Origin of the sequence: Schaalia turicensis (assembly GCF_019380255.1) — a bacterium.
GTDB lineage: Bacteria > Actinomycetota > Actinomycetes > Actinomycetales > Actinomycetaceae > Pauljensenia > Pauljensenia turicensis_A.
On record NZ_CP048928.1, the window covers coordinates 1,728,927 to 1,786,597 of the forward strand.

General features: G+C 58.2%; 49 protein-coding genes and 2 tRNA genes (1 of these 51 only partly in view). 21 read left to right on the plus strand and 30 right to left on the minus strand.

Features of this window, described 5'->3' with window-relative positions; all coding sequences use genetic code 11:
* Window positions 1-975: the 5' portion of a ribonucleoside triphosphate reductase gene (locus G5S47_RS07570; protein ID WP_006680424.1), read on the minus strand. 945 nt of this gene lie to the left of the window's left edge; 975 of the gene's 1,920 nt are visible here — the first part of the coding sequence; its start codon is at window positions 973-975; its stop codon lies off the left edge, out of view.
* Between the two features lie 279 nt (window positions 976-1,254).
* Window positions 1,255-2,244, minus strand: coding sequence for a phosphatase PAP2 family protein (locus G5S47_RS07575; RefSeq protein WP_219585500.1), 990 nt, complete (start codon window positions 2,242-2,244; stop codon window positions 1,255-1,257).
* A 305-nt stretch (window positions 2,245-2,549) separates the two neighbouring features.
* On the opposite strand from G5S47_RS07575, the gene G5S47_RS07580 reads away from it, so the two are divergent.
* From G5S47_RS07580 to G5S47_RS07590, 3 genes are read left to right on the plus strand one after another with little or no spacing between them, the layout of a single operon-like run.
* Window positions 2,550-3,011, plus strand: a complete 462-nt coding sequence (locus G5S47_RS07580) for a YbjN domain-containing protein (RefSeq protein WP_179370019.1) — start codon at window positions 2,550-2,552, stop codon at window positions 3,009-3,011.
* Window positions 3,011-3,490: a YbjN domain-containing protein gene (locus G5S47_RS07585; RefSeq protein WP_006680427.1), complete on the plus strand. Its 480-nt coding sequence runs from the start codon at window positions 3,011-3,013 to the stop codon at window positions 3,488-3,490. Before G5S47_RS07580 ends, G5S47_RS07585 begins: the two co-directional genes overlap by 1 nt.
* Window positions 3,487-6,183 (plus strand): DEAD/DEAH box helicase, encoded by a 2,697-nt coding sequence (locus G5S47_RS07590; protein WP_219585501.1) that lies wholly within the window; start codon window positions 3,487-3,489, stop codon window positions 6,181-6,183. Before G5S47_RS07585 ends, G5S47_RS07590 begins: the two co-directional genes overlap by 4 nt.
* A 640-nt stretch (window positions 6,184-6,823) precedes the next feature.
* Here the strand turns inward: G5S47_RS07590 and G5S47_RS07595 are convergent.
* The 3 genes from G5S47_RS07595 to G5S47_RS07605 form a co-directional block, all read right to left on the minus strand.
* On the minus strand, window positions 6,824-7,183 hold the full coding sequence (locus G5S47_RS07595) for an Rv3654c family TadE-like protein (protein WP_219585502.1): 360 nt from the start codon (window positions 7,181-7,183) through the stop codon (window positions 6,824-6,826).
* Between the two features lie 44 nt (window positions 7,184-7,227).
* A complete protein-coding gene (locus tag G5S47_RS07600) occupies window positions 7,228-7,557 on the minus strand; it encodes a hypothetical protein (protein ID WP_219585503.1) in 330 nt (109 codons plus the stop codon).
* 212 nt (window positions 7,558-7,769) lie between these two features.
* Complete coding sequence (locus G5S47_RS07605) at window positions 7,770-7,910, minus strand: DUF4244 domain-containing protein (protein ID WP_257878441.1); 141 nt, start codon at window positions 7,908-7,910, stop codon at window positions 7,770-7,772.
* On the opposite strand from G5S47_RS07605, the gene G5S47_RS07610 reads away from it, so the two are divergent.
* Window positions 7,904-9,370 (plus strand): recombinase family protein, encoded by a 1,467-nt coding sequence (locus G5S47_RS07610; protein WP_219585504.1) that lies wholly within the window; start codon window positions 7,904-7,906, stop codon window positions 9,368-9,370. The two genes, G5S47_RS07605 and G5S47_RS07610, sit on opposite strands and share 7 nt — an antisense overlap.
* Before the next feature lie 848 nt (window positions 9,371-10,218).
* Here G5S47_RS07610 and G5S47_RS07615 read toward each other — a convergent pair.
* Complete coding sequence (locus G5S47_RS07615) at window positions 10,219-10,794, minus strand: recombinase family protein (RefSeq protein WP_257878442.1); 576 nt, start codon at window positions 10,792-10,794, stop codon at window positions 10,219-10,221.
* Between the two features lie 116 nt (window positions 10,795-10,910).
* Here G5S47_RS07615 and G5S47_RS07620 point away from each other — a divergent pair, with 116 nt between their 5' ends.
* The 4 genes from G5S47_RS07620 (at window position 10,911) to G5S47_RS07635 (ending at window position 15,459) form a co-directional block, all read left to right on the plus strand.
* Complete coding sequence (locus G5S47_RS07620) at window positions 10,911-12,815, plus strand: Dam family site-specific DNA-(adenine-N6)-methyltransferase (RefSeq protein WP_257878443.1); 1,905 nt, start codon at window positions 10,911-10,913, stop codon at window positions 12,813-12,815.
* A 122-nt stretch (window positions 12,816-12,937) separates the two neighbouring features.
* Window positions 12,938-14,542, plus strand: coding sequence for an AlwI family type II restriction endonuclease (locus G5S47_RS07625; RefSeq protein ID WP_219585506.1), 1,605 nt, complete (start codon window positions 12,938-12,940; stop codon window positions 14,540-14,542).
* A 151-nt stretch (window positions 14,543-14,693) separates the two neighbouring features.
* The gene (locus G5S47_RS07630) at window positions 14,694-15,239 is read left to right on the plus strand and encodes an antirestriction protein ArdA (RefSeq protein WP_257878444.1); all 546 of its coding nucleotides are present in this window, start codon (window positions 14,694-14,696) and stop codon (window positions 15,237-15,239) included.
* Window positions 15,240-15,252: 13 nt separating this feature from the next.
* Window positions 15,253-15,459: a hypothetical protein gene (locus tag G5S47_RS07635; protein WP_219585507.1), complete on the plus strand. Its 207-nt coding sequence runs from the start codon at window positions 15,253-15,255 to the stop codon at window positions 15,457-15,459.
* A 56-nt stretch (window positions 15,460-15,515) separates the two neighbouring features.
* On the opposite strand, the gene G5S47_RS07640 is transcribed toward G5S47_RS07635, so the two are convergent.
* The 3 genes from G5S47_RS07640 to G5S47_RS07650 are packed head-to-tail and all read right to left on the minus strand — an operon-like array spanning window position 15,516 to window position 18,705.
* Complete coding sequence (locus G5S47_RS07640) at window positions 15,516-16,376, minus strand: hypothetical protein (RefSeq protein WP_219585508.1); 861 nt, start codon at window positions 16,374-16,376, stop codon at window positions 15,516-15,518.
* Window positions 16,373-17,638 carry a TadA family conjugal transfer-associated ATPase gene (locus G5S47_RS07645; RefSeq protein ID WP_257878445.1) on the minus strand — a complete coding sequence of 422 codons (1,266 nt, stop codon included), beginning with the start codon at window positions 17,636-17,638 and terminating at the stop codon, window positions 16,373-16,375. Before G5S47_RS07645 ends, G5S47_RS07640 begins: the two co-directional genes overlap by 4 nt.
* A gap of 29 nt (window positions 17,639-17,667) precedes the next feature.
* Window positions 17,668-18,705 (minus strand): CpaE-like family protein, encoded by a 1,038-nt coding sequence (locus tag G5S47_RS07650; protein WP_219585510.1) that lies wholly within the window; start codon window positions 18,703-18,705, stop codon window positions 17,668-17,670.
* Between the two features lie 231 nt (window positions 18,706-18,936).
* On the opposite strand from G5S47_RS07650, the gene G5S47_RS07655 reads away from it, so the two are divergent.
* Window positions 18,937-19,737: an HAD family hydrolase gene (locus tag G5S47_RS07655; protein WP_006680446.1), complete on the plus strand. Its 801-nt coding sequence runs from the start codon at window positions 18,937-18,939 to the stop codon at window positions 19,735-19,737.
* Between the two features lie 95 nt (window positions 19,738-19,832).
* Here the strand turns inward: G5S47_RS07655 and G5S47_RS07660 are convergent, their stop codons facing one another.
* Window positions 19,833-20,696 carry a hypothetical protein gene (locus G5S47_RS07660; RefSeq protein WP_219585511.1) on the minus strand — a complete coding sequence of 288 codons (864 nt, stop codon included), beginning with the start codon at window positions 20,694-20,696 and terminating at the stop codon, window positions 19,833-19,835.
* A 66-nt stretch (window positions 20,697-20,762) separates the two neighbouring features.
* On the opposite strand from G5S47_RS07660, the gene G5S47_RS07665 reads away from it, so the two are divergent.
* The 3 genes from G5S47_RS07665 (at window position 20,763) to G5S47_RS07675 (ending at window position 23,944) form a co-directional block, all read left to right on the plus strand.
* Window positions 20,763-21,719, plus strand: a complete 957-nt coding sequence (locus tag G5S47_RS07665) for a hypothetical protein (protein ID WP_179370026.1) — start codon at window positions 20,763-20,765, stop codon at window positions 21,717-21,719.
* A 55-nt stretch (window positions 21,720-21,774) separates the two neighbouring features.
* On the plus strand, window positions 21,775-22,917 hold the full coding sequence (locus G5S47_RS07670) for a hypothetical protein (protein WP_103632937.1): 1,143 nt from the start codon (window positions 21,775-21,777) through the stop codon (window positions 22,915-22,917).
* A gap of 343 nt (window positions 22,918-23,260) precedes the next feature.
* Window positions 23,261-23,944, plus strand: a complete 684-nt coding sequence (locus tag G5S47_RS07675; RefSeq protein ID WP_040318335.1) for a Crp/Fnr family transcriptional regulator — start codon at window positions 23,261-23,263, stop codon at window positions 23,942-23,944.
* A gap of 137 nt (window positions 23,945-24,081) precedes the next feature.
* Here G5S47_RS07675 and sp36 read toward each other — a convergent pair whose 3' ends face one another.
* Window positions 24,082-24,243, minus strand: coding sequence for a Sp36 family protein (gene sp36, locus G5S47_RS07680; protein ID WP_006680451.1), 162 nt, complete (start codon window positions 24,241-24,243; stop codon window positions 24,082-24,084).
* Window positions 24,244-24,334: 91 nt separating this feature from the next.
* Window positions 24,335-24,670 carry a WhiB family transcriptional regulator gene (locus G5S47_RS07685; RefSeq protein WP_006680452.1) on the minus strand — a complete coding sequence of 112 codons (336 nt, stop codon included), beginning with the start codon at window positions 24,668-24,670 and terminating at the stop codon, window positions 24,335-24,337.
* A gap of 161 nt (window positions 24,671-24,831) precedes the next feature.
* Between G5S47_RS07685 and G5S47_RS07690 the strand changes: the two genes are divergently transcribed.
* The 3 genes from G5S47_RS07690 to G5S47_RS07700 all read left to right on the plus strand — a co-directional run bounded on the left by G5S47_RS07690 (window position 24,832) and on the right by G5S47_RS07700 (window position 28,231).
* Complete coding sequence (locus G5S47_RS07690) at window positions 24,832-26,958, plus strand: transglycosylase domain-containing protein (protein WP_179370028.1); 2,127 nt, start codon at window positions 24,832-24,834, stop codon at window positions 26,956-26,958.
* Between the two features lie 9 nt (window positions 26,959-26,967).
* Window positions 26,968-28,002, plus strand: a complete 1,035-nt coding sequence (locus G5S47_RS07695) for a metallophosphoesterase (protein WP_219585512.1) — start codon at window positions 26,968-26,970, stop codon at window positions 28,000-28,002.
* A 155-nt stretch (window positions 28,003-28,157) separates the two neighbouring features.
* Window positions 28,158-28,231 (plus strand) — tRNA-Pro (locus G5S47_RS07700).
* Window positions 28,232-28,405: 174 nt separating this feature from the next.
* On the opposite strand, the gene G5S47_RS07705 is transcribed toward G5S47_RS07700, so the two are convergent.
* The 6 genes from G5S47_RS07705 to G5S47_RS07730 form a co-directional block, all read right to left on the minus strand.
* Window positions 28,406-28,478: transfer RNA gene (locus G5S47_RS07705), tRNA-Thr, on the minus strand.
* A 182-nt stretch (window positions 28,479-28,660) separates the two neighbouring features.
* On the minus strand, window positions 28,661-30,307 hold the full coding sequence (locus G5S47_RS07710) for an alpha/beta hydrolase (protein ID WP_219585513.1): 1,647 nt from the start codon (window positions 30,305-30,307) through the stop codon (window positions 28,661-28,663).
* 48 nt (window positions 30,308-30,355) lie between these two features.
* A complete protein-coding gene (locus G5S47_RS07715) occupies window positions 30,356-31,627 on the minus strand; it encodes a DNA polymerase III subunit delta' (protein WP_006680500.1) in 1,272 nt (423 codons plus the stop codon).
* Entirely contained in the window at window positions 31,627-32,478 is an 852-nt protein-coding gene (tmk, locus tag G5S47_RS07720; RefSeq protein ID WP_219585889.1) for a dTMP kinase, read from the minus strand. The genes G5S47_RS07715 and tmk overlap by 1 nt, the downstream gene beginning before the upstream one ends.
* 137 nt (window positions 32,479-32,615) lie before the next feature.
* Window positions 32,616-35,345: a type I DNA topoisomerase gene (gene topA / locus G5S47_RS07725; protein ID WP_219585514.1), complete on the minus strand. Its 2,730-nt coding sequence runs from the start codon at window positions 35,343-35,345 to the stop codon at window positions 32,616-32,618.
* A 114-nt stretch (window positions 35,346-35,459) separates the two neighbouring features.
* A complete protein-coding gene (locus G5S47_RS07730) occupies window positions 35,460-37,163 on the minus strand; it encodes a DUF7059 domain-containing protein (RefSeq protein WP_257878446.1) in 1,704 nt (567 codons plus the stop codon).
* Between the two features lie 246 nt (window positions 37,164-37,409).
* Here G5S47_RS07730 and G5S47_RS07735 point away from each other — a divergent pair, with 246 nt between their 5' ends.
* The gene (locus G5S47_RS07735; RefSeq protein ID WP_103632931.1) at window positions 37,410-38,354 is read left to right on the plus strand and encodes a DUF808 domain-containing protein; all 945 of its coding nucleotides are present in this window, start codon (window positions 37,410-37,412) and stop codon (window positions 38,352-38,354) included.
* A gap of 267 nt (window positions 38,355-38,621) precedes the next feature.
* Window positions 38,622-39,245, plus strand: coding sequence for a superoxide dismutase (locus G5S47_RS07740; RefSeq protein WP_006680505.1), 624 nt, complete (start codon window positions 38,622-38,624; stop codon window positions 39,243-39,245).
* 81 nt (window positions 39,246-39,326) lie between these two features.
* Here the strand turns inward: G5S47_RS07740 and ptsP are convergent, their stop codons facing one another.
* Together ptsP and G5S47_RS07750 are read right to left on the minus strand one after the other, a co-directional pair.
* The gene (gene ptsP / locus G5S47_RS07745) at window positions 39,327-41,012 is read right to left on the minus strand and encodes a phosphoenolpyruvate--protein phosphotransferase (RefSeq protein ID WP_103632930.1); all 1,686 of its coding nucleotides are present in this window, start codon (window positions 41,010-41,012) and stop codon (window positions 39,327-39,329) included.
* Window positions 41,013-41,014: 2 nt separating this feature from the next.
* Window positions 41,015-41,281: an HPr family phosphocarrier protein gene (locus G5S47_RS07750; RefSeq protein WP_103632929.1), complete on the minus strand. Its 267-nt coding sequence runs from the start codon at window positions 41,279-41,281 to the stop codon at window positions 41,015-41,017.
* A 412-nt stretch (window positions 41,282-41,693) separates the two neighbouring features.
* On the opposite strand from G5S47_RS07750, the gene G5S47_RS07755 reads away from it, so the two are divergent.
* Window positions 41,694-42,731, plus strand: a complete 1,038-nt coding sequence (locus tag G5S47_RS07755; protein ID WP_006680508.1) for a LacI family DNA-binding transcriptional regulator — start codon at window positions 41,694-41,696, stop codon at window positions 42,729-42,731.
* A gap of 135 nt (window positions 42,732-42,866) precedes the next feature.
* Here G5S47_RS07755 and G5S47_RS07760 read toward each other — a convergent pair whose 3' ends face one another.
* From G5S47_RS07760 to G5S47_RS07770, 3 genes are all read right to left on the minus strand, one after another.
* Complete coding sequence (locus G5S47_RS07760; protein WP_219585516.1) at window positions 42,867-44,870, minus strand: sucrose-specific PTS transporter subunit IIBC; 2,004 nt, start codon at window positions 44,868-44,870, stop codon at window positions 42,867-42,869.
* Window positions 44,871-45,154: 284 nt separating this feature from the next.
* Complete coding sequence (locus tag G5S47_RS07765; RefSeq protein ID WP_219585517.1) at window positions 45,155-46,648, minus strand: glycoside hydrolase family 32 protein; 1,494 nt, start codon at window positions 46,646-46,648, stop codon at window positions 45,155-45,157.
* A gap of 54 nt (window positions 46,649-46,702) precedes the next feature.
* Entirely contained in the window at window positions 46,703-47,125 is a 423-nt protein-coding gene (locus G5S47_RS07770) for a glutamate-cysteine ligase family protein (protein WP_336619914.1), read from the minus strand.
* Between G5S47_RS07770 and G5S47_RS07775 the strand changes: the two genes are divergently transcribed.
* Window positions 47,119-47,502, plus strand: a complete 384-nt coding sequence (locus G5S47_RS07775; protein WP_006680511.1) for a phage holin family protein — start codon at window positions 47,119-47,121, stop codon at window positions 47,500-47,502. The two genes, G5S47_RS07770 and G5S47_RS07775, sit on opposite strands and share 7 nt — an antisense overlap.
* Before the next feature lie 136 nt (window positions 47,503-47,638).
* On the opposite strand, the gene G5S47_RS07780 is transcribed toward G5S47_RS07775, so the two are convergent.
* From G5S47_RS07780 to G5S47_RS07805, 6 genes are all read right to left on the minus strand, one after another.
* Window positions 47,639-48,286 carry a TenA family protein gene (locus G5S47_RS07780; RefSeq protein WP_257878447.1) on the minus strand — a complete coding sequence of 216 codons (648 nt, stop codon included), beginning with the start codon at window positions 48,284-48,286 and terminating at the stop codon, window positions 47,639-47,641.
* Window positions 48,273-49,103 (minus strand): bifunctional hydroxymethylpyrimidine kinase/phosphomethylpyrimidine kinase, encoded by an 831-nt coding sequence (gene thiD / locus G5S47_RS07785; RefSeq protein ID WP_103632923.1) that lies wholly within the window; start codon window positions 49,101-49,103, stop codon window positions 48,273-48,275. The genes G5S47_RS07780 and thiD overlap by 14 nt, the downstream gene beginning before the upstream one ends.
* Window positions 49,100-49,795 (minus strand): thiamine phosphate synthase, encoded by a 696-nt coding sequence (thiE, locus tag G5S47_RS07790; RefSeq protein WP_219585518.1) that lies wholly within the window; start codon window positions 49,793-49,795, stop codon window positions 49,100-49,102. The genes thiD and thiE overlap by 4 nt, the downstream gene beginning before the upstream one ends.
* The gene (thiM, locus tag G5S47_RS07795; protein ID WP_006680515.1) at window positions 49,792-50,595 is read right to left on the minus strand and encodes a hydroxyethylthiazole kinase; all 804 of its coding nucleotides are present in this window, start codon (window positions 50,593-50,595) and stop codon (window positions 49,792-49,794) included. Before thiM ends, thiE begins: the two co-directional genes overlap by 4 nt.
* Window positions 50,596-50,742: 147 nt before the next feature.
* Entirely contained in the window at window positions 50,743-52,413 is a 1,671-nt protein-coding gene (locus G5S47_RS07800) for a hypothetical protein (RefSeq protein ID WP_219585519.1), read from the minus strand.
* A gap of 1 nt (window position 52,414) precedes the next feature.
* Window positions 52,415-52,759: a hypothetical protein gene (locus G5S47_RS07805; protein WP_103632920.1), complete on the minus strand. Its 345-nt coding sequence runs from the start codon at window positions 52,757-52,759 to the stop codon at window positions 52,415-52,417.
* Window positions 52,760-52,899: 140 nt separating this feature from the next.
* Between G5S47_RS07805 and G5S47_RS07810 the strand changes: the two genes are divergently transcribed.
* Complete coding sequence (locus G5S47_RS07810; protein ID WP_219585520.1) at window positions 52,900-53,670, plus strand: fructosamine kinase family protein; 771 nt, start codon at window positions 52,900-52,902, stop codon at window positions 53,668-53,670.
* 48 nt (window positions 53,671-53,718) lie between these two features.
* Here the strand turns inward: G5S47_RS07810 and G5S47_RS07815 are convergent, their stop codons facing one another.
* Window positions 53,719-55,803, minus strand: a complete 2,085-nt coding sequence (locus G5S47_RS07815; RefSeq protein WP_219585521.1) for an acyltransferase family protein — start codon at window positions 55,801-55,803, stop codon at window positions 53,719-53,721.
* A 214-nt stretch (window positions 55,804-56,017) separates the two neighbouring features.
* Between G5S47_RS07815 and purB the strand changes: the two genes are divergently transcribed.
* Window positions 56,018-57,487: an adenylosuccinate lyase gene (purB, locus tag G5S47_RS07820; RefSeq protein WP_103632918.1), complete on the plus strand. Its 1,470-nt coding sequence runs from the start codon at window positions 56,018-56,020 to the stop codon at window positions 57,485-57,487.
* The last annotated feature ends 184 nt before the right edge of the window (window positions 57,488-57,671 follow it).

Consider the following 57,671-nt stretch of genomic DNA (forward strand, 5'->3'; position numbering starts at 1 on the left):
CGAGCCAAACAGACCGTTGCCGCGCTTGAGCAGTTCGCGCAGGTCAAGCTGCAGGCGGCAGCACATCGAGCGGATCATGTGCGGGTCAAGGTCGGAGTTGATGAAGTTCTGGAAGTAGGGCAGGCCGTACTTCGCCGTCATTTCGAACAGGCGATCCGTGTTCGGCGTATCCCAATCAAAATCCGGGGTGATGTTGTAGGTCGGGATCGGGAAGGTGAAGACGCGACCGTCGGCGTCACCACCGGTCATGACCTCGATGAAGGCCTGGTTGATGAGGTCCATTTCATGCTGGAGCTCGCCGTAGGTGAAATCGCAGACCTCGTCGGCGATCAGCGGGTATTCCTCTGCCAGGTCATCCGGGCACGTCCAGTCGAAGGTGAGGTTCGTGAACGGGCACTGGCTACCCCAGCGCGACGGAACGTTGAGGTTGTAGATCAGTTCTTGCATGCACTGGACGATCTCGTCGTACTCCATGTTGTCCAGGCGGACGAAGGGCGCCATGTAGGTGTCGAACGAGGAGAACGCTTGAGCGCCGGCCCATTCATTCTGCAGGGTGCCAAGGAAGTTCACAATCTGACCACATGCGGAAGAGAAGTGTGCGGGTGGTCCGGAAGCAATCGCGCCACCCACACCGTTGAAGCCTTCCTGGATCAGGCGTTTCAGCGACCAGCCTGCGCAGTAGCCGGCGAACATGTCGAGGTCGTGGATATGGTAGTCACCCCGGCGGTGCGCTTCGCCAATTTCACGGGTGTAGACCTGTTCGAGCCAGTAGTTCGCAATGATCTTGCCGGCTGAATTCAGGATCAGGCCACCGAGCGAGTATCCCTGGTTCGCGTTTGCGTTGACTCGCCAGTCAGAACGGTCGAGGTATTCGTCGACAGTTCCCAGCGCATCAACGTCATAGCGCAATTGGGTGCTGGTGTTTTCCGCGAGCGGGGATAGTGTGGATGGCGAGGCTTTTTCAGGGGCGTTCATTGGTTGACCTTTGGCGATTCTTCGTTGAGGAAAAGCTCTGACCAGTGGAAACGGTGCGTTCCCAACGGTCAGACACGAACGCAAACACTACATCTAGTGCTTGCGCGAAACGCTCACCACTATATGTAGTTGCTCAAGTGAAATCGAGTCTCTTTGACGCAACACGCCCTAGTATCTTTCGATCACGACACACACCAACGCAAAAACGGGACCAACGTCCCGATCGTCGTTTTGAAGGCGGGCGAGTGTCGACTCTAGGCACGCGCCGGATAACAAGAATTAGCGTTCGTTCCCACTGAGTGAATCGACCTCATCAATGACCCAGCCGGAAATCACAACAACCCACAGTGTGCCCGCGATAGCCAGAATGCGCGCGCGACTGGGAGATTCTTCAAGGAACTCGGCGAAGCCGTATCCGGACGGTCCGGGGTTTGCGACCGCTGACACGTCTACGCCCGCAAGCGCCACAACTGTCAAGATCGAGGCAACGATAAAGCCAATCACCAAGGCCATTGCGACGTACGTGCGCATCCCGCCGATATGTCGTGTGCGGTGTTCAATCGGCGCCAATGCCAGCGCCCAGGCGCCACAAATCAGGAACGCGACAACGACGTCCGCGATCCGGTGCCACGCTGAGATCATCACCGATATCCCCATCAGGGCAGTCCACACCCAGCCAACCCACGCTGAAGGTGCGCGAAGCCACGGTGGCGCAACCATGACCAGAGCAAGCGCGATCGCCATGGCAACTGTTGTATGCCCAGATGGCAGGGAGTTTGCAACGTCTGTTGTCACGCCGAGGTTTGGCCGATCCAGCAGGTATTTTGCGATCTGAGTTGTTGCGTTAGCCCCGATCACGACAAACATTGCTCGACCCGCCAATGTTGGGCGACGACGGATCACTGCCACAACAAACACGATTGCGCCGACGATGATCATCACGGGAACAGATGCAATGGATGTGATCAGATGCGTCAGGTTGCCTGCGCTGTCACTCCAGCGGATCGCGGCTTCCATGAACAGGGTGTCCAGAGCCTGCCCAGCGGGCGTCGTGACGGCGACATAGCTGATAACAACTGCGCCGATCACACATGCGATCGCCGAAACGATCCTTCGACGAAGCCGGCGCGCATACCAGTGGCTCGTTGACGTCCCGCGGGCAGGTGCCTGTCTAGTTGGGGACGAGGCCGCGCCTGCTTGCGTGCCTCGTGGTCGGTTGAGGCGCGATGGTTGAGGCTGGCGCGCTTGGGGAACGTTTGGGCGTTGCATACGCGTGTCACCTCTTCGTGCCTGTTGCCTTGAACTGTCCGCTTCATCTGGTGAAAGTGTCGAAGCAGGACTCTGGGACTGTCCGCACCATTTTCGTGGTCTATACAAGTAAACGGTACGCACATACCTTATCGATAACCCGCCCATATCCGCTGAACAGAGCGGGTCAGGCGTGAACAAGCGCGCTTGAACGCGCCGGCGTACGCATACTTCGATAGAGTAAACCAACTCTTTCGAACGTCGTTCGCCGAATCACGATCCGTGGTGGTGGACGGCCTCGTTCCTTCATCTTCAGGAGAATCTGGATGTCCACGACGACGCCCGTCAGCACCGAGCGGATTCGGCAGTTGCTTTCCGATCGCGATGTTTCGTTCGGAGAATACGGCGAGGCCGAACTCGCGATCCCGACGCGCAACGCCGTTTTCTTCTGGAATATGTCGAACCCGCAGGTATTACAGTTGCGTGCTCAGTGGCGAGGAATTGCCACCGACGACGCTCAGTTCACCGCACTGGTCAACGAGGTTTCGGCGTGCAACTCGTCGCGCATCCTGCCCAAGGCGTACCTTGCTCCGCTCGAAGACGCCGGGAAGTTCGGCCTGATTGCCGAGTGCAATGTGGTCGCGTCACAGGGGTTCACGAAGGCTCAGCTGGATGCGTTCTGGGAGTCGTCGATGTCGATGATCCTGACGTTTATTACCGACTTGGAAGCAGCACTTCCAGAATTCGTCACGTGGTCTGACGAGCTTGATATTCAGGAGGACAACTGATGAGTGCTCCCTTTGCCGTCCCGAACGATGATCAGACTCCCTACCCGATTACTTTCGACCGTCTGCTCAAGGCGTTCTCGGATAAGAACTTCCAGGTGGAGCAGGTCAGCGAAGGCCGTGTTGCCGGTGCCATGTTCGATACGACGCCATTCCTCATCATGCTGGATACGTCGAACCGTTTCATCACGATCCGCGCGATGTGGGCAGCCGACATTCCGCTTGCGTCGTCAACCCAGCAAGTTTTTGCCGCCGCAGATTCGTGGAACCGCGAAATGTACTTCCCGACCGTCTACTCAATGCCGGACGAAGATGGAAACCTGCAGGTGTGCGCTGATTTCAGCATCGACGCGATCGCCGGGATCTCGAACGACCAGCTGTCCGAAAACATTGACGCAGGCATTTCGACGGGTCTGAAGGCGATCGAATACATGAAGCAGGCAGCCGAGCAGACTCTCGGTTGGACTGACCCGCGCAAGTGAACGAGGTTCCCGCGTCGGGTATAGCCGGTCAATTCGATGGTGAAACACCTGCGCGCGCCGACGCCTCCTTCGCCCCAATTCCGTCCCCGAATGCCGGTGATCTTGCGCGTCTGCTGATGGATATCGGTGCGGGCGATGATCGTCTGATCGATATGCACGTCATCGAAGGGCGGGCCGAGCGCACCGCTGAGTGGCCCACCTGGGTTGCACTCGACGTTGTAGAAGCATGGAAAGCACGAGGTGCTCTTCGCCCGTGGTCTCATCAGGTTGAGGCGCTGGATGCCATTGCATCGGGCAATGATGTTGTCCTCGCGACGGGCACGGGGTCTGGTAAGTCTGCGCCAGCATGGACCCCGATCCTCTCTGACCTGGTGAACGCCGAAGACTCCGGGCGTATTTCGCAGATTCGTCGTCGCCCGACCTGCCTGTATATTTCGCCGACGAAGGCACTGGCCGCCGACCAGATGGCACACCTGTGTGCGTTACTGTCAGCTGCACCCTCTGATTCTGCTCTGCGTCAGGTTCACGCGGTGACCGCAGACGGTGATACTCCGAGGGAAACAAAGGATTGGGCGCGAGCCAACGCCGACATTATTGCGACAAACCCGGACTATCTGCACTACGTGATGCTCCCCGGCCACGAACGCTGGACGCGATTCCTGGCTTCCTTGAAGTACATCGTCATTGACGAACTCCACCATTGGCGTGGCGTCGTCGGCGCTCACATTTCGCTGGTCATCCGCCGTCTGCTGCGCATCGCGCACCATCTGGGTGCTGATCCGATCATGATCATGCTGTCGGCGACAATCCGCGATCCCGAGGCCGTCGGCGAGGCTATGACCTCCCGCCCGTGCATCGGCGTGACCAACGACGGTTCGCCCGCTTCAGACCACCAGTTGTTCCTCTGGCAGGGGCGCCTCGTCCCCGATGAGGCCGAAATGGATATGAGCGCATTCTTGAAAGCGGTCGCAGGGGAAGAGACCGTTGTGGAAGCGCCGATGCGTCGCGTTTCTGCACAGACCGAGGCCGCGTCCCTGACTGCCGCAATGATCGAAAAAGGCGCGAATCTTCTGACATTTGTTCGTTCACGTGCGGGTGCTGAGTCGGTTGCGGCGCAGGTTCGCGATCAACTCTCATCCCGTGGTTCGCCTCTGGCCGGGCGTGTTGCCGCGTACCGCGGTGGCTTCTTACCCGAGGAACGTCGCGCCTTGGAATCAGCGTTGCGAAGCGGGCGATTGCGTGCGGTTGCCACCACATCTGCTCTGGAGCTGGGGCTCGATATCTCCGGTTTGAACGCGACGGTGACTGCAGGCTGGCCGGGGACTCGCGCGTCGCTCTGGCAGCAGATTGGTCGCGCCGGACGCGCAGGGGCAGGGGGCGTTTCTGTTCTGGTTGCGTCCGATAACCCGATGGATGAATACCTTGTTCACCACCCGGATCAGATTTTTGCCCCCGTAGAAGCAAACGTCATTGATGCCACCAACCCGTGGGTGTTGGCGCCTCATTTGTGTGCGGCGGCCTCGGAAATCCCACTGTCGCTTGAGCGCACTGATGGTGAAGATCTGGCGCTGTTTGGGGCCTCGTTCCCACGTCTTGCACGCCAGCTTGCCGACGAGGGCTACCTTCGCGAGCGACCAGCCGGCTGGTACTGGGACGCCACCCGTCAAGAGAGGGCCGCCGACCTGACTGACCTGCGAGGCGGGTCGGGAGACGTGCAAATTGTCGACGCACGCACGGGCGCGGTGATCGGCACGATGGACGCTGGATCCGCGGATGCACACCTTTTTGCCGACGCGATTTACGTGCATCAGGGGCGGACGTACCACATCGTGGAGTATTCACCGATGATGAGCGCCGCGCCTGCTAAGGAAGCGCGAAGTGGCGGGGGCGTGCCACGGGAGCGGAGTGCGGGCACGCTCGCACAGCCGGCCAGCGATTCTTTTGGGGGCCAACCCGACGCCGGCACCTCGTCCGCTCGGCCTCGACCTATCTCTTACATCGCGCCACCGACCCCTGAGGAGAAGCAACGGATTGCGCTCGTCGAAGAGGTCCGCACTCCCCTGCGTACGCGCGCCAAGCAACGTGTGTCCGTGTCGATCACGTCGATTGACGACACGTGGACATCCGACGATGGGCTTGTGACCTGGTCGTTTGGCAGTGTGGATGTGTCGACTCGCGTGACCGACTACGACCTGTTGCGCCTGCCGAGGCTTGAGTTCATTCGCAACATCGAGCTTCACCTGCCAACGCATACTCTGCCAACGAAGGCGGTCTGGTACGAATTGTCGCCGGCCGCTCAGGTGCAGTTGCGCGGATTAGGAATCGGGAACGAGGATCTGCCTGGAACGTTGCACGCGGTCGAACATACGTCGATTGGGCTCCTGCCCCTTTTGGCTACGTGTGATCGCTGGGATTTGGGTGGCCTGTCAACCGCGGAACATGATGACACGGGTCTGCCGACTGTGTTTGTGCACGATGCGTTCCGTGGTGGAGCTGGGTATGCTTCCGCTGGATTTGAGAACGCAGGTGAGTGGATGCGGATGGTGCTTTCAACCCTGGAATCCTGCGACTGCGAGGACGGGTGCCCGAGGTGCGTTCAAAGTCCGAAGTGCGGGAATGGGAATGAGCCACTATCGAAGGCTGGCGCCATTGTTCTGACGCGGTTCCTTGCCGAGCGTGCGCCGGGAGCCTGAAGCTTTTCTTTGTGCAACTGGGCTCTTCGAGAGTGTGGCCTGATCCTGGCAATACGCCACGTGATGGTGGCGTAGATGCTCCAAAGGGCCAAACCTTGCGGCTTGGCCCTTTGGAGCATCCCATCAACACAGAAAGAGTCTCCCGATAGCGTCTCCTCAACAATTCCGTCGGCGGTGACGAACCCTTGTGGTTCGTTCGCCGTATTCCTTTGTGATGACTATTAATGTAGACACCCAACCTGAGAAGACCACCGAATCTCCCTATGAAAATGCTGTGGGTTGAAGGCTATGGATTGAAGGGGCAACCAAAACCGTCAGCCTCTACCCGCAACCAACTACTCACGGGGTACAACGCACACATAAACAAGAGGGCTAATGCGGGCTCATGCCCATAAACAACGTAGCTGGGATACCACAAGGGGCTAAGCCTTACGGCTTAGCCCCTTGTGGTATCCCATCAACACAGTCAAGTCTTCGAATAGCGCCCTTTCCGTCAGTTACGAAGCGTCCAATTTCCTTCGCATCCGCTTTCCTCTTGATGCCTACTACAGTAGCGAGCTCTCCTTGGGAAACCATTGAGTCTTCCTTAAAGTTTTCTGAGAGTTTTTGCTTCCTTCACACATCAGGTCTCACGTTCACCTCACGTGTTCACAGGCCCAGCACGCGCGCAGGAACGAAGCATCACCGGAATATTCATGACAACAACCGACTGTCTGACAACAATTCGGGTATCTGACTCGACCACTTCGCAGCTCTCGAGATCCGCATCGTTACGAGCCACCACGTCGCCCGCCAGCTCACACGGTCTGGACCCCACGTCTTCCCACTGCGCAGTCGCCGACGCATCCGCGCCCGCGAGCGCTCCAAGGTCGGCGATCGCATCCAGACGAGCTTTCGCCGAATAGAGTGCACCTGCGAACACAATGTCCAGCAGGCAGATCAGCGCCAGCGCACAGATAGCGGTAACGAGGATCGTGCCCGAGCCCTCTTCCTTTTCCACCACCCGTCTACGAGGTTCCCGATTAGGCGGTGTCGTGCACGCTTTCATGGCACCAACGAGTCCTTTTTGGCTCTGATCGTGCACGTGTTGTCGCCAATGGTCAGTCCTGAAATCGCATGCCTTGAATACGTGGCGCGAGCTTCAACCCACTCACCGTTTTCGACAACTGAAACACTTGCCCCTTTGTGGGCAAGAGAGCCCAACGCTGTAGCTCCAACTTGGGTTGGATTCGCTACTCCCATCATCGCGGCACGCGCTGCTTCACTTGCCGAATGGCACAAGCTCTGACGCGCCAATACTGTGGAGGCAACACCGAGCACCAGCGCCAGCATCAGTGCGATGGCAACACAACCAATTGCCAATTCGACCGTCACTGAACCTGTTTCATCGCGACTCCGCTGTGTCTGTTTTGCCCCATCGGCTACACGAGCATGGAAGTGCCTGAAATGCGTATCTCCACGCACGCACCAGGCGAATCGCACCTTTTCGAGCCCTCGTTTCCACAGGCGCTGACCCGGCCAACGCGGTTTCCTTTCGATTCCCCGTGGGGAGGGGTATATACCCCTCCCCACTTCCACGTCAGTACTCACAATGACAGCGCCTGAGTGATGATGTTTTGAAGCAGTCCTTTCACGACTCCGGACTTCAAAACGACAATCAGGAGTCCAGCCAATCCAGCAGTGGCTACGGTCTGAGCACTATTACGGGTATTATGGAAGCATGGCAAGACACCCCGACTCCCGCTCGACCGACGCAGCTGGTACCTGCGTCATTTACACCCGCGTCAGCCAGGACCGCTACAAGACCGAGGACGCGGTCGAGCGCCAGGAGAAGGACTGCCGCAAGAAGGCCAAGGAGCTCGGACTGAAGGTGGTGGCGGTCTACTCCGACAACGACCGCTCGGCAACGGACGGCCGCATCCGCGACGACTTCGAGGCCATGCTGGCCGCCCGGCCCGAGGCGATCATCTCCTGGCACCAGGACCGGCTGCTGCGCCTGACCAAGGACCTTGAGCGCATCATCGATCTCAACGTCCCGGTCCACTTCTGCAAGTCCGGGAGCCTTGACCTGTCCACTCCGGCTGGGCGCACTGTCGGGCGCACTGTTGCAGCGTGGAGCCAGTACGAGACCGAGCAGAAGGCCCTGCGCCGCGTCGCCGCGAACGAGCAACGTGCGCAGAAGGGTGCGTGGCAGTTCTCCCGCAGGCCGTTCGGATTCGACCGCGTTGATGGTGAGATCGTGCATGTCCCCGATGAGGCCAAGGCGATCCGACAGGCCTACAAGGCCTACCTGACTGGGAAGAGCTACCAGGCGATAGCCGATGGCTGGAACAAGCGCGGCATCACCACGCCAGGCGGAAAGGCATTCCGTGCCATTGACGCCATGCACATACTGCGCAACCCGCGCATGGCCGGGATCGTGGTCTACAAAGGAGTCGTCTACCCCGAAGCCAAGCCACAATGGGAGCCCATCATCACGATGAAGGTCTGGGAGGAGTTCCAGCGGGTGAAGTCGGGGCGCAAGCAGTCGGGCGCGCCGTCGGCGGGCAAGCCTAAGCACCTGCTCTCCGGGTTCGCGGTCTGCGGGGTGTGCGGCGACAGGCTGTACGCCACCTGGGCGCTGCGGAAGAAGCGCAAGAACGGCACCCGCGCACCCTCATACCGCGTCTACACCTGCACCCGTACACGTTGCACCAGCATCGGCTCGGACCAGCTTGAGGCCCTGATCGTCCCCAGGGTGCTGGCCCAGATCAGCGACCCCCGCGTGATTGCTCAGCTGAAGCAGGTCCCCGACACCGCACCGCTCGAAGAAGAACTGGCCGCTGTGCGCATGCGCAGGAAAAACCTGGCCGAACTCGTGGGCGACGGCGTGCTGCGACCTGATGAGGCTAGGCCCAAGCTGGCGGCATTGGGACAGGACGCAGAACGGCTGGAGTCGCGCCTTGCAGCCATGCGTTCGGAGTCCCCGCTGGCTGAGCTCGCCCTGGCCGACCAGATACCCGACCGATGGGAGCGGCTGGACATCGTCCGTCGCCGCCAGATCCTGGAGGCGCTAGGGCTGCGGATCATCGTGAACCGCGCCGACCGTGGACCAGACGGCAAACGCGGCCCCTGGGTGCTCGACAGCCAGGGCAACCGCACCATCGACCCGGCACGGCTGCGAGTTGAGTGGATCGGGCAGCCATAGCCCGATGGCTCGCGCAGGCAGGAGGACTGCTCGCACCTGACAGGGCTCAGGGTTGGAGCGCGGCGGACAATGGCTGCGGATCGCTGCCCCACGGTTCCAAGAGCATCCAACCAGTGAGACGAACGGTCTCAGGATGAACGGTGCTGAAACAAAAACCCTGGTCAGCGGTAGGAAAGTGAAGCCAGTGCAGTCTTCATCCGTAACTTTAAGTATCTAGATTTTCGCCGTTAGCAGAGATGACCCCAATAGGGGTAAGTAATAGCACTCCATATAGCGAAGTAAAAGTTTGGGGTGAAGACTGCACTAACAGCACTAATGTACGTCTGACCGGGGGTTTCTTTATTCTGCGACCTGGCGCAACCAGCCCTCATGCCGCCCTTTCTCACGAGCCCTGTCCTGAAGACGAGGTGCTCGCCCTACAGGCCCACCGCTCAGGGTTGGGGCAGGCACAAAGCGCGGCCGCCCACCCTCATGCCGCCCTTGCCCACGTACGACCGACTTGCCCAAGTCGTGATCTGCTTTGATGATCCGTACGCTGCGCCCCAACCAGGCCGCCGCCACCGCTCACCGTGGCGAACCCCGAGCCAATGACCGGAGCGAAACTTGCCGCTCGCCGGCATTGCTGAACTACTGCTGCTCGCGTTCCCGCCCGTCCTGCTCACGCAGGTGCTCGAATGGGTCCACCACGCTGTGGACGCCATGCTGCGGGCACACCCACATGATGCGCACTCCAAACCCGTCAGCACCTGATGGCTCAGGCTGGCAGTCGCCGCCGCACTCCGAACAGGTGCGGTAGCTCTCGTCCGGGTCGCAGAACGCCCCCTCCGGGCCGATTGACAGCCTGCTCACTACGAAACCTCTGCATACTTGCCCGTACCATTCAACGCTGCGTACAAGGTCTGGCGGCTAACGTTAAGGTCCCTGGCCACTTTGCTCTTTGGTACTCCGGCAGCGATGCGGACGCGTGCCTCGTCAATTTGATCGGAAGAGAGTTTGGGGGCTTTGTCGTACTTACCCGCCTTCTTTGCTAGTGCGATTCCTTCAAGTTGGCGTTCTCTGATGGACTCGCGCTCTAGTTCCGCAAATGCGGCGAAAATCGTAATCATCGCCCGGCCTTCTTTGGTCGTCACATTCAGTTGCGGTGTATCTACGAACTCAATAGAGACATCTTTCTCGACTAACTCGTCGATCGTCTCTAACAGGTCCCGCGTATTGCGCGCCAGCCGGTCAATGGACTTCACCTTGATCACATCCCCTGGCTGTACGAGCCCGACGAGTAAACGCAGCTTTTCCCGATCTTCCCGGCTCTTGCCAGAGACAGACTCCTCAATCAGGGCATCCACACCGGCAAGCGCTTCGCGCTGCCTGTCCAGATTCTGATCGGTCGAGGACACCCTTGCGTAGCCCCACACTCGTCTAGTCATGTCTAAAGACCTTCCGCCATAGGTGTCCGATGAAGTACTCCCTGGACATCATCTTACACGGAATCTAGCGGCGATCCGAAGTGTCAAACAGGTACACCTTGTTGTACAGTAGAAACATGCAAAGTTCCCCAGCCCGGATGCCCGTGTCGCATCACAGAAAAGCGAAACCGGTACTCAAGTGGGCTGGAGGCAAGACCCAGATCGTAGATGATCTGATGGGGCGACTTCCGAAGAAGTTTGGAAAATACATCGAACCGTTTTTCGGCGGCGGAGCACTGTTCTTCGCCCTTGAGCCGAGTTCCGGTGTTATCGCCGACATCAATCCCGAACTTGTGAACCTATATACAGCAATTCGCGATGAGTTGCCTGCGGTAATCAAGCATCTTAAGGTCCATAGGAACAACGAGGACCACTTCTATGACGTCCGTGCTCAAGATTGGAAAACCCTTGCCACGGCCGAAGCAGCGGCACGAACCATTTTCCTCAATCGGACATGTTTCAACGGCTTGTACCGGGTGAATCGATCCGGTGGCTTCAATGTGCCATTTGCGGGATATAGCAATCCGAAGATTCTGGACGTAGAGAATCTCCATGCCGTGTCTGAAAGCTTGCAGGGAGTCGAGATCGCTCTGGGGGATTACAAAGCAGTGCTCGCCGCACATGCAGAACCTGGTGACCTAGTCTTCCTCGATCCGCCCTACTTGCCTATATCGAAGTACTCAGACTTTAAGCGCTACACCAAGGAACAGTTCTACGAAGAAGACCACGTCGAGTTGGCCGCTGAGGTCGAGAGGCTCCATGAGCTCGGGTGTCACGTAGTTCTAACGAATTCTAATCACCCACTGGTCCACGAATTGTACAGAGGTTTCAAGATCGATGTGCTCCAGACTAAACGCCACATCTCCTCGCGTGGAGATCGCCGGACAGGTGAAGACGTCGTTGTCGAGATTCCGCCTAAGCAACGATTTACTCTCAAACTTGCGCCCGAACCACTGGATGATCAAACGCTCAGGTTCCCTGCCACAAGGTACATGGGCTCTAAAAGTAAGCTGTTGACTGATATTTGGTCGGTGGCGAGTCAGTTTGAGTACGAAAACGTTCTTGACCTGTTCTCAGGCTCTGGAATTGTTTCCTACATGTTCAAAGCCAAGGGCAAGAACGTACTGTCCAACGACTACATGGCCTTCAGTGCCAACATAACTAAAGCGCTGATTGAAAACTCTAGTCAGTTATTACCGCAAGATCGTGCTCGGAAGCTCGTGGAAACCACATTTCCCAACGATGGGTTCGTCGCTAATACGTTTTCTGGTCTTTATTACGAAGACGCGGATAACCATTTCATTGACTCGATGCGAGTTGGTATATCCCGAATCCGTAATCCTCATCAGCGCGCCATTGCGATGGCTGCACTGATACGAACCTGCCTGAAAAAGAGGCCACGAGGCATTTTTACCTATACCGGCATGCGTTATGACGACGGTCGAAAAGATCTGCAAACTAGCTTCGCCGAGCACTTCCTAGCAGCTGTTGATTCGCTGAATGACGCGGTGTTCGACAATAAGGGACATTCCAAGTCCCGTCACGGTGACGCTATGACGGTTCGACCGCAGCAGGACGCGCTTGTCTACATTGATCCACCTTATTACTCACCGCTGTCCGACAATGAGTATGTGCGTCGCTACCACTTCGTCGAAGGACTTGCACGGGACTGGGTGGACGTAGAGATTCAAGAACACACTCTCACCAAGAAGTTCAAGTCCTACCCAACGCCCTTCTCTTCACGGAGCGGTGCGCATGACGCATTTGATCGCTTGTTCAAACGCCACCGCGAGTCTGTGCTGCTAGTGTCCTACTCCTCCAATTCTCAGCCAACTCTGGAGGAGATGGTTGCTTTGATGAGCAAGTACAAACGCCACGTAGAGGTTGTTCCAGTGAACCACCGATACTCGTTCGGAAACCAAGGCCACAAAGTTGGAGACAACAAGAATCAGGTCCTTGAATACCTGTTTGTGGGTTACTGATGAGTGCGCCGGTAGTCCAGCCGAGAGTTCGGCCCTGGCATATTGCGAACACGACTATACGTAGTCCGTTTCGGCTGAAGGGCGGTCTGGAGGCGCTTATAGCCAACGGTTTTGAAGGGAATATGAGCAAGGCTCAAGAGGAGAGCATTGCGCTCGCGCTAGACGATTCCGGAGTCATATCCCTGGCGGAGACGACCACGGATATAACCTCAATCGCTCGCAAGTGGCGGAGTGTCCTCGTAAAGCTCGGGTTCCTTTGGCCAGACGTCGGGATGAGGCCAAAGATCAATGGTGTTGATCAATCTGAGATAGGCGCACCCTTCACGTTGACTCCAAACGGGAGAAGATTGCTCGCCGCCAAGTCTCTACAGGGCGAGCAAGAAGTCATGCTCCGTTCGTTGGCGGCACTACGCCTACCGAGCCCACTCGAACCCGGTTACGAATTTGCGGGCTTTTCTCCGCTCAAACACGTGGTTCATATTCTTGAGAAACTGGAAGAGGCACATAGTGAGCCATATATATCGCGGCTTGAAATGGCCTCGATTGTAATTCTCACCAATGGGCAAGATGATCTCGACGAGATCGTGAAGGACATCATGAGGCAGCGCCTCCTTCGCGCTGCCTCCAACGCCAAGCGCAGATTTGACACGCAAACCATCAGAGCCATCGCGGAAAGCAGAGGGCTGAACTACGGAACCCTTTACGACTACCAAGATGTGTCCTTCCGCTATCTGAAGGCAACTGGGTTATTCCAATCGCGCGGACGAGGCATCACGCTCGTTCCAGAGAAAAAGAAAACAGCAGAGTTGCTCGCTGCGACACCAGAACCGCAACTCAACGCCGTCGAGTATTTGGACCTGATTGCATCAGGCGCAGCGCTTCCAACCGACACTCAAGATGGCGCTACGGAAGTATTATCCGACCTGTTGTCTATCGCTTCGGAATGGACAATCGATTTCGACACATCGAACTATGACCTTTCCACGCCCGAAGGCGTCTCATTGGCGCGGCACGATCTTGAGCAGGTGATCTTCGATGCTAAAGAAATCCGCTATGCAGCGGACCAGGGAAATCAAATTGATGAGATCCTCGCCTATCTGCAAATGCTTGATGAGAACCGCAGCACCCAAGAGTTCGGCGAGGAGCAACTCTTCATTCCGAAGGAAGAACGTCCCGCATACTTCGAGTGGCTACTGTGGCGCGTTCTCTTAGCCCTTGATCACCTAGTTGTACCTCCAAATAAGGTAAGGCGCTTCAACATAGATCAGGACTTCCTGCCTGTGAGTACGGCATCAGGAGGCGGCGCTGACGTTATCGCGGAGTACGCAGAATCTGTCCTCGTGGTCGAAGTGACTCTCACTGAAAACTCACGTCAAGAAGCCGCCGAGGGTGAGCCCGTTAGGCGGCATGTCGCTGATGTCTTGGAACAGTTTGAGCCCCTTGGCAAAGTCGTCTATGGGTTATTCATCGCGCGCCGCATAGACACTAATACTGCAGAGACTTTCCGGATTGGTGTCTGGTATAAGAGAAATGACGAGCGAGTAAATCTAGATGTCGTACCACTGACGCTGGGACAGCTTAGGAAGATTCTTCACGTAGGCGTCAAGAATGAAAGACTTGAGCCTGCACTACTTATCGACGTCATTGTCGAGGCCTCATTGGCGCGCCTCGAAACCAGTGGAGCTCCGGAGTGGAAGACGCGTATCGCAGAGATCGTTGGAGTCTAGGAACCGCCTCTTCGTAAGCCCCGCCAGAGGCGGAGCCGGGACCTCTCCTGAGAGAGCAGTGCCCGGCGTGCCTTTCTGAGCGCCACATTCACTTGAGCACGGCTGCCCGGTGCGTCGGTGCTGCTCTCCCTGATCGAAGGGAGAACCCACCATGGCGACTATTGTCATATCCACCACCCCCAGAGTCTGGATCGGCTGCCTTGCCTGCTACAACGAAGGCCGCCTGGTCGGCGACTGGTACGACGCCATAACCGCTGACGAGATCACCACCTACGACATACACGGCGCTCACTCGCGTGCAGACTCCCATGACGAGTTGTGGGTCATGGATCATGAGAACATCCCCGTCAAGGGAGAGATGAGCCCCGCCGACGCAGCCGCCTGGGGCAGGTGCCTGGCCGAGGTCGATGAGCACCTCAGGCTGGCGTTGATTGCGTGGGTCGAGTCCGGCGACTACGTCGCCGAGGGAAACTCAGACCTGCCGTGCATCCCCGACTTTATGGAGCGCTACTGCGGCGAGTGGGAGAGCTTCGAGGACTACGCCCGTGAGCTGGCCGATGACACCGGCCTGCTCGCTGACGTCCCCGACGAGATCGCCAACTACTTCGACTGGCGATCCTGGACCCGTGACCTCGCTTTCGACTACGCGACCCACGACAACCCCGAGGGCGGCCTGTTCGTCTTCCGGGTCATGTGAGGAGGCGGCTGCCATGTCGCACTACATCGTTATCGGACGCCAGCACAGCGCCGACCTGGCGATCCGATACTCGGATGAGGCCACAGCGAACCGCGCACTGGAACACAGTCTGTTCATCGACGGCCTGTGCGAGGAGGAGTGCCTGGACGCCTACACCATCGCCGAGGTGTTCGACGGGATCGAGATCGTGATCCCGCCGGACGAGGATGCCGACGACTGACAGTAACAGACCACGTAGCCAACACGGCTACGGGGTCTTGTCTTTTGCGCTGCCAACTAGCCCAGTGAAGGGCCGTGATCAGTGGCTTGTTGCTCTGGCCCACTAGGCACATCGCGTTCCTTCTGGTCGTCCAGCTCGTAGTCGCCAGCCCGAACCTCAGCACGCAACTTACGGGCTTGCTCCCTGCGCAGGTCAGCCAGTGGACCTTTGGTTGCCGCAGCCGATTCCCACAGCACAGTGGCGGCTTCCTTTTTCCTCTCCCGCTGGTCAAGAATGTGGAGCACTTCGGGATAGATTTTGCCGCCGTACATCTCCAAGAATCGCGTGCCGATTCCGGCTGGCACATCGGCAACCGCATCGAGGATATGTGCCAGTGGAGCGCCCGTTGCTCCGCTTAAACGGCAGGCTGAATCCAGCGCCTTTGAGGCATGAATAACCCCACTACCCTGAACGGAACGTATCCACCTCCCAAGACTCGCTTCCTTCAGAGAACGGGGAATACGGTGCCCAATGCTTTTCAAGCCGATGATGTCCGTCAAGACCAGGGGCGTTCCTACTTCGTCAATCCCAGCGAACACCACATCGGGAATGAACCGTTTCCACGAAGTCTCCCAAGCAACACCGGTCGGCGCACCTCCACGCAATCTGCCGGCCACATCCGCGACAAGAAGGGCAAAGCGCGCGCCATCTAGCTGTGTGAGCGGCGAACGCCACGGAGTGGTTCGGTGGCGTCGAGCCAAACTATCCGGCACAGAAGAGACGCTGGAGTGTCCAGCATTGTCGCGATCGTGCGATGACTTCTTGATTCCGACTTTTTTACCCCACGCTTTCACTAGGTTCTTTTCATGTCTGACCTGCGCATACTCAAGAAGAATCCAGGTAGTGACTGCGACGCAGCAGGCAACAAGGCTGATCATGGCGCACCGCCGTCCAGCCCGCACAGGCGCTGCATGTCAGTCCAAGCGCTACCGAAATGGGCTGTCCCGTCTTGGCTCACCTCAAGCGCAAGCCCACACTCAAGCTCACCGCCCTGACGTTTCAATATGCCGATTTGCCCGACCCATCGCCCGGGGAGCTGATCCTGTTCCGCGTAAGACGCATCAGTGTGCGGCTCTGCTTCGTCAGACGGCTGAGAAACCTGGGGTTTTATGGCACTGCGACGCATATGAATAACCGCATCAAACGCTGCGACCGATTGGTTAATGACCGCGGAATCACTGAGTCCCGCAAGGCCTCCCAGCGCATGTAATCGGGCGGGAACATCCTCGGCAGAGTTTGCGTGCAGGGTGGCCCATCCGCCGTCGTGCCCAGTGTTGAACGCGAGCATGACGTCGCGAACTTCCGGACCACGACATTCACCAAGAATCAGACGGTCGGGCCTCATTCGCATGGCTGCTCGCACGAGCTCCGACAGACTGATCCCACCCTTACCCTGCACATTCGGGTGCCGTTCGACAAGGGATACAGCGTGAGCGTGATCCGGGTGGAGTTCCGGAATTTCTTCGATACACACGATTCGCTCGTCGTGAGGGACAAGCGACAGCAGGGCTGAAAGAAGCGTCGTTTTTCCGCTGCCGGTTGCCCCGGAAATCAGAACGTTGGCACGACGAGCACACAATGCGCGAAGCACCTGAGCCACAACGGGAGCAACCGACCCGCACTCCTCCATTTCACTCAGTCCCATCCCGCGAGCGCGCGGGGTTCTCAGCGAGATGAGTGTCCCGGATGCGCTGGGGGCGGGAAGGACAGCGTGGAGTCGGATTCCTCCTTCGAGTGTTCCGTCAACGATGGGACTGGCATCGTCAAGGCGTTTCCCGCAGGCGGCCGCCATGTGTACAGCGAGGGCGCGCGTTTGGGCGTCCGTTGAATGTGAAAACTCGCGTTCTTCCAACCCAAAACCGCGGTCGATCCACGCGTGAGTGGAGTTAATGAGCACGTCGGTGACTCCGTTGATTGCCAGTAGGCGGGCGACTTCCGGCCCGGTTCCCTGGGCGAGAGTTCGGATTCTTTCTTGAAGGTGTCGCATTTCGTCGACGCCCGCGCCGGGGCGAGCGCTTTCTGCGACGGCTTTTTCGAGGTCACCGTGTGTTGCCAGGTGCCGCAGTGTTCGCTCTTCAATTTCTTGACGGCTCAGTCGCCATCCGTCTTCGGGTGGATTCTGAGCTTTCTGACGAGGCATGCTTTTGGGTGCGTGGGGCGTGAAGAACATCAGAGCGCACCCTCACCGATTCCAAGCTCGTGGAACAGGCGACGACAGTGCGCCTGTATTGCTCGCTTGAGCGTCAAGACCGGGGCGTTAGTCAGCGCGCGGATATTCCCACTATTCCCCGTCGTAGTCAGCAATACGCAGGGCAGGCAAGACTGAAGTGGCCACAACGTCAACGAGCACGCGCACTGGGTGGCGCCCTGGCGGTCTGCTCGTCCGATCAATACGAGTGCGCTCGCATGTGCACCCACGCAGGCGGCCGACCTCTCGTCCCACCGTCCACAGTCAACTACGCACCCGTGTCCGGCTTCGTTCAGACTTGAAATGACCGCGCCTAAGCGAGAGTCCAGTGGCGTAGCGACCCCAAGCCCATCCCCCGTTAACACGCTGACGCGTTGAACGATGGGCAGGGTGCGCGCAAGTTCGGGTGAATACGCTACTTCCCCGTACGCCAGATCCGCCCATCGCACGCCACGGCTCTCCGGTAGGTCTGCGCACGATGGGGCTGGTGCGTGTCCGCTTGCGTCAATGAGTACGAGGCCGCGCTCATGCGCGAGTTGGTGCGCAATCGAGCTGGTCCCGACTCCTCCGTTCCACCCAGCAACGCAGATACATGGGCGGGATGGATGCGTTGAAGACAATGCTGTCGCTTCCGTTTCTTCGCGCGGTTGTCCAGCGTGTTCACGAAGGATGGCGCGAAGAAGGTCCTCGTCTTCAGGAAGGCGGAATTGGCCGTGAGCTCCTACTTCGATGCGGGTGCTTCCCAGTCTGCCAATCGCGTACGGTCCGGCAATAACAAGAAGAGGCGAAGAGTAAGGTGTCCGGCCTCGTTCGTCTGCGTCCTCGAGCCACGAGTGCGCATCACCCACCTGGATGTCCACGTGCTCGCGCGCAATCATGCGACGCACGAAGCGCTCATCGTTGCGGGTAAGACCGTCGAGAATCAGACGCGCAGTGCAGGGCGCATACTCTGGCTTCACCGTCCCGAATCTGCCCAGCCCACGCCGAGCACCCCGGATGAAAGTATTGCGTTTACCCATCGAGTTTCCTCCAACACACCCGCCGAGCCCCACTGAAAAGACCCGACTCGTTGGACGCACTCTTGCACTGCGAACAGGCAGATTCCACGTGAGCGTAGTGAAATTGTGGAAGACTAATCTGATACCAATCGACCTGTGGATAAGCGGGGTCACAAGCCCCGCAATTTCACCAAATACGTCAGTGCCGACTCTAATCCGTCCCGCTGACCCTCGAATGGCAAGGAGCATGTGATGATTCAACCCCCGCTTCAGCGAAATTCAGCTGCCTTCTTTGATCTTGATAAGACGATCCTTGCCACGTCGTCCTCGATTGCTCTTCAGAGCTCCTTCGTTGACGCCGGCCTCCTGTCGCGCCGAGCTGCCGCCATGTCCGTCCTCGTCCAGCTTCCCTACCTGCTCAAAGGCGCAGATGAAAAGCGGATGGACAAGATGGCTGAAGCGATCGGTGACCTGGCCAAAGGCATGAATGCTTCCCTCCTTGAAGCGACCGTTGAATCCTCCATCAGCCACGCGATTGACCCGGTGTGTTTCACGCAGGCACTCGAAGAAATCCAGTTCCATCATGACCAGATGCGACCCGTTGTTGTTGCGTCCGCATCTGTCATTGAAATCGTTCGCCCGATTGGCAAGATGCTGGGTGCTGATGCCTGTCTCGGCTCGATCGCTGAAGTGAATGACGACGGTGAGTACACGGGCACCGTGCTCCACTACAACCAGGCGGCGAACAAGGCGGCGGCCTGCAAAGAGCTTGCCGCCAAACGCGGGTGGAATATGGATGAATGCTGGGCGTACTCCGATTCTGTTTCCGATATTCCTCTACTGTCTGCCGTCGGCCACCCGATCGCCGTCAACCCCGACAAGGGCTTGCGTGAGGCAGCCGTGAAGAACGGGTGGGAGATCATGCGTTTCACTTCGACCGCAGCTGTGCACCGAACGATTCCCACGCCGTCGCGTCGCACGCTTGCCATGATCGGCGCGGGTGTGGCGATTGGCGCGGCAGCCGTAGGGTATGTGACAGCAAAGCGCGCCTAACTACTAGGGCAACGTGTCACCTGCGGGTTTCTGGGCTAAGTCGCCTTTTGAATCGCCTACTGTCGGACCTGCTTGTACTTGACGAGCCTTGCGATCTAGCTGAGCCTGCCAGCTTGGACGTGGAAAGCAATGTCAGCGCCGATCTTCGCGCCGTATTCGAATGCGCGTATCGAATGAACAAGCCACCTGGCAACGCTTTCCTCGCTGGCAGCCACCCAACCGCCGAGCGCGCGCGAGGCTTCCGCTTGGTTCTCAGCATCGAAGGCTGAAATCACTGCGACACCCGTGGGTTCAACTCCTTGGGTGACCAGAAGCCATCGCGCAAGCCCATACCCGACCGCGCCAGATGCTGGATCAAAGACGGTGCGAAACCGGAAGTGCGCAACCAGGCAGGCTGCTTTCACAAGCGCCGGTAATTGCCCGTTGATCAGCGTCATCGCATATGCGAGCGCACCGCCGTCGTGTGGAATTGCTACGTGTCCAACATCGAGTCTTCCCGATTCGACGAGGCCGGAACAGGCATCTCGGTGGAGTCCCGCGATCAGGGCCGGAAGCGGCCGAGGGGTTTTTCGGGTGGGAACTCGAGCGTTTAAAGGATCAAAACCTGCCCTGAGGTTCGCTTGGGACCTCCAAATCCCCAGTGCCAGGTCCATCGCTGGATCGCGGGTGGCACCCGATCCGGTGCGTTCATCGGTGACAGCAGACCAAGGCACGTCATTCATTGAGGCGATACGCATGTCGTCAACATGTGTTCTGGCGCCACACAGGATCGCAATCGCTGCTGCCTCACGGACTGACGCCTCGGCGCGAGCTTCTTCCCAACCGCGACGCAATCCCTCGTGAAAGCGCAACGTGGTAAACGCCTTCAAGGCGTCCTCGCAAGCCAAACGTACTTCTTCGCGGGCACTCGCACCGGCGATGACGGCAAGCGTGGGGTCAACAAGGGAATCGATAGTCACTTCTTCAGACTACTAACCGGTGGCCACTGGGCGGGCATATGCCCGGATGTGCGACATACTTGAGGCATGAATCTTCGCCCGATCCCCCGTTCTGAGCACGTGCGCAGTGGCGTATACGCCCTTGTTTTTGCGCCCGTCGCCCTGATCTTCATGGGGTCGTCGATGGCTGATTTACAGGCGCAAGCCGCCGTTGGTCTGCCACTGGCTTCGGTCGAAGGTTTGATCGGTGTCGCGTTGGCGACGATTATCTTGGCATTGGTATCACTGAACTGCGAGGAGTCTCCCGCCGGAATGTACGTGACGTCCGCACTTTCAATTCCGATTGGGCTGAGCCAAGCAGCCGGTTACCTGCGCGTTCCACTCTTGCAGTCGATGATTTTGGATCTGCCAGATATGCGTTCGTCGGTCCTGTGGAGCCTCTACCCACTGTCGGTCACTCTGATCACCGGATGTGCCGCGGTTGCGCTGACGTATGCGCGCTACCCGGCAGTCAAAATCGATTCTCTGGTTCCCTATCCTGCGATTACAGGGCATCGGCACACGTGGGTGGCCTCGTTGTCGATTCCCGCAACGCTGATTGCGTCAGTACTCTTTGTCTTAGCGGCACCGAATGACACCAGCGCGGTGAGCGCGAACGGACTGTCCGCACTGGAGCCGGCGGCGGGAACGCACGCTCTCGAAACAATCATCGCCGCGATTCTCTTGGGTTTAACTGCTCTGGTCGCACGTTTTTCGTTGACCGGCCCGCAGGCTGGCGCGTGGCTGATCATGGCGGTTCCCACGTACATGCTGGTTCCGCTCTGGTCATCAATCACGGGTTCCGTGGTCACTCCGGGGCCCTCGGTGACGACTCAGTTGGCGCTTGCGTCTCCCGTCATTGCGTCCCTGGGATGTCTATTGGGCGCCTCCACAATGGGTATCTACGTGGCACGACAGCGGGTCAGCGTAGGGGACGAGGCCACCCAGCTTGATACACAGCGTGACCAAAACAATGGTGACGAAACGCGCCTAGCGGATAAATAAGCCGAAAGTCCGGCATTTTTCTCGATAGTGTGTACCCACAAGCAGGAGGAGCACCATGTCTGATCAGGATTTCACAACACCCAAGGACGATGACTTCGTCGCACCCGAAACATCCGAATACTTCAGCGATGAACCGATGATGGCCGAAGGTGAAGCTGCCGATAGCCCAGCACTTCCGCTGACCGGCGAAGAGGTTGACCTTCCAGGTGAAATCTCAAGCGCGGACGACATTATCGGCGAATCGTCTCTTGTTCAGACCGGCCAGATTGAGCCCGTGATTCTGACCCCGCACACGACCACCATCCCCGTGATGACGGACGGTATTCCTGCGATCGTCATCGACCCGGTTTCGGATCCGACTCCGACTCCGCGTGACGTGATGGCGAATCGTGTTGACACTCCCGCTACCGACGAAGCTCCTGCAACTCCCGCTTCGGTTGAAGCATCGACCGTTCAGCGTCGTTCCTTTATGACGGCCGCTCCGGTTGAAGAGGTCGAGGAAGAAACTGAAACCACGTGGAAGCCCCGCGAAGAGGCTGTTGAAACGACCGAACCGGAGCAGCCTTTCGTTGCGACGACTCCAACTTCGCTTGATGATTCGATCTTTGAAGGCGCAACCCTCACAGCAGAAATGCCGTCGCGCGCCGGAGCACACTGGGGTTCCCTGCTCTCGTTCTTCATCCTGGCACCGATCGCCTGGTATCTGGCCGCGGATGCTGGCTCGCGCATGACGAATGCGATGACGGGTGCTCCGATAACCGACACTCCTCTTGTGTCGACGCTGGCACTGGGTGAGCTTCTGGTTGCAATTGTGATCGGCACTGCTCTGCTGATCGCTGCATGTAAGTCCTCACTTGGCCCCTGCTTCTCCGGTGTGATCACCACGATCATTGGTCTGCCGTGGCTGGTTGTTCCGGCCATGACCGCCGAATACACCAAGCCGGTTTTGACATGGCTGTACAACTGGAACACGGTGGGCGCGAACTTCACGCACCACGTCCAGCTTGCCGGTTATTCCGGTCGATTCCTTCTGATGGGTATTGCCATGATCTTCATTGGCATCCTGTCCCACCGAGTCCGTCGCACCGGTCGCGCCGAAGAGGTCCTGCGTTCCGAGGTCGAAAAGGTGAACCCGACCAGCGCTCACTACACTGCGCGCGCACGTCGCAAGGCAGAAAAGGCCGCTGGCCTGCGCTGAAGATCCTGATCAGGCTCTCCCCGGTGGGTGCAAGCAAAAGCTTGCACCCACCGGCGTTTTTATGCCCAGACCATGCGCAATAAGCCGGATGAACAGTGATTAAACAAAGACGACAGAGGAATAAAACAGGTCGCCTGCTCGTTGTGATCAACGCACAAACGCTCGCAGATTCGACGGTTATATGCGCGTTTTCGGCGTGTCCACACGGTTTCTTCACCTAGTAGCGGTCAACAGGGCATACTGTGTGGTGTATCAGTCTCGTATGTCCTATGGCACACGAGTGCTCAATAATGGTTTCGACCTCGTTACCCACGAGGCCACGAGCAGAAAGGAGCCCCGCCACATGATTGGTGACGGTAACTTCATCAGCCAAGTCCCGCTGTTCGGCGGCCTCGATGATTCCCAGCAGATTTCCCTGCAACAGAAGATGGGCCACACGACCCTGCGTCGCGGCGAGACTCTCTTTGACGAGGGCGACCTTGGCGATCGCCTCTACATCATCACCGAAGGCAAGGTGAAGCTCGGTCACACGTCAAACGATGGTCGTGAGTCCCTGCTTGCAGTCCTCGGCCCCGGTGAAATCATTGGTGAACTGACCCTGTTCGATCCGGGTCCGCGTTCCACCACCGCAACTGCCGTTTCCCCGGTTTCGCTGCTCCACCTGGACCACGAAGACCTCATGGAAATCCTCGACACGAACCCGACCCTGGCAAAGCACATGCTGAAGGCACTCGCCCAGCGTCTGCGTCGCACCAACGAGTCTCTGTCCGACCTCGTCTTCTCCGACGTCCCCGGTCGCGTGGCAAAGGCTCTGCTGGATCTGGCAGATCGCTTCGGCACTGCATCCGACAAGGGCGTTCACGTTCCTCACGACCTGACCCAGGAAGAGCTTGCTCAGCTGGTTGGCGCTTCGCGCGAAACCGTGAACAAGTCGCTCGCCGACTTCGTCTCCCGTGGCTGGATCCGCCTGGAAGGTCGCGCAGTGACCCTGCTCGACGTTGACCGCCTGGCACGTCGCGCACGCTGATCTCACAAGGTAACCCTCGGGGTTTATCCTTCATTAGACGCAACTGGGGGGCTCGGAACTTTTAGTTCCGAGCCCCCCAGTCGTATTCAGTCTGTTAAATCCGTCAGCGAAGCGCCAACCGATCAGGCCATCACAGCTCAGTCTTCGATCGGTCGCTTCAAGTAGGCAACCAGATTCTCTGAACCAGTCGGACCGGGGATCACCTGAACGAGCTCCCACCCGTCAGAACCCCACTGGTCAAGAATTGCTTTCGTGGCATGCGTAAGCAACGGAATCGTTGCATATTCCCATTTAGTCATGGCTCAATCCTACGTTCTTCACTGCCACTCGTTCCACGACGGCCACGCCGTCGCGGCCTCGTCAATCAGTGGCATCAAACGAAACTGATGTTCACCCGCGAACGTGCGCAAGCACCCGCGGAACCTTCGCCGCACGAATCTCAGCAGCCAGCGGATCCGGGGAGGACTCCAGCCAGGCCCGCCAATTTTCAACGGTCGTGTAGTGGCGAAGCATTGCGCGTCGCTCACGCTCTGTCAACCCACCCCACACGCCAAAATTGGCTTCGGACTGCAGGGCGTCAGCAAGACATTCCAAACGGACCTCGCACTGCAAACAACGCAGGCGTACCTGGCGCTGCGCAGCCCCTTGAACAAATGAAGCATCAGGTTCAGAGTTTGCACACAGCGCCTTTGCTACCCAACTCTGATCCTGGTCAATGGTGGTCATGAATATGCACTTCCAAATCGCTCGCCTATGAGCTTCCACCTGTGACGATACACACATCCACAGTAATTAACAAACCGAAGATGTCTCGCCCTGGCAGAGAGTCACACAAAAAAGAAGCGTCTGCTCACTGCGGAGCGCTCACCAACACGTATTCTTAACCTATGTCGCACAATCACTCGCGCCTTATCCGGCCCGCACAGCTCGTCGCGCTCCTCGTGGCATTCGTGTCCACGTCAGCACTCATCGGCGTGCTCGGGGCAGGCATGTTCGTCCCGCTCACCGGATCTCTCGCGCTCGCCGCCAAGTCGATGCCGGAAGTTTTCAACGACCTCCCCAGCGAAATTGAAGTCGTCGAGCCCGCAGAAGAATCGCAAATGCTCGATTCAACAGGCGCAGTGATTGCACGCTTCTACGACAAACAGCGCATCGTCGTCCCCTCGGCAAACATCGCCGACATCATGAAGCAAGCCATCGTCACAGTCGAAGACAAGCGCTTCTACGAACACGACGGCGTTGACGCAACCGGCATCGCCCGCGCATTCGTCAACAACTTGGCCGAAACCGGCACCCAGGGCGCATCCACCATTACGCAGCAGTACGTTCGAAACGCCCTCCTTGAAAAGGGCTACTTGGAAGGCGACGCTGAACAGGTCAACGCGGCAACCGAACAGACCGCAGCCCGCAAGCTCCGCGAGATCAAATACGCTCTCGCCCTTGAACGGAAGCTGGACAAAGATCAGGTTCTCACCGGTTACCTCAATATCGCGCCCTTCGGCCCCATCACCTACGGTGTCGAAGCCGCATCGCAGCGCTACTTCTCCAAGAGCGCCTCTGAAATCAACTACCTCGAAGCAGCAATGCTCGCAGGCTTGGTCCAGTCCCCCGTTGAATACAATCCTCTGTCATACCCTGAAGCAGCAAAAGAACGTCGCGACCTTGTTCTTGGCTTGATGCTTGAACAGGAAATCATCACGCAAGAGGAATACGACGCGGGCCTCGCCACCACCATTGAAGACATGTTGAACCCGAACGTCTCCGCCGAAGGATGCTCCGGCGCATCGGGCTCCTCCGCATACTTCTGCGACTACGTCCTGTCACAATTCCTTGCCGATGACACCTACGGCGATACGTCCGCGAAACGCGAACACATGCTGAAGACCGCGGGCATCACGATCCGCACCACCCTTGATCCGACGAAGCAAGCGGCCGCTTGGAACTCACTGACCAGCGCGATCCCCGTCGACGACGCCTCCGACGTTGATACCGCACTGGTGTCCGTTGAGCCCAGCACCGGACACATCCTAGTGATGAGCCAGAACACCAACTACGGTGTTGAAGCCGGCCAGACCATGGCAAACTACGCCGCCGATGGTCAGTTCCAGGTCGGTTCAACCTACAAGGTCTTCACCCTGTTGCAATGGTTCAAGGAAGGCCACAGCGCCTACGAAGCCGTTGGTTCAGCAAACCGCTACTACGGTTCGAACGCCTTCCACTGTGGCGATCAAACGATCAACACCGGCGCCTACAACGTCGTCGACCTTCCCGGCAAGGACGGCGCAATGAACGTCATTCGCGCAACCGGCCTGTCGGTTAACCAAGCGTTCGTGAACATGGCATCGCGCGTTGACTTCTGTCAGATCTTCCAGACTGCCTACGACCTTGGCGTAACCCAGAACGGCGAGGTCGCCGACCTCTTCCCGGCAAACGTCTTGGGCACCTCGTCAACAAACCCGCTTGAAGTTGCCGGTGCTTTCGCTGCGATCGCGAACAACGGTAACTACTGCAAGCCGAACGCGATCCTGTCGGTCACCGACCGCGACGAGAACACGCTGAAGGAATACACGCCCGAATGTAGCCAGGTCATCCCCGAAACCGCCGCCCAGCAGACGGCAACGACGCTGACACAGGCCGTGAGCCAGTACTACACGTCCACACACATCGCTGACGGCCGCCAGTTCGCCGGTAAGTCGGGTACAACGGATAACAACTCGAACACGTGGATGAGCGGTTTCACCCCCTCTCTGGCCACCTCGGCATGGGTTGGCCACGCGAACGCTTCAACCCAGCCCGTTCAAAACGTGACCATCAACGGCGTCTACTACTCCCAGCTTTACGGTGAGACCTTCGTTGGTCGCACCATCTGGGCACCCTACATGTCAGCCGTTATGGCGAACACTCCGATCGAGCCCATGCCGATGGTCAGCATCGGTTCCCCCGCCCCGCAGCCTCGTACTCAGCAGCCCGCAGCTCAGGCAACCGAGCAGTACGAAGAGGAAGACTCCGAATAAGGCAGACCCATGACGTACGACGTGCACACAAGCTCCCTCAACATCGCTGGGCGCGCGTTTAAAGGCGTCGGCTACACGACCCTTGGCATGGGGTTGGCGGGGGCGTCAGCACTCGCCTGGGGCTCGTTTGAACGACGCTGGCCAACATTGCGACACGTCCACGTCACCTTGGATCCATCGCGCAATATCCGGCCACTGACAATCCTTCACGTCTCTGACCTGCACATGTTTCCCGGCCAAGACTTCATCGAAGATTTCCTCAGGAAAGTTACGGCCACAAACCACATTGATTTCGTCGTTTCTACCGGCGATAACTTCTCCAGTGTGGACGGCCTCGTCCCCCTGATGCGCGCCTACAAACCACTGCTGGACTACCCCGGCGCCTACGTGCTCGGCTCGAATGACTACTATTCGCAGATGCCGAAGAGCTGGGCACGCTACCTTGTCGGCGGACACCCTCAAAAGGCGCGCACAACGCCGGACCTGCCGTGGACTGAACTGACTTCCGCATTCCACGAAGCCGGCTGGACGAACCTGACTAACCGCGCAGATACGCTTTCGATTCCCGTTGTCTTAGCACCGGTTGCGCGCGTCTCCTCTTCGTCGACCATCGCACCTGGCGCTTCTTCGCCTTCTATTCACGAGGCCGCGCACACGTCCCAAACGCTCAGCTTTATCGGGACCGACGACGCGCACCTCAACCGCGATCGACTTCCCATCCCGTTGGATTCGTGGGCGAACCAGCAGAACCTGCGTATCGGTCTCACGCACGCTCCATATACGCGCGTTTTGAACGCCATGACGGACGCTGGAGCCGACCTTATCTTCGCCGGTCACACGCACGGCGGTCAGATTGGACTTCCCGGCTTTGGAGCGATCGTGACGAACTGCGACCTCCCACGGAAATACGCAAAAGGGCTGCACTCGTGGCGATATGGCACGCACCAGTCCTTCGTCAATGTCAGTGCCGGACTGGGGACGTCGCGCTACGCGCAGGTTCGTATCGCAACACGCCCCGAGGCCACCCTTCTTTCAATCGCATAGCGTTCACGCAGCCCGTTTGGATAGCGCTACCGGCGAATGATTGCCACGCATTTAGGCTGGGCGCTCGGATCGGGCACTGTGACTTATTCGGCAGACTCTAAGGGCTTTCCGTTTTGTCATCTGGGACTTTGACTCGCTATACTCGAACAGTCGCACGGGGTGTGGCGCAGTTTGGTAGCGCGCTTCGTTCGGGACGAAGAGGTCGTGGGTTCAAATCCCGCCACCCCGACTCGTGTGAGATCCTCCGGCACTGCAGGTGTCGGAGGCTTTTCATTTTTTGGCGACGAAGAGCTTAAACGACAAATGTTATATATCAATCGTTCATCATAGAAGCGTCGAGCAGACAAAACCACCGAATATAAAGAAAACGGCCTCAACCCGCAAGTCCAGACCGTTTCAGTCGAGCCACCTGTGGGAATCGAACCCACGACCTATTCATTACGAGTGAATCGCTCTGCCGACTGAGCTAAGGTGGCCTGTCCGCAATCCCCACAGGGGCGTTCGGACAACGGTATAACCATAGTGTGCGCCACGGGTTTGCCGCAAATGACTACCCAAATTAACCGTTTGGATATTCCTCACATACGAGGCCGCCCGCAATCCGACGACCATCCCACCCGGGGGGCGGAGCCGATCGGCCTCGTGAATCAGGAGGCGGTCACGAACAACTCAAACCGTTGGCCGGAACTGTCCCGTCGACCAAGTAGCCTTCGACTGCATCCACCACGCACGTACTGGCCTTCTTCGAATAGGCGGTGTGCGACCAGCCTTCAACCGAGACCAGCACACCGGACTCCAACTGAGACGCCAAGTTCTGCGCCATCACATACGGAGTCGCAGGATCATGCGTCGTCCCCACCACGACAATCGGCGCGGCACCCTTCGCACTCACCGGCTGGCGAGCCGCATGATCAGTCGGCCACGCACTCAGACCGGCCGACGCATACCCCGCATCCGCGCCGAAGACCGGGAGCGTATCAGCCAGTTTTTCAGCGGCCTGCGCCCACTCTTCCGGGGTGCCAACCGGCTCATAATCAGCGTTATTCACCACGATCAACGCATCCATCGAATTCGACGCGAACGTACCATCATCCTGGCGTTCACTGGACAAGTCCGCGATATACAGCAACTGCGAACCGTCGCTATCCTGTACCGCCTGGCGCACCGCCTCGGTGAGGACAGAATACGAATCGGACGAATACAAGCCCGTAATAATTCCCGTCAACGCCAGATTACGCGTCAACGGACGGTCAGGATCCGAAGTCTCAAGTGGCTGATCGGCGACAGCATCAAGGAAGGCCACAAGATCAGCGACCGCGTCATCAACGCTTCCGCTGAACGGGCAATCCTTCCCCGCAACACATTCTTCAAGCCAATGGCGCGCGGACGCTTCAAAACCTTCCATCTGAAGATCCGACACCTGGTTGATATCCATCGCTGGATCAATCGCACCATCAAGAACGAAACGCCCCACCTTGTCAGCGAACATATCGGCGTAGAGCGCGCCAACGAACGTGCCGTAGGAATACCCAAGGTAGTTCAGCTTCTCTTGCCCAAGAATTGCACGAGCCATGTCGAAATCCTTCGCCACGGACACCGTATCGATGTGCTTGTAGACGTTCCCGGACAGTTGCTGGCAACCATCGGCGATCCTGGCGCTCAGCTTTTCGGCGTGCGCGATGATCTCAGCGGGATCCATAGTGCGACCGGAGACACCTTCGCCAGCAGTCCCGCCATCGCCCAGCGTGCCATCCGTCGCGTAGGCATCACGCTGGGCATCCGTCATGCAGATCGCGGGGGACGAGGCGCCAACGCCACGAGGATCCAGAGCAACGATGTCATAAGTCTTCACAACCGCATCGCCCAAACCATCGTTTACTTGGCCGACCAGTGACGACACGGCAGCGCCACCCGGACCACCAAGATTGTAGAAAAGCGCCGGAGCATCCTCGACCCCACTGCGATGCACTGCGATCGACAGCGTAATTTGCTCGCCTGAGGGCTCGTCCCAGTCCAGTGGCGCGTACAGCGTTGCGCACTGATAGTTCTGCGGATCGGAAGGAGGCACCGACGAACCGTCGGAAATCTGTTGTGTCGAGCAATCGCCCCAGTTGATTGTCTGACGATAGAAATCATCGATCGATGTGCCCGAAACGGCGTTCGGTTCGGAGGGGCGGATGGAGCTCTCGGAATAGCGGAAGCTGTTAATCAGGAGCATTGCCGCGTTCACAATGAACGGCAACGCCAAGACAACGACGCCAACAATCGCAACAATCGCTATTCGACGCTTCGACTTCACAATCATAGGACAAGGATATGGGAGTCCTCGTCGGAGTGAGTGCTTGGGCTGACGTTAAGCCTGGGGACGAAGCGATACTGCCATCGCTTCGAGCACAAGAAGTGCCTGTCCGTTCGACACAAGGCGCTTGCGGGCTTCTTCAATTGCGGCAACGCGACCCATTGTCTGACGAGGCGTCGAATCGGACGCCAGTTCGTAAACCAAATCTTCAAGATCAGCATTCACCAACTGTTGACCGGTCCCCAACTGCACCATCAGCACATCGCGATAGATCGCGAGCAAATCAACGAGCGCACGATCTAACGCATCGGTCAGAGCGCGCTTGGAACGACGCTTCTGGTCGTCTTCCAGTTGTTTGAGCATCACTCTTTGCTGACGGTCAGGTCGCTCGGATTCGTCCATGCCGAGCTGGCGAAGCAAAGCTGCTTTCTCGCGCGCGTTTCGTTCAAGAGTCTGCGCATCAGCTTGCGCCTGCGCTGTCTTCAAAAGACCTTCGGCAGCGAAAACTGCTTCTCCCACGGAGCGAACGCGAACCGGTGCGGTCATAATCTGACGACGGCGCTCACGCATTTCAGGGTCTTTCGCCAGCGCCCTCGCCAACCCGATATGCGACTGGGCGGTGCGGGCGGCGCTGATCGCGCTCTGCCGGTCTGCCACGCCTTCCCTGACAAGCAGGTCAGCGACCGCTTCCACGGATGGAATACGGAGCCCAAGGTGACGGCAACGCGAACGAATCGTCGTAATCATGTCTTCTGGGCTGGGAGAACAGAGGAGCCAGACGGTGCGAGCGGGCGGTTCTTCAATGGCTTTCAGTAGCGCGTTCGCGCCGGCTTCAGTCAGACGATCCGCATCTTCAACGATGATGACGCGCCAACGTCCCTGCGAGGGTGCTGACTGAGCGTGGAGAACCAGAGAACGCGCGGTATCGACAGAAATGACGCTGGCTTCTGTGGCCACAAGGTGCACGTCAGCATTCGATCCGTTCATCGTTGTTATGCAACCTGGGCAGTGTCCTGCACCCATGTCGGCTTCGGTGCATTGGAGGGCTGCCGCGAATGCCCTGGCAGCAACCGAACGACCCGAACCGGGCGGTCCGGTAATCAGCCACGCGTGGCTCATCGCGCGAGAAGCGTCATCGCCGGCCGAATCGATATCGTCATCGGAGGGGTCGGCTGAAGTGCGATCCGCCTGGGAGGGATCAACAGACGCGTGCGCATATCCCCCATCGACGAGGCCACGCGCACCTAGCGCAGCACCTCGAAGGATCTCGACGGCGGCTTCTTGGCCGACGAGTTCATCCCAGACGTGTGCTCCACGGAGCGCCATTAGGCTTTATCTTCTTCTGCGGATGGCCACAGGGGCGCCTGTCCTGCAAGGATTCCAAGCATTGACTTCTTCTTGGATGACTTCGAAGACTGAGCGCCGGACTTTGTCTTGGCTTTCGGCGCCGAGTGCGACACCACCTTCGCGTTATCCGTAGTCAACGGTTCGGCAGATTTGTCGACCGGTCGAGAAGGTTGATCGACGGCGGTTTCATCATCCACGTGTTGAACAACGCCAGAGCCGAAGCGTTCTTCAAGGACACCACGGATTTCGGAAAAGACTTCGTCGGGCGTGCCAACGCCGTCGATCACGATAATGCGTTCAGGTTCAGCATCGGCCAAACGCAGGTATTCGTGGCGGACGCGCTCATGGAAGTCCGTGGATTCGCGTTCCATGCGGTCGGGGGCGTCCGTGCGACGACGGGCTCCCACTTCTGGAGGCAGGTCGAGCAGGAAGGTCAGGGTCGGATCTAGGCTCTGGGTTGCCCACATGGACAGGGAACGAATTTCGTCAACACCAAGCGATCGAGCGGCCCCTTGGTATGCGAGTGACGAATCGATATAGCGATCAGCCAATACGACCTCACCGGCTGCAAGAGCTGGACGGATCAGGGTAGCAACGTGATAGGCGCGATCCGCTGCATACAGTAGGGCTTCGGTCTGAGGATCGATGTCTTCGGGACCGTTTTGAACCATCTGACGGATCTGAACGCCAAGCTCGGTACCGCCGGGCTCACGGGTGACCTTGACGGTACGACCACGCTCGATAAACCAGTCACGAACGCGCTGGATCTGCGTTGATTTTCCAGCTCCGTCGCCACCTTCGAAGGTGATAAACACACCCTCAGCGCTCATCCCCATACTCCCGTCTACCGTCATGCTTTCAATCGTCGCATGACCTGCCCTGTTTTGGAACAAAGACATGTGTTCGTCGCATGCACGTCACTGCAGGCCCCGGTGTTCAGTTCCTGCCGATGCGCACCGGTCGACCACTACTTCGTTGTCTTCTTTGCAGCAGTTTTCTTTGTTGTTGTCTTACGTGTCGTGGTCTTCTTTGTGCTCGACTTCTTCGCGGTCGCACGACCTCGCTTCGGAGCCGGCCCCTTTGCACGCTTATCGGCAAGTAGCATGAAGGCACGTTCTTCGGTCAGGTCTTCGACGCTTTCTGCACGAGGCACCGTCACGTTCGTTTCTCCGTCTGTCACGTACGGACCGAAACGACCGTCCTTCACCGTGACCTTCTTACCGGACACCGGGTCTTCACCGAACTCGCGAAGCGGTGGCTTTGCAGCGCCTCGACCGCGAACTTTCGGCTGAGCGTAGATCGCAAGAGCCTCGTCCACCGTGATCGTGAGCAACTGTTCTTCCGACGCCAGCGTGCGCGAGTCGCTCCCCTTCTTCAGGTACGGACCATAGCGACCGTTCTGAGCGGTAATCACTTCCTGCGTTTCCGGATCAACACCGACCTCGCGCGGAAGCGAAAGCAGTTGGAGAGCCTGTTCAAGGGTCACCGTCGACAGGTCCATGCTCTTAAACAGCGATGCGGTTCGAGGCTTCGGTGCAGCCTTCTTGCGTCCCCTCGCAGTCGTGGCTTCTGTTTCTTCCGGTTCGGGAAGAATCTCGGTGATGTAAGGGCCAAAACGGCCGTTTTTTGCCACCAGCGTGTGACCGGTTTGCGGATCAACACCCAGCTCGCGACCATCATCTGCAGCAAGAGCGAACAGTTCGGAGATCTTTTCGGCGTTGACCTCATCGGGAGCAACGTCTTCGGGCAGGTTGGCGCGCGTGCCATCAGCCTTTTCAAGGTACGGGCCATAGCGACCCACGCGAACAACCACGTCATCACCAACAGGCTGCGAGTTCACGGCGCGAGCATCGATATCGTCGCCGAGTGATTCGACCTGATACTTCAAGCCGTCTTCATCGCCCTTGCCATTTTCACCCAGGTAAAAACCGGTGAGGAAGTCAGCACCCTTTTCTTCACCGGTAGCGATGCGGTCAAGATCCGTTTCCATAGACGCGGTGAAGTCGTAGTCAACCAATCCAGGCAGGCTCTCTTCCAGCAGACGCGTGACCGAGAATGCCAACCATGTCGGCACAAGGTACTGACCGCGGTGCGTGATGTATCCGCGGTCACCGATCGTCTGGATCGTTGCCGCATACGTGGAAGGACGACCGATGCCACGCTCTTCCATAGTCTTGACCAGAGTTGCTTCGGTGTAGCGACCCGGAGGCTGAGTCTCGTGTCTTTCAGCAATTGCTTCCACGACGTTTGCACTATCGCCTTCGGAGACGTTCGGCAGAGTTGCTTCTGCTTCACTGTCCTTTTCAGCGTCGTAACGACCTTTGTCACGGCCTTCTTCGTAGGCTTGACGGAAGCCGGGCTCGGTGATGACCGTGCCAGAGGCGGAAGAAACAACAGAGTGCGCACCATCGGATGTGACAATGTCGGTAGCAACACGAATCGTCGCGGTAAAACCGACAGCGTCGGTCATCTGCGAGGCAACCGTACGCTTCCAGATCAAGTCATAGAGAGCCAACTGCTGACGGCTCAACTGACCTGCAACCTGTGCGGGGGTACGGAAGTGATCGCCGGCGGGGCGGATAGCTTCGTGAGCTTCCTGTGCTCCCTTCGCAACCTTGCCGTACACGCGAGGCTTCTCGGGGACAGAGGCGGCACCGTAAAGTTCTGCGACCTGCGCTCGAGCCGCGGCAATGGCTTGGCCGGACAGTGCAGTCGAGTCAGTTCGCATGTAGGTGATGTAACCGGACTCGTACAGAGACTGAGCGGTACGCATTGTCGACGAGGCATTCCAGTGCAGCTTTCGCGAGGCTTCCTGCTGCAGTGTGGACGTCGTGAACGGCGCTGCCGGACGACGACGATACGGCTTCTGCGTGACCGAATCAATAACCGACGTCGTGGATGCTTCCAACGCGGTGGCGAGATCTCGAGCGAGTGCCTCGTTCAGGTGCAGGACGTCAGCCTTTTCCGACTTGTCCTTCAGAACACCCTTCTCGCTGAAGTCGGAACCTGTTGCTACGGATCGACCATCAACGTGCGTTACCTTCGCGTTGAACGCGTCGCCTGCTTCGATGCGGGTCTGGATTGACCAGTATTCAGCGGAAATGTGGGCAATACGGTCACGTTCACGATCCACGACCAGACGGGTTGCCACTGACTGCACGCGACCAGCCGACAGGGAAGGACGGATCTTGCGCCAGAGCAGAGGCGAGACCTCGTAGCCGTACAGGCGGTCAAGGATTCGACGGGTTTCCTGCGCATCGACGAGCGCCGTATCGAGCTCACGAGTGTTCTCAAGCGCGCGAGTAATCGCTTCCTTTGTGATTTCGTGGAAGACCATACGCTTAACCGGCACCTTCGGTTTCAACACCTGCAGAAGGTGCCATGCGATTGCTTCACCTTCGCGGTCCTCATCAGTTGCCAGGAAGAGTTCGTCGGCTTCTTTCAGCGCACGCCTGAGTTCGGTGACCTTTTTCTTCTTGTCCGGGTTGACCGCATAGTAAGGGGTAAAACCGTGCTCGACATCGACGGCGAAGCGACCGTAGGGGCCCTTCTTCATGTCGGTCGGAAGCTCCTTCGGCTGAGGCAAGTCACGAATGTGCCCAATTGATGCGGTCACATGGTAGTCGGGACCTAGGTATCCCTCGATGGTCGCAGCCTTCGCGGGAGACTCCACGATGACCAGCTTTGACGCTCCCATGACTCACCCTTTCGGTGCCTAATTTGAATTCAACGAAAATCGTCGCGCTTGCCTGACCTTACAACGGACCCGGCAAATTTCGCGCACTGTCCACTCGGTGTCAACGAAAGTCCACTAGACGGTCGACTGCTTGCTACACGTCGCAATTTCAAGCATTCCTGCCCGAATCAGGGCTCGAAGCGGAGTGTCGACTTCCGCGCGAACGTCTGAGATTTCACGGTCAGTGAGCATCGCCACGGCCGCACTGATCTGCCCGACCTCTAGTTCGCCGTCGCACGCCCCAACAATCGCTGACACGGCGGTACCGACCATGATGGATCGTCCAAGTCCACTGCCCTGATGCATGATCATGACGTTCGGATCAGGGGTACCTGGAACAAAGTGGCGTTCTTCAGTCACGTCATCGGCACGAACCAGAGTCAGCGCACCAAGATCGTCCGGAAGGCGCAACGCATCCAACGTGCGCTCGACATCTGCTCCTAACGGCCTGCGCCCAGTGAGTTCAAGATCGAAGTGCTGGATTCCGCGAGCGCCACCCGCTTCGTCCGCGTCCAGTCGTCGCATGGCAACAAACCCCATGCCGACTGCGCCGACGTTCGCGCTGTCAAAGTCGGCGAGCCATTTCGCGTATGCGATTTCTCGCTTCGAATCTACGAGGCCGAAAGGATCCTCGACACCGACCATCGCTCCGGATTCGCCAATGTCCAGTTCAGCATCCGCTTCAGAATCCGCGTCGTGGGGATCAGCATCTTGAAGCCACATTTCCACGTACTGCGCGGGGTCCAAGACATCGCGCTGGACAATCCACGCGTCCACGGGCCGGTCGGAGAACCACGGCTTCAGACGATCTGACCACCCAGAATCGGGATCCACATCCGCGGGGATCTCCCAGTTCCCAATCATCTGCATATACCCGCCGGGCACCAGATAATCTGGGCCCGCCTGGATTACGGTGCGAACTAGTTCGTCACGACTCATCCCGCCATCGCGATATTCCAGCAGATCGTCGCCATCTCCGCGCAGAACATCAGGAGTAATAACGAAGGGAGGGTTCGTCACGATCAGATCAAAGGTCTGTCCAGCAACGGGTTCAAAAAGCGAACCCGCACGCACCTCAATCTGCATGTCATTCAACGCCGCATTAAAGCGTGTGAACTGGCACGCGCGCTCTGACAGGTCAGTCGCCACAACACGTTCACAATGAGTTGCCAAGTGCATCGCCTGGATTCCGCAACCACACCCCATATCGAGGGCAGACGTAAAGGGCTTTCGGATCGTCATCTCAAGCAGACTGGTGGATGCTCCACCCACACCCAACACGTGGTCAGGGCGAAGAGCTCCGCCTGTCACCATTGACGTTAGATCTGAGGCAATCCACCAATTCAGCTGTCGAGTCGAATCGGAATCTGACCCACCGCCGACCATAACGTCGGGAATCACAGCGCTGTAGGGGCGCAGGTCAACCGTCGCGCGGTAGCGCGACGGAGAGCTCGAGTCGGCCACGGGTTGCGCAAGACCCAGCGACACGGCACCGGCGACGCCACACGTGGGAAGTGCCTGATCCAGCTGCTGGCCCGCCACCGTATCGCCCAACATGAAGAGCCTGGTCAAAACAGAGATCGGAGCGGTCTGAGCCCTCAGTTCAACCAACGCAGGCACACGCTGTTCACGCCCCAAGGCCGTAAGAGCACGTTGCGACACAACCTGCTTCAGAGCATCGACGTACCAGCCGGCATCATCAAAGTCAGAGCGCAGACACGCGATCAGTGCCGGATCAACGATCGGCGTATTGGCAACAGCCACTTCGGATTCGTTCATGACACCAACACTAGTTGCCACCATGGACAAATCGAATTGCACAAACCGCGCCCTGTGAACACGCAAACTTGTATCCACACGCGTGGCCTCGTCACTGAATCACCAACAACCAGCGGAAAGCGATCGTACTCAACACAACCACGCACCAACTCCTTGCGCATTCACTCCCACACCCGTCCTCGCTACACGCAGGCACCCCAACGCTGGCATGATGAGACGTACACACCGTCTACTTCAAGGACAAACATGGCCGGCGGACTCATCGCACTTCTCGACGACATTGCCACGCTCGCGAAAGCAACAGCATCATCCCTCGATGACATTGCTGTCGGCGCTGCAAAAGCATCGTCGAAAGCCGTTGGCGTCGTCATCGACGACACTGCCATCACCCCGCAGTATGTAGCTGGCCTTGACCCGAGTCGTGAAATCCCGATCATCAAGAAGATCGCGCGCGCATCCCTTATTAACAAGCTCGCCATCATCCTGCCGGTCGCATTGATCCTCACCTGGCTGGCCCCCTGGCTTCTGCCTGTCATCCTCATTATCGGCGGCTCGTATCTCTGCTTCGAAGGCGGAGAAAAAGCTCTCGCCAAGCTCCACCTCTATCCCGAACACGTTGACCACAAGGACTCAGCGACCTCCGTTACTCCTGAAGAAATTGAGATGGGCATCGTTTCTTCCGCCACTCGCACTGACCTGATTCTTTCCGCGGAAATCATGCTTATTTCGCTGGCCGACGTCACCACCACCTCCAACCTCATCAAAGTTGGCATCATGGTCGGCGTCGCCTTCTTCATGACCTTCTTCGTCTACGGAATCGTCGCTGTCCTGGTCAAAATGGATGACCTTGGTCTACGCCTCGCAGAAAAGAAGGGTGGCATTGCCAGCTTTGGACGAGGCCTCGTTTCCATCATGCCGAAGGTCTTCACCGTCATCGGAATCGTCGGCACGGTCGCTATGCTCTGGGTCGGCGGACACATCGTCATCTCCTCCCTCAATACCCTCGGCTTCACCGTGCTCCATCACATCGTCGAGCACGGCGTCTCCTACGTCGAACACCTCGGTGGCACCGCCGCATGGACCGCCGAAACCGTCCAATCCGGCATCTTCGGCATGATCTGGGGCATCGTCCTGGCCTACATTTGGCTCGGGTTTTCCAGCGTCATCAAGCGGGTGCGCCACACCAAGTAAGGGCATCGACGAGGCCCCAACGCAACACCTCCATCAGCAGAGGCGAGCTCGCGCACCAATTGCGCCAAGACCTACGACAGGCGGGCGCGGCCTCGTGAAACCACACCCGTTGCACCCAACGCGCGTTTTATTCCCAGCCGGCAATGGCTGAAACCTCACGTCCATGTTCCACCGTTCCCGTAGCAAAAGGGGACTAAAGCCCTGTACCCTCGAAAGTGTGAACGGCAGTCGCGGCACTGCCATTAAATACCTAACGAAGGAGACGCAATGACCGTCTACACGCTCCCCGAGCTCCCCTACGACTACGCAGCACTCGAGCCGCACATCTCCGGCACAATCATGGAACTGCACCATGACAAGCACCACGCAAACTACGTCGGTGGCGCAAACACCGCCCTTGAGAAGCTCGAAGCAGCACGCGAATCCGGCGACTTCGCCGCCATCAACCTGTACGAGAAGAACCTTGCGTTCAACCTCGGTGGCCACACCAACCACACCATCTTCTGGCAGAACATGACCCCCGACGGCCAGGGTCGCCCCGAAGGCGAACTCGCCGCAGCAATCGACGAATACTTCGGCTCCTTCGAGAAGTTCCAGGGCCAGTTCGCAGCAGCGGCTCTCGGCCTGCAGGGCTCCGGCTGGGGCATCCTCGCATGGGATGCACTCGCTGGCCGTCTGGTCACCTTCCAGCTGACCGACCAGCAGGGTAACATCCCGGTCGCCACCGTCCCGCTACTCATGCTGGATATGTGGGAGCACGCCTTCTACCTCGACTACCAGAACGTCAAGGCAGACTACGTCAAGGCATGGTGGAACATCGTCAACTGGGACGACGTCGCAGCACGCTTCGAGCGCGCCCGCACCCAGTACACCGGCCTGGTTGTCGCCTGACGCCTGCCTAGTCTCTGACTAACAAAGCAGAGCCCCGGACCTCGTAGAGGTCCGGGGCTTCGTGCTTCAATCAGAGGGTGCTCAGAGCAACGCCAGCATCGTCGGCGAGACAAGCTTCAGGACATTGTTGCGTCCCTCTTCAGCCGTCGGAGCATCCAGCGCATACGCAGCCATCTGCTGGCAGGTCGCCAGGTCGTGCAGGCGAAGAGCGGCGCGAACAGCGTTCACCTTGGTCGGTGCCATCGACAGGGAGCCAACACCCAAACCTGTCAAAACCAGCGCTAACAGCGGGTCGCCACCGGCTTCACCGCAGACACCGATCGACTTGCCTGTCGAACGACCACCTTCACAGGCGAACTTGATCATCTGCAGGACAGCCGGCTGCCACGCGGTGAGCAGCGGAGCAAGCTCGCCGTCCATGCGGTCAGCGGCCATCGTGTACTGCGTCAGGTCATTCGTGCCGATCGACGCAAAGTCAACGATGGACAGCATCTGGTCTGCTCGGATAGCGGCCGCGGGAACTTCGATCATGATGCCGACCTTCGGCAGGCCCACGCCACGCGCCTTGTCGGCGAACCACTGGGCTTCCTCAAGTGTGGACACCATCGGTGCCATGACCCAAAGGTCAGCCTTCGTGGCCTCGTAGGCGGCAGCCAAAGCAGTCAGCTGCGTATCAATCAGGTCCTCGCGAGCCTGGCAGAGGCGCAAACCGCGACGGCCAAGCGCCGGGTTTTCTTCCTTGCCAAGATCTGCAAACGACAGTGGCTTGTCGGCGCCGGCGTCAAGCGTGCGCACGACAACACGACGATCACCGAACGCCTGGAGAACCTTGGTGTAGGTTTCCGTCTGTTCTTCTAACGAAGGCGCATCCGCGCGATCGAGGAACAGGAATTCGGTACGGAACAAGCCGGAGCCTTCAAGGTCGAACTTAGCTGCGCGTTCAGCGTCATCGATCGTGCCGATGTTGGCGAGAAGCTTGACCTTGTAGCCGTCGTAGGTCGCACCTTCACCGGACGAGCCGGCAAGCGCGGTAGCGCGATGACGCGAGCGCGCCTCAAGAAGCTCAACTTCTTCGTCGGTCGGATTAACGATGACTTCACCGACGCCACCGTCAAGGGCGAGCATGCACCCTTCGGTGATATCGAGGATGCCGGTAACCTTCACGATTGCCGGAATACCAAGCTGAGCGGCCAGAATCGCGGTGTGCGACGTGGGGCCACCGATTTCGGTGATGATGCCCTTGACCTTCTCAGGGTTCAGGGTTGCAGTTTCAGCGGGTGCCAGATCGCGAGCAACCAGGATGACAGGCTCATCGAATGAGGGAACGCCGGGCGCCGGAAGTCCGCGCAGTTCACACATTGCACGGTCGCGCACGTCGTACAGGTCGGTGGCGCGTTCCGCCATGTACCCGCCCAGTCCGCGGAGCATTTCGGCGTATTCTTCGACAGCTGCTTCGACTGCGGCAGTCACACCGAAGCCCTTCTTCAGCTTCTTGTCGATCCCCTTTGCCAGACCGCGGTCTGACGCGAGTTTGGCGGTGGCTTTCAGGATCGGCTTCGACTCTTCGGGAGCCGTTTCCATACGTTCTTTGAGGCTGTTGCTGACTGTTGCGAGAGCCTCGCGCACACGGGCACCGTCCACCTCGGGATCAGTGCAAGCAGGTTCGTTCGTATCAACGCCGGGTGCTGGGCGCACGATCGCTACCGGAGCAGCGGCTGTTCCGGCTGAGACGCCGATTCCGTGAAGGACTGAGTGTCCGGTGCTCATGCTCACTCCTGGTCGAGATCGCGCGAAAGCAGTTCGGCCAGCGAGTCGAGAACAGCGCCAGCGTTGTCATCTTCGGTGGACAGGGTGACTTCGTCGCCGTGCTTGACACCGAGGGTCATGATTTCGAGGAGCGATGCTGCGTCTGCTTCTTCACCGTCGAACGAGATAACGATGTCGACACCGGATTCATCAACGGCATCGGCAAGGACGGCAGCGGGGCGCGCGTGCAGACCAACGGAGGAGGCGATGACAACAGAACGAGAGATCATGAGGTTTTCCTTCCAACCCGGGTATGTCCATCGTTGGACATATTGACCCTTGCCTTTAATCGTAAAAGGAATTATCGTGCCTGTCAGCACACTTTCATGGTGCAATTGCGCGACCATTGTCACGTCAGCGCCTTCCGCCTTCTTCCCCATTCACGAGGCCGGCCACACTTTCATCACCCACAGCCAAGCCGAGGGCCGACTACACACCGCACCAAGACGCCCAGACTCGTCCCCTTTTTTGCCTGCTTAACACGGACTTGACCAAGTATTCTGCGCGCCAGGCACACGTTCAACAGGCGACGAGATGAGTAGTCAGTAAATAGGCTCACACTTCGACAGAAGTCCATATGGTCTGCACACATCAACATCTAAAATGAACCGAACGACCGCCAGCAAAACAAGGACCTAACCCGTGAAGTCACACTCCGAGCCCACCCTGGCCGACGTAGCCAAAGAAGCCGGCGTCTCATTGACCACCGTGTCGCGAGTCCTCAACAACCGCGGATACCTGTCCCAGACAACAAAGGACCGCGTCGGCGACGCGATCGCGAAACTCGGATACCGTCCCAACCAGCTCGCACGCGCACTCCACGGCAAAAAGTCCGACACCATCGGATTGATCGTCCCGACTGTCGCACTCCCCTTCTTCGGCGAACTCGCCGTCGAGATTGAAAACGCCCTTGCCGAACAGGGCTACCGCATCCTTATCTGCAACTCGATGGGACACGCGGACCGTGAACGCGACTACTTGAACCTACTGGTTGGAAATCGAGTCGACGGTATTATTTCTGGCGCACACAACGAAGCGCTCGAGGAATACCAAACGATCCGCATGCCACTGGTCACCATCGACCGCGAGCTCTCACCCCGGATCCCTAACGTTCGTTGCAACAACGAAACCGCCGGATACGACGCCACCAGGCGCTTGTTGGACGCAGGCTGCCACCGACCGGCCCTGCTGACCTCGCGCGCGCACCCGAAGAACCTGCGCGAGCACGGATATCGTCGAGCCCTTGGCGAAGACGGCGTTGAACCGGTCATTCTGGAAGTTCCCTTCCACACGGATTCTGCGATCCGCCAACTGGCCGTCAATGAATGCCTCAACTCTGTCGCCGAAGAAATCGATGGCGTTTTCGCCACCGATGACCTGGCCGCGGCCGAGGTCCTCGAATGGGCACGCCTGCACAACCTGACCGTTCCAGGCGACCTGCGAATCATCGGCTTCGATGGAACCCAGGCTATTCACCGCGCTCTTCCCGGACTGACCACGCTACGCCAGCCCCTCGATCTGATTGCCCGCAAGGCCGTCGAGATCCTGCTTGCGCAGATCAACGGTGAAACTAGCAGCGAGGCCCACGGCTCTGCCGACACATCCGATGATTCTCACGACCGAGCGACTGGCGGAAGCTACGAGTTCCCAGTGACTTTGATTGAAGGCTGGACCGCGTAAGCACACATCTCAATTCAATCGAATCAGGGGCACTGACGATTGTCAGTGCCCCTTCATTATTCGCACTCAGATCACACACACGACGGGGAGAAGGCCGTAGCCTTCTCCCCGTCACGTGTCAGGAATAAAACCCGATTAGGCAGTTACTTCCTTCGGCTGTGCCTCAAGGAAGGTATCGTTCGTGGAAACGGTGCCCGTGCCGGAAAGCTCGACGGAGTCAAACTTCTTCTTATTGGTGACGACAACCGGGGTGATGGTATCGTAACCGGCTGCGCGGATACCGTCCCAGTCAACCTCGGCGAGGACATCGCCACGACGGACCATGTCGCCCTTGGCGACGCGGGGGGTGAAGTACTTGCCTTCAAGCTTGACCGTGTCCATACCAATGTGGATCAGAACCTGCATGCCGGATGCGGACTTCAGGCCGTAGGCGTGGCCGGTCTCGAATGCGACCGTGACCTTGCCGTCAAATGGTGCGACGACTACACCACCGGCGGGAATGATTGCTGCGCCCGGGCCGAGCATGCCCTTGGCGAAGGACTCGTCCTTGACTTGCTCGAGCGGGATGATTTCACCGGCGAGAGGTGCGGTGATGGTGTAGTCGGTGTCTGCGCCTTCGGCGTATTCAACGATCTTGGCTTCTGCGACGCCAGTAGCTGCAGGTGCAGCTACGACGGCAGAATCGGCGGATGCTGCGACTGCGCCACCTTCGGCCAAGTCCACCTTGCCTCGCGTTGAGGCATAGGCGAAGGTGGCACCGAAGGATAGGGCAAAGACGAGGATTTCAAGGAGCAGGTACATCGGGATGTCGTTCGGGATGATCGACACGAAGCCAACGAAGCCTGCTGCACCGAGTGCCTGGCCACGAACGTCGAAGAGTGCGACGCCGGCGGAGCCGATTGCTGCAGCAACCATGCCGACGTAGAAGGGCCAGCGCAGGCGCAGGTTGACACCGAAGATTGCGGGTTCGGTAATACCGAAGACTGCGGACGCGCCGCCGGCGCCGGCGAGGCCCTTCAGCTTGGCATCGCGGGCCTTCAGGAAGACAGCGAGGGCTGCAGCACCCTGAGCGATGTTTGCCATGGAGGCGATCGGGAAGATGAAGTCACCGATGCCACCATTAACGGGGAGTAGCGGGATTTCAACTGCCGGGAAGGACTGGTGCAGGCCGGTGACGACGATCGGCGAGTAGAAGAAGCCGAAGATCAGGCCACCGATTGGGCCGAGCGTGGAGTAACCCCAGTTGATGCCGTTGGTGATGCCTTCTGCGAGAACGCGGGTGATCGGGCCGATTGCGATGAATGCAAGAAAGCCGGTGAGAAGCATGGTGACCAGCGGGGTGACGAGGAAGTCAACGGTGCCGGACAGGCGCTTGTGCAGCCACTTTTCGATGACGCACATGACGAAGGTGACGGCGAGGGTCGGGATGACCTGCGCCTGGTAGCCGATCTTGGCAACTTCCATGCCGAAGAGGTGCCAGTATTCAACCTCTGCGTCGCCGGCAAGTGCCGCACCGGTATTCCATGCATTGAGCAGGTCGGAGGAGATCATTGCCGCGCCGATTGCCGCACCGAGGTAGACGTTGCCACCGAAGCGCTTTGCAGCGGAGAAGCCAACCAGGACAGGCAGCGAAGCGAATGCTGCCGACGAGATCATGTTGATCAGGGAGGCGTAGTCAGCGATGGCCGGGAACATTCCAACGACGGACTGTTCGCCGAAAAGGCCTTCAGCGGTCAGAACGTTGTTGATAGCCATCATCAGACCGCCGGCGATCAGGGCGGGGAGGACTGGAACGAAGATGTCAGCGATCATCTTGATGAAGCGCGAGAAGAGGTTGCCGGACTTTGCGGCTTCTTCCTTAGCTTCATCCTTGGAGACCTCGCGGACGGAGTGGTTTTCGACCATCTTGCGGTAGACGTTGTCGACATCGCCGGGACCGACGATGATCTGGAACATGCCACCTGCTGCGAAGGTGCCCTTGAGGTCTCCATTCGCGTCGAGGGCAGCCTGGTCAATCTTAGACTCGTCGACAATAACGAGTCGCAGGCGGGTTGCGCAGTGTGCGGCTGCGCTGATGTTATCGGCACCTCCGACCGCTTCTACAACTTCGGACGCCACCTTGGCGTAATCCATTGCCATCCACGTTCCTTTCTCGGTGGGCCAGGCGCGTGTACAACGTCGTCGTTCACTACCGGGCTATATAGCAATCGTTTGACATACTATGTGCGCCATACGCCTCAGCGCAAGGGCTTTTGTCTCATTGTTATGTGGACTTTTCGCCGAACTGACGCGCAAAAATGTGCGCTTACCACCTCAGCAGTGATGACCTGCGGACACATTCCAGCCGAAGCCCACCCAGATTGTCGATTCACGAGGCCGCGCACACATCTCACATGCCACCCTTTACTTGGCGCGGACACCTTTCAGTCCAGACGAGCCCTGCATATGTTTGTCAGAGTTACAGAACACGATTCACATCGCGCTTCGAGCCCAGCTGCTTCACCGTTCAAGAAGGAGCGGAAGGTGAAGGCCTTGCGGCCATCTCCGAGGAAGATTTCAGTGAGAGACCGGTCGTGGATGATCTCAATATGCTCCGACTCTTCATCCGCGAGGGTCACGGTTCGTATATCTCCATGTGGGTAACGCGAGTCGGAGCGATCAACGGTCAGGGATGACGGACTCAGTGTCACATTCACTCCCGCCCCCTTTGAGCCGATGACGAAAGTAATGGAGGTGGCCTCGTCGGATGAAGTAGCGGAAGGTGCGTTGAACTCGACGTCAGCTGAGAACCTCCACGAACGCGAACCCGCGAGAGTCTCCACTTCGGAGTCGAATGACAGCGGCAAGCCGGGCAGGTAGGGACGCTGAACAAGCACGCCGTCAACCAACACCAGCTGTCGCGGAGAGGTCAAGCAGTGCACCCACCCTCCGGTTTCGATCGAGGGCTGGTCATCTTCGCTGGCGTTGCCGGCCCAGCCGACAAGAAGCGCGGGCTTCTCGTCACTCCATGCACCCCACGCAGTGTCAGTACGCGCGTAGACCTGGGGAGCGTAGAACTCGAAACCGCGGTCAAGCTCGGTAAATGATCCGTCACACTCGGTAAATTCTGTGCCGACCAGTTTTCCGACGATGTAAATGCAGGGGAAGATGTTTTCGTAGCCTTCGACGTCGGGGGCGATGCCCTGGGGACAGAAGATGAGGACGTCGCGGACTTCACCACTGACCTCATCGCTCAGGCGAACGAGGTTCGGGCATTCCCACATATAGCCGAAGGCGTCGAATGCGCCGTTCGCATCGGGGAAGGTCATTTCTCCTTCACATTCCCAGGTACGCAGGTTGCTCGAACGGTAGAGAAGGGCGGCGCCGGTTTCGTTTTCACGTTGCACGCCGAGGAGCATGCGGTAGCTACCCGGCACTTCGGGATCGGCCCAGACCTGCGGGTCGCGGAAGTGAGCGGTATAGCCGTTGGGCTGATGGCCGATAATCGGCGGAACAAGCTTGGTGAACGATTTCATGTCGGGCGTGGTGACGACGCACTGGGTCGCTTCGCGCTCACCGGTCTGAGGATCCTTGTAGTTGCCCGTGTACCAGAGTTCCACGCCCTCTTCGGTCGCGATCGCAGTACCGGAGTAGGCGCCGTTTGCGTCCTGGTGACTGTCGGGCAGGATCGCAGGTTTCAGGTATTCCCAGTTCACGAGGTTCTTCGACGTCGCATGACCCCAGTAAACAAGCTTCTTCGGATGCTCCGGGGTGTACTGGAAGAAGGCGTGGTAAGTGTCGCCAACTTTGATCAGGCCGTTCGGATCATTGAGGCGCCCAACTGGCGGAGCGACATGAAATTGGGGGTAGTCCGCGTCTTCGCAGGCGTGAGAGCGACGTTCAGCATTGAGTGCAAAAGCCAGGAAATCCTCAGTCATTCTTCGAGACTAGCAAGTATGTCACTCGTTTGACAGAGGCTTTCGGTCATAACTTTACACACACCTCGAATCAGTCGGCCCGAATCGGGAAGCACGCCGCTTATTCAATTCCAGCAATTCGCGAGGCAGCACCGCAGGCGCGACCCCACGATCAAGATCACGCGACACCGTCTCAACCAAAGCGTGAACAAGCGCGGACAAAGCCCGCAATTCCGTCATATTCGTCGCCGAATCGAACGAGCGAACCTCAATCGTTCCACAGCCCGGCGATGGGCGAACATCCCAGCGAACCTCGTTGAAATTCACGATCCCGCCCGCGCGCTTCAAACGCTCCTCAAGATCTTCGACCTGCTCCCACGAATCCAACAGGTGTGGCAAGCCAGCGGTCGGCAGGCGTGGAGAGTCGGAATGTCGCCCGCGAAAAACCGCCTGCGGATGCGAAAAAGCTGGAACACAGGCAGACTGGAAGTATGGAATTTATACTTCGACTCATTGCAACCATGGCTGGTATCTGGGCAGCGACCCTGATTGTGCCGTCGATCAATTTCACCGACGGAACGTCACTAGCCTCCACTCTGATCGCCCTTGCGGTGATCGCATTGGTGTTCACTCTGGTGAACTCCCTGATCAAACCTCTGGTGAAGGTTTTGACCTTCCCCCTGTACATCCTGACCTTCGGTTTGTTCGCCATCGTTACCGACGCCCTGCTGTTCATGCTGACCGGCGCACTTTCAACATCCGTTGGCATTCCCTTTGAAACGGGTGGCTTCTGGGCAAGCTTCTTTGGTGCTGTCATCACCGCAATCGTCTCGTCCCTTGTTGCCGGCTTGATTGGCGCAAAGAAGGACAAGTAGTCCGCGTTCGGGCAGGTGACAATGTGAACCGCTGAGATTAGGGGGCGGGGGTGTTCTGGATCCAGAACACCCCCGCCCCGTCGTATTGCTCGACGCTTCGCACCTCAGGGAGATGCAGGCGGTGACCGAGGCTCTTTCAGATTGGCCACGTCTCCATTCGCCATGCCGCGTCCCAGAACATCCATTCGTATCGGCTGGCCTGAACGAACGCGTCCCTCATGCGCTGGCGCTGGAGTTCTACAACGCCTTCGGCCACGCGGTCAACGATCCCGCGGACGATCTTGGTTTCTTCCGCAAACACGGGGTTTGCGTACATTCCAATCCAGTCACCGTAGGGGTGTTTTTCAAGGTCACCGGCAGTGTCGAGGAGCTCAGTCCCCACCACTTGGTAGATCCAGAAGCAGGGCAGAACCGCTGCGACAGCAATCCCGTATTCACCGCTGGCAAGCTGGGCAGCCAAGAAGTCAGAGTAGGCACGACACGTTGGCGAAGGCGTTGCCGCTGCCATCACGTCGACGTGCGACGCGTGGAGCTCTCGCTCAACCTTGATCGAATTCGCCGATGCTTCGGCCCAGAACACCAGGTCATCCGGATCGTGCGCAAAAGTGGCGAGACCAGCAAGAGCCTTCGCGTATGCAGCTAAATACAGGGCGTCTTGGACCATGTAGTAGTTGAATTTGTCTTGGCTGAGGCTCCCGTCACCGAGACCTCGAACGAATTGCCCCTGGTCAATCGCTTTCTTAATGGGGGCGATCTCTTCCCACAGTTCGTCAGTGAACATCATTGTCCTTCATCATGTCGTCATTCCACAGCGCGTAGAAGTGGTGGACGGGACCGTGCCCGTGTCCGACTCCAAGCTCATCAGCCTGTTCGATCGCGCCCGTCAAGTACGCCTTCGCGCGCGTGACAGCTTCGAGCCACGAGTCGCAACGCGGGCGAAGAGCCGCAATCGATGATGAGAGCGTGCATCCTGTTCCGTGCGTATTCTTCGTGTGAATACGGTGAGCGGTCAGAATATGCGGTTCTGAGTCACCTTCGCCGAGGAAGACATCGCACGCTTTCTCATCCAGGTGACCACCCTTCACCAGCGCATTCTTCACGCCTAGCTCGCGCAAAGCGAACGCTTGCTCCGTCATCTCATTGACGTTGGTTGCCCAATCGGATTCAAGAAGAACCGCTGCCTCAGCAAGATTCGGTGTAATCAAATCTGCGACAGTGCACAGCTGCCGAACAGTGGCGATAGCCTCGTTGTCCAATAGCGGATCACCCGAAGTTGCCACCATCACCGGATCAAGCACCGTGTAAGGCAACCGCGGAAGGTATTCACCAACAAGGCGTGCCAAGTCTGCAGTTGCCAGCATCCCGATCTTCGTTGCATCGGGAGCAATATCGTCAAGAACCGTGTCTAACTGGAGTTTGACGAAATCAACGGGAACCGCGTGGACTCCGGCCACGCCCTTCGTTGATTGTGCGGTCAGAGCGGTAATGACGCTCATCGCGTACGCACCATTGGCGCTCATCGCTTTCATATCAGCCTGAATACCTGCTCCACCCGAGGGATCAGACCCGGCAATCGTCAAAGCGGTCACTGTAGGAATCATCGATCACTCACCCCCGTCGCTTCCTGACGACCAGCGTCGGGAGCGCTGCTCCACGCATTCAGAAGATCGCGAGCAGCCTGCTTCGGATCCTCTGCGCAACAGATTGCCGAAACCACGGCACCACCATTCACACCACGCGCTTTCAAAGGCGCCATGTCATCGATACCAACACCACCAATAGCGACACTTGGCATAACGGCAAGGCGCGCAAGCCGTTCACACCCGTCATAGCCAAGGACATCGGGCGTATTCGTCTTCGTTGCCGTGGTGCGCAGAACCGAGAGGCCAACGTGATCTGCAATGCCTTCGCTTGCCGCAATCCGCGCCTCTTCATCAGTCCCAACAGACAATCCAAGGAACGCGACCTCGCCGATCATTTCACGCACAACCTTCGCGGGAAGATCCGATTGACCAACGTGCACACCCGCAACTGGGACACCCAATGCGCGAGCTGCGAGGAACACATCCACCCGGTCATTGACGATCACGGGAACCTGGTCGCCGACCGCATTCGCTACTTCGCAGACCTCATCAAGGAAGGGACCGCCATCGGAAGTCTTCGCGCGAAGCTGGACGCACGTTGCTCCACCTTCGACGGCGGCTTCAACTGTTTCACGAACACTCCGCCCCATCGATTCGCACTGCTCAGCATCCGTCACCAAATAGACCCGCAGGTCAGGAGCATTCCTCATGACAGCGGAATCCTGTCAAGGTCGTCTGTCGAGACCAAGTAGAGCGAATCAAGGAAGTGCATCTGGAACGTACCCGGGCCCGACGCTTTCTCTTGAGCAATCTCACCCGCAGCAGAGTAGACGGCGTGACCGGCAGCAACCGCTTCCAGCGGCGTCACCGCACGCGTCTTCGCCGCACCGACGAAAGCAGCGAGGAACGCACCCAGCGCACAGCCACCACCGGTGACGCGAGTCAGCATTTCTGCACCACCACCAACACGAATAATCTGATCTGCGCTGACGATTGCGTCGGTTGCGCCGGAGATTGCAACAACACTGCCGTAGTTGCGCGCAATGAGCTGGGCTGCTTCGAACGCTGATTCAACCTCGTCGGAGGCATCGACGCCACGACCACCAGCTCCCTCACCCGCAAGCGCGATGATTTCCGAGGCGTTACCTCGAACAACAGTCGGCCCCATTGTCACCAGCTCACGCGCAAGATCGGTGCGATGCACCAAGGCACCAACCGCAACCGGATCCAATACCCACGGAACGTCCGCTGCGACCGCAGCTGACGCGGCTTCACGAGCAGCTTCACGCTGTTCGGGGGTCGGCGTTCCCAAGTTAATCAGCAGACCGGACGCGATCGACGCAAACGGTCCCGCTTCGCCAACAATGTCGACCATTGCAGGGGCAGCGCCGATGGCCAAAAGGACGTTTGCCGTAAAGTTTGTGACCACTGAATTGGTAATGCACGAAACCAATGGGCTTGTTTCTCGGACAGCTTCAAGAGCCGAAGATACGATGGCACGATCCATCATTGACATTCCCTTCGTCAGAATTATCTCGACAGGTTCAACGGGTTTTTTCTCAGCCTGTGGCACCCCGTGTCACGCCATCACGTTAGCAGGTTGGACGCGGTTTCAGAACGGTCGTCTGCATCTGTCCACCGGTGTTTATCCGATTGTTCAGCCCTCGTCATGGATGCGCCTAGTATCGAAGACATACGCTTGAGAGGTCGTCTGCTCGGTCAAACCGAGCGATTCGATCCGATGTTCTTCCCATTCTTTAACCTCGGTAAGCCCCGGCTCATTTTGGCGATTCTCAATATCTCCTAGCAGGTTGCGGTAGGTTCCAATGTCGTGCGCAACCAGATTCTGTCCCTGTTTTTCGGCCGGGATGTACGTTTGCCCGTCAAAGTGAACGGTTGTCACTCCTTGGGAAGTCGCTCCCCCGTCGAGTGCTGGCACCAGGTCTCTGGTGTTCTCTAATGCGAGGACGTGGACGTGCGAAGGAGTCTGCGATCCGCCAATCGGGGACCCCGCTGTCAGGGCTGATACGACGTGGTAGTTCTGGTTCACGTCGCTACTGGTCGCCAGTTGAGCGGCAATAATGCCTCCTTGCGAATGACCAACGAATTCGACGGGTTCATCCGCTTTGATTCCAGCCATTTTCATCGCCTCTAGGACCGCGCGCGATTGGTCGGATTCACGCCCTGCTACCCCCTCAAAATTGGTGAGCATATCCTGCGGGTTACTTCCCCCGACGCTCCACTTCTGAGTACCTCGAATGACGACTGACCAGGACGAACGTGTTCGTGATCCACCTGGCGATGACGCATCGGAGGGAATCGGAGTGCTGTGTCGGATGATCTTGATTTGCCCTTCTTCGCCTCCTGAATTCAGTCCTGAAAGTGACTCCAACAGTTGTGATGGTTTTCGCGGAGTTTCAACCGTGGACATAGGAGTAGGGGTGCTCATTGCAAGTCGAGTATCGGGGGTAGAAGGGGTGACCACGCGCTGAGTCGGATGCGAACGGATCGCACCAACCCCCTGCCCCACTCTACCGACGATCGACAGAACGGAGAGCGCGAAAGGCGTATGCGGACTCGCCGCCAATATGGGAGCGAATCCTTCTTTCACTGCTTTGATAATCCGATGTCCTCTGCCGGCTCCCGACGAGGAGCCTGTCTGAATTTCCACGCCCGTGACATTTCCGAAGAACAGTGCACCAATTCCGGACGACCACGATGCGGCGTACCCGGCGACCTGCTTCGTTGAGCTTCCGGGCACACCGCGCCGAGCGCCGAAAAGATGCAGAACGCCGAAGGAGAACGCGTCAAGATCGCGTTCAAAACGAAGTGCCGTTAAACCATCTGAGCGCCCGAACATGAACGCCAGGATCGCTGATAGGACATCAAGGTTCCGCGAGCGCACATCCCATGTGTTTTCCCTTAGCCACTGTGCAATCATCGGAAAGCCCGGTGCAGGCTCTGTGAGGTTCGGCTGCGAAAGATTCAGGTTGAAGATGGGACTGTCGTTGTGGGTTGATGACAAAAGCGCAACCGCTCGCGAGTCTGCGCCCGAATAGATGGCTGCACAGTAGGCGATCGAGTCGGCGAATGCGGACAGTTTGGCGCGAAGATACGTCATCAACGAGGCCACTTCTTCTATCGCACTAACGGCCGTGTATGCGGTGGGGCTGAGCCCGATGCCCAGGCGTGCATGATCCTGAGCCGACCGAGTGGAAGCGATCAATGCGGATAGCGACTCTTCACTCTCGCGAAGCCGGGTACATGCCATGATCAACGCATCCGTATCAACGTGCGTTGGCCCGCTTGTCACAACAATTCTGTTCATATCAGAACACACCTGATGACTCAGAGAACGTATGTGAAGCAAAAGAGGCAGGCGTATATGCGCCCAGCGATAACGGATTTGTTGTTTGTCCGGGCATCAGAACAACGCTGGCTAGCTGACACTCAGCAATCGCCGTGTCGAGCGCTAAAAGCGCATCATCTCCCGAGTCCATGACCACTCCGAGCTGTCCTAAAAGCACCAAGAGGTCATCTCGAGCTGCATCTGCAGCTCCACCCTGCCAGTCTTCGAAGCGCTCACATGCAACGTCGCCGTGTATGTCTTCAAGCACTTTGCATACGCTCCACATTGATTCGCGAGCGACCTGCATATTGCCTACTTCATCCACGGATCCTCCTTCCACTCCCCACGCTAGAAGGACAGTGACAACGAGGAAAGTCGAGGGAAGCAAAATTGTGGATAACCAATTTCAGGGACGGGCACCTGTGGATATCCTCGTAACAATTGCAGCCTCTAAGGAGTAACACCGTGGAAACGTTCCGGAAAACCGACCATCGGCCTCAGAAGATCTCCTATGAAGTGACAGCGCTCTTATGGCTCGCGGATGCGGGCGATCAGGCAACGCGGATTGTTCCCGTGCTCAATTACGGGAAGACCTGGCTCGAAGAGCCAGTCCTGTCTCGCATCCAAGCAACCCCGCGAATGGCTGAGGAATTTGGACGAGCCCTGGCGTATACGCACGCAGCGGGCGCGCCTCATTTAGGCGCTCCACCGCCCGGGCATACAACCGACGGGTGGATGGGTGAAGCTCCATTGCCTCTCTTAGCCGATGGGGGCAGTGCATCTTGGGGACAGTACTACGCCAAATACCGGGTTGAGCCCTATATTGACTGCCCAGCTTTTAGCCAGACAGACCGCGAGCGCCTGCATCAATTCGCTGAAAAACTCGCATCCGGGGTGTTTGATCATGACCAACCCGCTCTTGTCCGTTCCGGGGAAGTATCTCGACTTCATGGAGATCTGTGGAGCGGAAACGTCATGTGGACACCCGATGGTGTCACCCTTATTGATCCAGCAGCCCAAGGGGGTCACGGCGAAGAAGACTTGGCGATGCTCGGTGTTTTTGGTTGCCCTCATCTGGAAACAATCCGCGATGCGTACGTCGAAGCGTCACCTCTTCAGGATGGCTGGCGCGAACGCATCGGGCTTCACAGTCTTCATATTCTGATCATTCACGCCTATCTTTTTGGCGCGTCCTACCGGTCAGATGTGATGCAGATAGTGAAGAAATACGGCTAGCACAACAGGTGGGAGCCCCACCGGGTCGAACACTTGCCATGTGCTGAATCAGTACGCCGATTGTGCTCCGAATTGAGAATCCGTTTCGGCACTCGCTTCACTGTCGCGCAGGGAAATCTGAAGGGCCTCGTTCAGAGCACTCCGGATTGCTTCAACGTAAATCTGGTGCCCCTGATCCGTTGCCGGGTGCACAAAGTCTCCGGCAAGATCCTCGGGGTGACGGGAAATGGGGTTCGCCCAATCAGCCGCGAACACGTTCCGGTAGCGTGTTGCTGCACGCCAAATCGTGTCATTCGACGGTGGGATCCACGTTGTGCGAGCAGGACCGAATGCAGTGACCAGGATGAGCTTTCTCTCTGGCCCGATCTGGGCAACAAGTGCGTCAATCTGGTCGTCTGTCACGGCACTATTCGTTGCCAGTGAGATGACGACGTATTCGCGAAGCAAGCCCTGCGCGTTCAAAGAATCGATGATGGGACCAGCAGCAAGAGCAGAACGCGAGACCTCGGCGTCAACGTAGACACCCGGGAATGCTTCGCTGAGTGCAGCCGAAGAACCCAGGGTGACCGAGTCGCCAATAATCGTGATTTCTTCGCCAGTGACCTGTGGCTGCGTGTAGTCGTAGCGGCGGATGAACTCTGGTTCGCCACTTTGTGCGCCAGACTGTGCGTCGCTTTGGGTCTCGCTCTGCGACTGGTCGCCCGACGAGGCCGCATCCGCGGACTGCGAGCCGGACGTCATCGCATCGCTGGCAGGAGCCGACATTGCTCCCTGTTCAATGGCGATTTGAGCGCTCGACTGATTCGGCGAGAAGCAAAGTGCAACCGCAAACAGGGAGGCAATCACCAGCACAATCACGGCGATGACGATGCGTACTTTTCCAGTGAATGTCAGAAAACCTGACCACACGATACGGCACCACTGAAGGAAGCCGACGCGACGAATTGGAGTCTCAATAAACCTGTACGACAACGTGGCGAAAAGAACCGATGCCACTGACACGATCGTTGCCGACATTGACAGACTCATCTGGGGAGCCACGTAGAAAGCGAGCACCCACAACGGCCAATGCCACAGGTAGATTCCGTAGGATCGTTCTCCCAGCCACACCAGGGGACGTAGTTCAAGCACCTTGCGAAGCAGGCGGGCAGTCCCGGCGTAGGACACGTCGGGAAGCAAGCCACGGATAGTGAACGCCGTCGTCAAAGACACGATGACCATGCCCCACGGGTACATGAAAGACTCCGGCAACACGGTCATCAGGAACATCGTGGCAAAGAATGAGATGACGCCGAAGAAGCCTATATATCCGGCATGTTTGGCGCGTTCATCGACCATTTGCATGGCGTTGGGGACGGCGAATGCGAGGGCCGCACCGATCATCAGACCCCACAGGTGAGTGTCTGTTCCCATGTATGCGCGCGAAAGGTCTTGGCCGACTAGGACAGCGTGCCATGCGGTCGATGCTCCGCCGATTCCAAGAGCGATCCAGATTCTGAGGTGTTTCGGTAGCCGAACCAGAAGAAGGAGGATCAGTGGCCAGATGACGTAGAACTGCTGTTCAACGGCGAATGACCATGCGTTGGTCAGGAGCAGTGGCGACTGTTGCTCGAAGTAAGAGGCGCCGGAGATGATTTCAAGCCAGTTGTACGTGCCGGTGAGCACGCCGACGACTTGGCGAGGGAGCGCAACTAGCGCATCCGTCCCGCTGAGCAGAGCAAGGATTCCCGCACCAATACACGTCGTGACCGCCGCCGGGACAAGACGCCTGAAACGTCGAATCCAGAAATGACCGATCCCAAGTGAACCGGTTGAATCCAATCGGTCTATCAGCAACAAGGTGATGAGGAAGCCCGATAGGACGAAGAAAATGTCGACGCCCGCGAACCCGGCTTTCGCATACTGCGGGAGCAGGTGATAGACCAGAACGAACATCGCTGCGATGCCACGAATGCCGTCGAGTCCCTGCAAGCGTCGTCGAGTTGTCAGAGTTGGCGTCGGTTCCGATGGGGTGGACGAGGCCGCGCCTACTGACGAATCCCCTTCGTTGTCCGAGTGCGCGGACTGAAAACCACCACCGGATTGACCGGAGGATTCAAAAGCACTCGGGCTCGGAGTATGGGGGTTCGTCACGCCCAAGATTTTAGAGTATCCACCATCGGGACACCCCATCGGGTGACGCACCTCAAAAGGTCAGACCCTCTCACGTTGAGTGGCCTCATCCCCTATCGACCTGCGGATACACTGTCCCGCTGACTATTCACGCGCACCCGAATATGTCCGGCATCATCACTTTCGTTACGCAACACTGTTTCTTAACCGTGCGCCAACATGAAAAGATGACACTATGAGCGCAAACTGGATTTCCCTTTTCTCTACCGATCATGGTTACGCCGATCTGGCAGCATCTGGCGAACCTTTGTCTCCGCTTGACGGTCGCTACCGCGCAGCCGTTGCACCTCTTGCGAATTACCTGTCCGAAGCCGGCTTGAATCGTGCGCGCATACACGTCGAGATTGAGTGGCTGATCCACCTGCTCGACAACACCGTCCTTCCTGGCGCGCCGACCCTGACCGACGCTGAGCGCGACTACCTGCGCGCACTGCCCCGCGATTTTTCCGCCGACCACATCAAACGTCTCGGCGAGTTCGAGGCTGTCACGCGCCACGACGTGAAGGCCGTCGAGTACCTGATCCGCGAGCACCTGGAGAAGGCCACCGGGGTCCTCGGCCCCGATTCCTCGCTTCCGCACCTGCGCGAGGTCGTCCACATCTTCTGCACCTCGGAAGACATCAACAACCTCGCTTACGCGCTCACCATCAAGGCTGGCATCGAGCAGGTGTGGCTGCCCGCCGCCCGCGAACTGCAGGCTCGACTACTGCGCCTTGCTGAAGCCGGTGCAGATGCTCCGATGCTGGCACACACGCACGGTCAGCCTGCAACGCCCGTCACCATGGGCAAGGAAATGGCCGTGTTTGCCCACCGTTTCGCTCGTCAGCTGGCACGCATCGAAAACACCGAATACTTGGGCAAGATCAACGGCGCCACGGGAACTTGGGCAGCGCACGTCGTTTCCGTCCCGAACGCTGATTGGCCGGTCCTCGCTCGCAACTTCGTCGAAGGTTTGGGCCTGACCTGGAATCCGCTGACCACACAGATCGAATCTCACGACTGGCAGGCAGAGCTCTACTCCGATGTTGCGCGCGCCGGACGTATCGCACACAACCTGGCAACCGACTGCTGGACCTACATTTCGATGGGCTACTTCCACCAGAACCTCGCAGCGCAGGGCTCCACCGGTTCGTCGACTATGCCCCACAAGGTGAACCCGATTCGCTTCGAGAATGCCGAAGCGAACCTGGAAGTCTCGTGCGCACTGCTCGATTCCTTGGCATCGACGCTGGTCACCTCGCGTATGCAGCGTGACCTGACCGACTCGACGACCCAGCGCAATATCGGTGTTGGCCTTGGGCACTCGATCCTCGCGTTCTTCAACCTGGTTCGCGGCCTTGACGGCGTCGACATTGACGTTAACCGTATGGCTGCCGACCTGGATGCGAACTGGGAAGTTCTCGGCGAAGCAGTTCAGCAGGTCATGCGCACCGCGTCGATCGCCGGCGCGACCGGAATGACGAACCCGTACGAACGCCTGAAGGAGCTGACCCGTGGCCACGAGGTCGGGGCCACCGAAATGCGTGAGTTTATCGCCGGCCTTGGGTTGCCCGCTAAAGAAGAAGCTCGCCTTTGTGCTCTCACACCCGCAACCTACATCGGTCTGTCGACCGAAATGGCGCACTGGGTGAACGACGAACGCTGATCCGACTGATCGCATTAGTTTCGGGAGTGAGCGAACTGCTCACTCCCGAAACTTTTACACCTTGACCTTTGAATCGATGCGCTAGCGACTGGGCGCGATCGAAACAATCAGGACACGGAACTCGAATCTTCCGAGACCACCACTCCCGGGTGAAAAATCTTATAGCAATATCAACTTTTACAAA

Bases quoted from the DNA above. Each gene is read 5' to 3' on its own strand.
- G5S47_RS07575 (WP_219585500.1), bottom strand. From the start codon at position 2,244: ATGCAACGCCCAAACGTTCCCCAAGCGCGCCAGCCTCAACCATCGCGC.
- G5S47_RS07580 (WP_179370019.1), top strand. From the start codon at position 2,550: ATGTCCACGACGACGCCCGTCAGCACCGAGCGGATTCGGCAGTTGCTT.
- G5S47_RS07585 (WP_006680427.1), top strand. From the start codon at position 3,011: ATGAGTGCTCCCTTTGCCGTCCCGAACGATGATCAGACTCCCTACCCG.
- G5S47_RS07610 (WP_219585504.1), top strand. From the start codon at position 7,904: ATGGCAAGACACCCCGACTCCCGCTCGACCGACGCAGCTGGTACCTGC.
- G5S47_RS07615 (WP_257878442.1), bottom strand. From the start codon at position 10,794: ATGACTAGACGAGTGTGGGGCTACGCAAGGGTGTCCTCGACCGATCAG.
- G5S47_RS07620 (WP_257878443.1), top strand. From the start codon at position 10,911: ATGCAAAGTTCCCCAGCCCGGATGCCCGTGTCGCATCACAGAAAAGCG.
- G5S47_RS07625 (WP_219585506.1), top strand. From the start codon at position 12,938: ATGAGCAAGGCTCAAGAGGAGAGCATTGCGCTCGCGCTAGACGATTCC.
- G5S47_RS07630 (WP_257878444.1), top strand. From the start codon at position 14,694: ATGGCGACTATTGTCATATCCACCACCCCCAGAGTCTGGATCGGCTGC.
- G5S47_RS07635 (WP_219585507.1), top strand. From the start codon at position 15,253: ATGTCGCACTACATCGTTATCGGACGCCAGCACAGCGCCGACCTGGCG.
- G5S47_RS07640 (WP_219585508.1), bottom strand. From the start codon at position 16,376: ATGATCAGCCTTGTTGCCTGCTGCGTCGCAGTCACTACCTGGATTCTT.
- G5S47_RS07645 (WP_257878445.1), bottom strand. From the start codon at position 17,638: ATGCCTCGTCAGAAAGCTCAGAATCCACCCGAAGACGGATGGCGACTG.
- G5S47_RS07650 (WP_219585510.1), bottom strand. From the start codon at position 18,705: ATGGGTAAACGCAATACTTTCATCCGGGGTGCTCGGCGTGGGCTGGGC.
- G5S47_RS07655 (WP_006680446.1), top strand. From the start codon at position 18,937: ATGATTCAACCCCCGCTTCAGCGAAATTCAGCTGCCTTCTTTGATCTT.
- G5S47_RS07665 (WP_179370026.1), top strand. From the start codon at position 20,763: ATGAATCTTCGCCCGATCCCCCGTTCTGAGCACGTGCGCAGTGGCGTA.
- G5S47_RS07670 (WP_103632937.1), top strand. From the start codon at position 21,775: ATGTCTGATCAGGATTTCACAACACCCAAGGACGATGACTTCGTCGCA.
- G5S47_RS07675 (WP_040318335.1), top strand. From the start codon at position 23,261: ATGATTGGTGACGGTAACTTCATCAGCCAAGTCCCGCTGTTCGGCGGC.
- sp36 (WP_006680451.1), bottom strand. From the start codon at position 24,243: ATGACTAAATGGGAATATGCAACGATTCCGTTGCTTACGCATGCCACG.
- G5S47_RS07685 (WP_006680452.1), bottom strand. From the start codon at position 24,670: ATGACCACCATTGACCAGGATCAGAGTTGGGTAGCAAAGGCGCTGTGT.
- G5S47_RS07690 (WP_179370028.1), top strand. From the start codon at position 24,832: ATGTCGCACAATCACTCGCGCCTTATCCGGCCCGCACAGCTCGTCGCG.
- G5S47_RS07695 (WP_219585512.1), top strand. From the start codon at position 26,968: ATGACGTACGACGTGCACACAAGCTCCCTCAACATCGCTGGGCGCGCG.
- G5S47_RS07710 (WP_219585513.1), bottom strand. From the start codon at position 30,307: ATGATTGTGAAGTCGAAGCGTCGAATAGCGATTGTTGCGATTGTTGGC.
- G5S47_RS07715 (WP_006680500.1), bottom strand. From the start codon at position 31,627: ATGGCGCTCCGTGGAGCACACGTCTGGGATGAACTCGTCGGCCAAGAA.
- tmk (WP_219585889.1), bottom strand. From the start codon at position 32,478: ATGAGCGCTGAGGGTGTGTTTATCACCTTCGAAGGTGGCGACGGAGCT.
- topA (WP_219585514.1), bottom strand. From the start codon at position 35,345: ATGGGAGCGTCAAAGCTGGTCATCGTGGAGTCTCCCGCGAAGGCTGCG.
- G5S47_RS07730 (WP_257878446.1), bottom strand. From the start codon at position 37,163: ATGAACGAATCCGAAGTGGCTGTTGCCAATACGCCGATCGTTGATCCG.
- G5S47_RS07735 (WP_103632931.1), top strand. From the start codon at position 37,410: ATGGCCGGCGGACTCATCGCACTTCTCGACGACATTGCCACGCTCGCG.
- G5S47_RS07740 (WP_006680505.1), top strand. From the start codon at position 38,622: ATGACCGTCTACACGCTCCCCGAGCTCCCCTACGACTACGCAGCACTC.
- ptsP (WP_103632930.1), bottom strand. From the start codon at position 41,012: ATGAGCACCGGACACTCAGTCCTTCACGGAATCGGCGTCTCAGCCGGA.
- G5S47_RS07750 (WP_103632929.1), bottom strand. From the start codon at position 41,281: ATGATCTCTCGTTCTGTTGTCATCGCCTCCTCCGTTGGTCTGCACGCG.
- G5S47_RS07760 (WP_219585516.1), bottom strand. From the start codon at position 44,870: ATGGCAATGGATTACGCCAAGGTGGCGTCCGAAGTTGTAGAAGCGGTC.
- G5S47_RS07765 (WP_219585517.1), bottom strand. From the start codon at position 46,648: ATGACTGAGGATTTCCTGGCTTTTGCACTCAATGCTGAACGTCGCTCT.
- G5S47_RS07775 (WP_006680511.1), top strand. From the start codon at position 47,119: ATGGAATTTATACTTCGACTCATTGCAACCATGGCTGGTATCTGGGCA.
- G5S47_RS07780 (WP_257878447.1), bottom strand. From the start codon at position 48,286: ATGATGTTCACTGACGAACTGTGGGAAGAGATCGCCCCCATTAAGAAA.
- thiD (WP_103632923.1), bottom strand. From the start codon at position 49,103: ATGATTCCTACAGTGACCGCTTTGACGATTGCCGGGTCTGATCCCTCG.
- thiE (WP_219585518.1), bottom strand. From the start codon at position 49,795: ATGAGGAATGCTCCTGACCTGCGGGTCTATTTGGTGACGGATGCTGAG.
- thiM (WP_006680515.1), bottom strand. From the start codon at position 50,595: ATGATGGATCGTGCCATCGTATCTTCGGCTCTTGAAGCTGTCCGAGAA.
- G5S47_RS07800 (WP_219585519.1), bottom strand. From the start codon at position 52,413: ATGAACAGAATTGTTGTGACAAGCGGGCCAACGCACGTTGATACGGAT.
- purB (WP_103632918.1), top strand. From the start codon at position 56,018: ATGAGCGCAAACTGGATTTCCCTTTTCTCTACCGATCATGGTTACGCC.